This window comes from Mycobacterium sp. DHQP2018-32-09, from assembly GCF_058148405.1.
Genome location: NZ_JBYVYK010000008.1, coordinates 1 through 57,229 on the forward strand (window position 1 = coordinate 1; position 57,229 = coordinate 57,229).

The 57,229-nt window shown below is 63.6% G+C and carries 51 protein-coding genes and 2 pseudogenes; 29 read left to right on the top strand and 24 right to left on the bottom strand.

The genetic code is table 11. The annotated features are described in order from the left end of the window. Positions 1-50 precede the first annotated feature (50 nt). The 9 genes from AC30CM_RS05800 to AC30CM_RS05840 all read left to right on the top strand — a co-directional run bounded on the left by AC30CM_RS05800 (position 51) and on the right by AC30CM_RS05840 (position 11,559). Positions 51-2,459: a transglycosylase domain-containing protein gene (locus tag AC30CM_RS05800; protein WP_490116001.1), complete on the top strand. Its 2,409-nt coding sequence runs from the start codon at positions 51-53 to the stop codon at positions 2,457-2,459. 8 nt (positions 2,460-2,467) lie between these two features. Next, complete coding sequence (locus AC30CM_RS05805) at positions 2,468-4,102, top strand: glycosyltransferase family 87 protein (RefSeq protein ID WP_490115884.1); 1,635 nt, start codon at positions 2,468-2,470, stop codon at positions 4,100-4,102. A gap of 127 nt (positions 4,103-4,229) precedes the next feature. Continuing rightward, positions 4,230-4,520: a 30S ribosomal protein S6 gene (gene rpsF, locus AC30CM_RS05810; protein ID WP_490116002.1), complete on the top strand. Its 291-nt coding sequence runs from the start codon at positions 4,230-4,232 to the stop codon at positions 4,518-4,520. Between the two features lie 112 nt (positions 4,521-4,632). Beyond that, entirely contained in the window at positions 4,633-5,145 is a 513-nt protein-coding gene (locus tag AC30CM_RS05815; protein WP_490115885.1) for a single-stranded DNA-binding protein, read from the top strand. A gap of 53 nt (positions 5,146-5,198) precedes the next feature. Beyond that, on the top strand, positions 5,199-5,468 hold the full coding sequence (gene rpsR / locus AC30CM_RS05820; RefSeq protein WP_490115886.1) for a 30S ribosomal protein S18: 270 nt from the start codon (positions 5,199-5,201) through the stop codon (positions 5,466-5,468). Positions 5,469-5,482: 14 nt separating this feature from the next. After that, the gene (rplI, locus tag AC30CM_RS05825; RefSeq protein WP_490115887.1) at positions 5,483-5,938 is read left to right on the top strand and encodes a 50S ribosomal protein L9; all 456 of its coding nucleotides are present in this window, start codon (positions 5,483-5,485) and stop codon (positions 5,936-5,938) included. A 458-nt stretch (positions 5,939-6,396) separates the two neighbouring features. Beyond that, positions 6,397-9,033 (top strand): replicative DNA helicase, encoded by a 2,637-nt coding sequence (gene dnaB, locus AC30CM_RS05830; RefSeq protein WP_490115888.1) that lies wholly within the window; start codon positions 6,397-6,399, stop codon positions 9,031-9,033. 380 nt (positions 9,034-9,413) lie between these two features. Next, positions 9,414-9,740 (top strand): hypothetical protein, encoded by a 327-nt coding sequence (locus AC30CM_RS05835; protein WP_490115889.1) that lies wholly within the window; start codon positions 9,414-9,416, stop codon positions 9,738-9,740. Positions 9,741-10,470: 730 nt separating this feature from the next. Continuing rightward, positions 10,471-11,559: a hypothetical protein gene (locus tag AC30CM_RS05840; protein ID WP_490115890.1), complete on the top strand. Its 1,089-nt coding sequence runs from the start codon at positions 10,471-10,473 to the stop codon at positions 11,557-11,559. A gap of 352 nt (positions 11,560-11,911) precedes the next feature. Here the strand turns inward: AC30CM_RS05840 and AC30CM_RS05845 are convergent, their stop codons facing one another. Beyond that, positions 11,912-12,274, bottom strand: a complete 363-nt coding sequence (locus tag AC30CM_RS05845) for a hypothetical protein (protein WP_490115891.1) — start codon at positions 12,272-12,274, stop codon at positions 11,912-11,914. 125 nt (positions 12,275-12,399) lie between these two features. Between AC30CM_RS05845 and AC30CM_RS05850 the strand changes: the two genes are divergently transcribed. Beyond that, complete coding sequence (locus AC30CM_RS05850; RefSeq protein WP_490115892.1) at positions 12,400-13,104, top strand: PDDEXK family nuclease; 705 nt, start codon at positions 12,400-12,402, stop codon at positions 13,102-13,104. Positions 13,105-13,647: 543 nt separating this feature from the next. Continuing rightward, a complete protein-coding gene (locus AC30CM_RS05855; RefSeq protein ID WP_490115893.1) occupies positions 13,648-14,067 on the top strand; it encodes a hypothetical protein in 420 nt (139 codons plus the stop codon). Positions 14,068-14,589: 522 nt separating this feature from the next. On the opposite strand, the gene AC30CM_RS05860 is transcribed toward AC30CM_RS05855, so the two are convergent. The 4 genes from AC30CM_RS05860 to AC30CM_RS05875 all read right to left on the bottom strand — a co-directional run bounded on the left by AC30CM_RS05860 (position 14,590) and on the right by AC30CM_RS05875 (position 19,082). Further along, complete coding sequence (locus AC30CM_RS05860; protein WP_490115894.1) at positions 14,590-14,901, bottom strand: cupin domain-containing protein; 312 nt, start codon at positions 14,899-14,901, stop codon at positions 14,590-14,592. 178 nt (positions 14,902-15,079) lie between these two features. Beyond that, positions 15,080-16,021, bottom strand: coding sequence for a TIGR03564 family F420-dependent LLM class oxidoreductase (locus AC30CM_RS05865; protein WP_490115895.1), 942 nt, complete (start codon positions 16,019-16,021; stop codon positions 15,080-15,082). A 367-nt stretch (positions 16,022-16,388) separates the two neighbouring features. Further along, positions 16,389-18,023 carry a flavin-containing monooxygenase gene (locus AC30CM_RS05870; protein ID WP_490115896.1) on the bottom strand — a complete coding sequence of 545 codons (1,635 nt, stop codon included), beginning with the start codon at positions 18,021-18,023 and terminating at the stop codon, positions 16,389-16,391. A gap of 93 nt (positions 18,024-18,116) precedes the next feature. Further along, positions 18,117-19,082 carry a LysR family transcriptional regulator gene (locus AC30CM_RS05875; protein ID WP_490115897.1) on the bottom strand — a complete coding sequence of 322 codons (966 nt, stop codon included), beginning with the start codon at positions 19,080-19,082 and terminating at the stop codon, positions 18,117-18,119. 455 nt (positions 19,083-19,537) lie between these two features. Here AC30CM_RS05875 and AC30CM_RS05880 point away from each other — a divergent pair, with 455 nt between their 5' ends. The 5 genes from AC30CM_RS05880 (at position 19,538) to AC30CM_RS05900 (ending at position 25,913) form a co-directional block, all read left to right on the top strand. Beyond that, positions 19,538-20,362, top strand: a complete 825-nt coding sequence (locus tag AC30CM_RS05880; protein ID WP_490115898.1) for an alpha/beta hydrolase — start codon at positions 19,538-19,540, stop codon at positions 20,360-20,362. 155 nt (positions 20,363-20,517) lie between these two features. Continuing rightward, a complete protein-coding gene (locus AC30CM_RS05885; protein WP_490115899.1) occupies positions 20,518-22,131 on the top strand; it encodes an AMP-binding protein in 1,614 nt (537 codons plus the stop codon). A 188-nt stretch (positions 22,132-22,319) separates the two neighbouring features. After that, the gene (gene mhpA / locus AC30CM_RS05890) at positions 22,320-23,915 is read left to right on the top strand and encodes a bifunctional 3-(3-hydroxy-phenyl)propionate/3-hydroxycinnamic acid hydroxylase MhpA (RefSeq protein WP_490115900.1); all 1,596 of its coding nucleotides are present in this window, start codon (positions 22,320-22,322) and stop codon (positions 23,913-23,915) included. A gap of 10 nt (positions 23,916-23,925) precedes the next feature. Next, a complete protein-coding gene (locus AC30CM_RS05895; RefSeq protein ID WP_490115901.1) occupies positions 23,926-25,005 on the top strand; it encodes a maleylacetate reductase in 1,080 nt (359 codons plus the stop codon). Continuing rightward, complete coding sequence (locus tag AC30CM_RS05900) at positions 25,002-25,913, top strand: dioxygenase family protein (protein WP_490115902.1); 912 nt, start codon at positions 25,002-25,004, stop codon at positions 25,911-25,913. Before AC30CM_RS05895 ends, AC30CM_RS05900 begins: the two co-directional genes overlap by 4 nt. A gap of 135 nt (positions 25,914-26,048) precedes the next feature. On the opposite strand, the pseudogene AC30CM_RS05905 reads toward AC30CM_RS05900, so the two are convergent. Together AC30CM_RS05905 and AC30CM_RS05910 are read right to left on the bottom strand one after the other, a co-directional pair. Then, positions 26,049-26,536, bottom strand: a pseudogene (locus AC30CM_RS05905) (hypothetical protein); the annotation flags it as partial. Between the two features lie 7 nt (positions 26,537-26,543). After that, complete coding sequence (locus AC30CM_RS05910) at positions 26,544-28,019, bottom strand: PepSY-associated TM helix domain-containing protein (protein WP_490115903.1); 1,476 nt, start codon at positions 28,017-28,019, stop codon at positions 26,544-26,546. 484 nt (positions 28,020-28,503) lie between these two features. On the opposite strand from AC30CM_RS05910, the gene AC30CM_RS05915 reads away from it, so the two are divergent. The 3 genes from AC30CM_RS05915 (at position 28,504) to AC30CM_RS05925 (ending at position 30,385) form a co-directional block, all read left to right on the top strand. Next, the gene (locus tag AC30CM_RS05915; RefSeq protein ID WP_490115904.1) at positions 28,504-29,247 is read left to right on the top strand and encodes a sigma factor; all 744 of its coding nucleotides are present in this window, start codon (positions 28,504-28,506) and stop codon (positions 29,245-29,247) included. A gap of 227 nt (positions 29,248-29,474) precedes the next feature. Next, the gene (sdhC, locus tag AC30CM_RS05920) at positions 29,475-29,903 is read left to right on the top strand and encodes a succinate dehydrogenase, cytochrome b556 subunit (RefSeq protein ID WP_490116003.1); all 429 of its coding nucleotides are present in this window, start codon (positions 29,475-29,477) and stop codon (positions 29,901-29,903) included. After that, entirely contained in the window at positions 29,903-30,385 is a 483-nt protein-coding gene (locus AC30CM_RS05925) for a succinate dehydrogenase hydrophobic membrane anchor subunit (protein ID WP_490116004.1), read from the top strand. Before sdhC ends, AC30CM_RS05925 begins: the two co-directional genes overlap by 1 nt. Before the next feature lie 491 nt (positions 30,386-30,876). Here the strand turns inward: AC30CM_RS05925 and AC30CM_RS05930 are convergent, their stop codons facing one another. Both AC30CM_RS05930 and AC30CM_RS05935 read right to left on the bottom strand, forming a co-directional pair. Beyond that, entirely contained in the window at positions 30,877-31,632 is a 756-nt protein-coding gene (locus AC30CM_RS05930; RefSeq protein WP_490115905.1) for an SDR family oxidoreductase, read from the bottom strand. Positions 31,633-31,898: 266 nt separating this feature from the next. Continuing rightward, positions 31,899-32,324, bottom strand: coding sequence for a hypothetical protein (locus AC30CM_RS05935; protein ID WP_490115906.1), 426 nt, complete (start codon positions 32,322-32,324; stop codon positions 31,899-31,901). A gap of 242 nt (positions 32,325-32,566) precedes the next feature. On the opposite strand from AC30CM_RS05935, the gene AC30CM_RS05940 reads away from it, so the two are divergent. Beyond that, entirely contained in the window at positions 32,567-33,025 is a 459-nt protein-coding gene (locus AC30CM_RS05940; RefSeq protein WP_490115907.1) for a carboxymuconolactone decarboxylase family protein, read from the top strand. 201 nt (positions 33,026-33,226) lie between these two features. Here AC30CM_RS05940 and AC30CM_RS05945 read toward each other — a convergent pair whose 3' ends face one another. Beyond that, positions 33,227-33,667 carry a hypothetical protein gene (locus tag AC30CM_RS05945; protein WP_490115908.1) on the bottom strand — a complete coding sequence of 147 codons (441 nt, stop codon included), beginning with the start codon at positions 33,665-33,667 and terminating at the stop codon, positions 33,227-33,229. A gap of 290 nt (positions 33,668-33,957) precedes the next feature. Between AC30CM_RS05945 and AC30CM_RS05950 the strand changes: the two genes are divergently transcribed. Then, positions 33,958-34,392, top strand: coding sequence for a hypothetical protein (locus tag AC30CM_RS05950; RefSeq protein ID WP_490115909.1), 435 nt, complete (start codon positions 33,958-33,960; stop codon positions 34,390-34,392). Between the two features lie 316 nt (positions 34,393-34,708). On the opposite strand, the gene AC30CM_RS05955 is transcribed toward AC30CM_RS05950, so the two are convergent. Further along, the gene (locus tag AC30CM_RS05955; protein WP_490115910.1) at positions 34,709-35,947 is read right to left on the bottom strand and encodes a fatty acid desaturase family protein; all 1,239 of its coding nucleotides are present in this window, start codon (positions 35,945-35,947) and stop codon (positions 34,709-34,711) included. A 304-nt stretch (positions 35,948-36,251) separates the two neighbouring features. On the opposite strand from AC30CM_RS05955, the gene AC30CM_RS05960 reads away from it, so the two are divergent. Both AC30CM_RS05960 and AC30CM_RS05965 read left to right on the top strand, forming a co-directional pair. After that, positions 36,252-37,127, top strand: a complete 876-nt coding sequence (locus tag AC30CM_RS05960; protein ID WP_490115911.1) for an oxidoreductase — start codon at positions 36,252-36,254, stop codon at positions 37,125-37,127. Positions 37,128-37,168: 41 nt separating this feature from the next. Then, positions 37,169-38,008, top strand: coding sequence for a helix-turn-helix transcriptional regulator (locus AC30CM_RS05965; RefSeq protein ID WP_490115912.1), 840 nt, complete (start codon positions 37,169-37,171; stop codon positions 38,006-38,008). Between the two features lie 336 nt (positions 38,009-38,344). On the opposite strand, the gene AC30CM_RS05970 is transcribed toward AC30CM_RS05965, so the two are convergent. The 3 genes from AC30CM_RS05970 to sigJ all read right to left on the bottom strand — a co-directional run bounded on the left by AC30CM_RS05970 (position 38,345) and on the right by sigJ (position 40,372). Then, on the bottom strand, positions 38,345-38,653 hold the full coding sequence (locus tag AC30CM_RS05970; RefSeq protein WP_490115913.1) for a metal-sensitive transcriptional regulator: 309 nt from the start codon (positions 38,651-38,653) through the stop codon (positions 38,345-38,347). 226 nt (positions 38,654-38,879) lie between these two features. Continuing rightward, entirely contained in the window at positions 38,880-39,308 is a 429-nt protein-coding gene (locus AC30CM_RS05975) for a cupin domain-containing protein (protein WP_490115914.1), read from the bottom strand. Between the two features lie 95 nt (positions 39,309-39,403). Then, positions 39,404-40,372, bottom strand: a complete 969-nt coding sequence (gene sigJ / locus AC30CM_RS05980) for an RNA polymerase sigma factor SigJ (RefSeq protein WP_490116005.1) — start codon at positions 40,370-40,372, stop codon at positions 39,404-39,406. A gap of 200 nt (positions 40,373-40,572) precedes the next feature. Here sigJ and AC30CM_RS05985 point away from each other — a divergent pair, with 200 nt between their 5' ends. The 3 genes from AC30CM_RS05985 (at position 40,573) to AC30CM_RS05995 (ending at position 43,317) form a co-directional block, all read left to right on the top strand. Further along, complete coding sequence (locus AC30CM_RS05985) at positions 40,573-41,517, top strand: NAD-dependent epimerase/dehydratase family protein (protein WP_490115915.1); 945 nt, start codon at positions 40,573-40,575, stop codon at positions 41,515-41,517. A gap of 44 nt (positions 41,518-41,561) precedes the next feature. After that, entirely contained in the window at positions 41,562-42,221 is a 660-nt protein-coding gene (locus AC30CM_RS05990; RefSeq protein WP_490115916.1) for a sigma-70 family RNA polymerase sigma factor, read from the top strand. An 88-nt stretch (positions 42,222-42,309) separates the two neighbouring features. Further along, entirely contained in the window at positions 42,310-43,317 is a 1,008-nt protein-coding gene (locus AC30CM_RS05995; RefSeq protein ID WP_490115917.1) for an LLM class flavin-dependent oxidoreductase, read from the top strand. Between the two features lie 91 nt (positions 43,318-43,408). On the opposite strand, the gene AC30CM_RS06000 is transcribed toward AC30CM_RS05995, so the two are convergent. From AC30CM_RS06000 to AC30CM_RS06020, 5 genes are all read right to left on the bottom strand, one after another. Then, complete coding sequence (locus AC30CM_RS06000) at positions 43,409-44,239, bottom strand: oxidoreductase (protein ID WP_490115918.1); 831 nt, start codon at positions 44,237-44,239, stop codon at positions 43,409-43,411. 131 nt (positions 44,240-44,370) lie between these two features. Next, entirely contained in the window at positions 44,371-44,787 is a 417-nt protein-coding gene (locus AC30CM_RS06005) for a cupin domain-containing protein (protein WP_490115919.1), read from the bottom strand. 251 nt (positions 44,788-45,038) lie between these two features. Then, the gene (locus AC30CM_RS06010; RefSeq protein WP_490115920.1) at positions 45,039-45,488 is read right to left on the bottom strand and encodes an acyl-CoA thioesterase; all 450 of its coding nucleotides are present in this window, start codon (positions 45,486-45,488) and stop codon (positions 45,039-45,041) included. Positions 45,489-45,492: 4 nt separating this feature from the next. Beyond that, the gene (locus AC30CM_RS06015; protein WP_490115921.1) at positions 45,493-46,623 is read right to left on the bottom strand and encodes a zinc-binding dehydrogenase; all 1,131 of its coding nucleotides are present in this window, start codon (positions 46,621-46,623) and stop codon (positions 45,493-45,495) included. Next, a complete protein-coding gene (locus AC30CM_RS06020) occupies positions 46,620-47,384 on the bottom strand; it encodes an enoyl-CoA hydratase/isomerase family protein (RefSeq protein ID WP_490115922.1) in 765 nt (254 codons plus the stop codon). The genes AC30CM_RS06015 and AC30CM_RS06020 overlap by 4 nt, the downstream gene beginning before the upstream one ends. 68 nt (positions 47,385-47,452) lie before the next feature. Between AC30CM_RS06020 and AC30CM_RS06025 the strand changes: the two genes are divergently transcribed. Next, the gene (locus AC30CM_RS06025; protein ID WP_490115923.1) at positions 47,453-48,046 is read left to right on the top strand and encodes a TetR/AcrR family transcriptional regulator; all 594 of its coding nucleotides are present in this window, start codon (positions 47,453-47,455) and stop codon (positions 48,044-48,046) included. A gap of 5 nt (positions 48,047-48,051) precedes the next feature. Here AC30CM_RS06025 and AC30CM_RS06030 read toward each other — a convergent pair whose 3' ends face one another. Genes AC30CM_RS06030 through AC30CM_RS06050 form a run of 5 tightly spaced genes read right to left on the bottom strand, consistent with a single transcriptional unit; the run spans position 48,052 to position 53,642 of the window. Continuing rightward, positions 48,052-49,281, bottom strand: a complete 1,230-nt coding sequence (locus tag AC30CM_RS06030; RefSeq protein ID WP_490115924.1) for a CaiB/BaiF CoA transferase family protein — start codon at positions 49,279-49,281, stop codon at positions 48,052-48,054. Continuing rightward, positions 49,278-50,042: an SDR family NAD(P)-dependent oxidoreductase gene (locus tag AC30CM_RS06035; protein ID WP_490115925.1), complete on the bottom strand. Its 765-nt coding sequence runs from the start codon at positions 50,040-50,042 to the stop codon at positions 49,278-49,280. The genes AC30CM_RS06030 and AC30CM_RS06035 overlap by 4 nt, the downstream gene beginning before the upstream one ends. After that, positions 50,039-51,493: an NAD-dependent succinate-semialdehyde dehydrogenase gene (locus AC30CM_RS06040; RefSeq protein ID WP_490115926.1), complete on the bottom strand. Its 1,455-nt coding sequence runs from the start codon at positions 51,491-51,493 to the stop codon at positions 50,039-50,041. The genes AC30CM_RS06035 and AC30CM_RS06040 overlap by 4 nt, the downstream gene beginning before the upstream one ends. A gap of 33 nt (positions 51,494-51,526) precedes the next feature. Continuing rightward, positions 51,527-52,855 carry an MFS transporter gene (locus tag AC30CM_RS06045; RefSeq protein ID WP_490115927.1) on the bottom strand — a complete coding sequence of 443 codons (1,329 nt, stop codon included), beginning with the start codon at positions 52,853-52,855 and terminating at the stop codon, positions 51,527-51,529. Next, the gene (locus AC30CM_RS06050; RefSeq protein WP_490115928.1) at positions 52,848-53,642 is read right to left on the bottom strand and encodes an enoyl-CoA hydratase/isomerase family protein; all 795 of its coding nucleotides are present in this window, start codon (positions 53,640-53,642) and stop codon (positions 52,848-52,850) included. Before AC30CM_RS06050 ends, AC30CM_RS06045 begins: the two co-directional genes overlap by 8 nt. A 1,192-nt stretch (positions 53,643-54,834) precedes the next feature. Here AC30CM_RS06050 and AC30CM_RS06055 point away from each other — a divergent pair. After that, positions 54,835-55,825 (top strand): annotated as a pseudogene (locus tag AC30CM_RS06055) (IS481 family transposase). Between the two features lie 237 nt (positions 55,826-56,062). Beyond that, positions 56,063-56,917 carry an LLM class flavin-dependent oxidoreductase gene (locus AC30CM_RS06060; RefSeq protein WP_490116006.1) on the top strand — a complete coding sequence of 285 codons (855 nt, stop codon included), beginning with the start codon at positions 56,063-56,065 and terminating at the stop codon, positions 56,915-56,917. Positions 56,918-57,229 lie beyond the last annotated feature (312 nt).

The following is a 57,229-nucleotide window of genomic DNA, read 5'->3' on the forward strand; positions in this document are numbered from 1 at the left end:
CCGCGCCCGCTCCGGCGTCGACGCCACCGCGGCACGAGGCGCCCCCTCATCTGACCCGCCCCGCCGGCCGGCAGACGCCGCCGCCGTCGCGCCCCAGCGGGCCCGACGACCGCAGCACCCAGGTGCTGCCGCCGGTGCGCGGCGTCGACGATCCGCGGTTGCGCGACCCCATCGACGTCGTCAAGGCGGCGCTGGACGGCACTCCGCCCAAGCAGCCGCCCCCGGGTCCGCCGCGCAAGCCGCCGACGGGCGGGCCGGGCGGGCCGTCGGGACCTCGGCAGCGGCAGTTTCACGTCAATTGGAAGTGGGTGCGCCGCGGCGCGCTCGCCGCGGTGATCGTCGCGATCCTGCTGCCCATCGTGACGTTCGCGATGGCCTACGTCATCGTGGAGGTGCCCAAGCCCGGGGACATCCGCACCGCGCAGGTGTCGACCATCCTGGCCAGCGACGGCAGCGAGTTGGCCCGCATCGTGCCGCCGGAGGGCAACCGCGTCGACGTCGACATCGACAAGATCCCGGTGGCCATGCGCGATGCCGCGATGGCGGCCGAGGACCGCGACTTCTACAGCAACCCGGGCTTCTCCTTCACGGGCTTCGCGCGGGCGTTCAAGAACAACATCTTCGGCGGCGACCTGCAGGGTGGCTCCACCATCACGCAGCAGTACGTCAAGAACGCCCTCGTCGGCGATGCGCGTTCCGGGGTGGGGGGCCTGATCCGCAAGGCGAAGGAACTGGTCATCTCGACCAAGATGTCGCGCGAGTGGTCCAAGGACGCCGTGCTGGAGGCCTACCTCAACATCATCTACTTCGGCCGCGGTGCGTACGGCGTGGCCGCGGCCTCGCAGGCGTACTTCGGCAAGCCCGTGGAGCAGCTGAACGTCGCCGAGAGCGCGTTGTTGGCGGCGCTCATCCAGCGGCCGTCGACGCTCGACCCGGCCGTCGACCCGGAGGGTGCGGCGGAGCGCTGGAACTGGGTGCTCGACGGCATGGTCACCATGGGTGCGCTGTCGCCGGAGGACCGCAAGGCGCAGGTGTTCCCGCCGACCATCCCGCCCGACCAGGCGTTGCAGGCCGACCAGACGACGGGGCCCAACGGTCTCATCGAGCGGCAGGTCACCAAGGAGTTGATGGACCTCTTCGACATCGACGAGCAGACCCTCAACACCGAGGGGTTGCAGGTCACCACGACCATCGATCCGAAGGCGCAGCAGGCGGCCGAGCAGGCGGTGACCAAGACGCTCGACGGTCAAGAGCCGGACATGCGGTCCGCGGTGGTGTCGATCGACCCGAAGACCGGCGGCGTGAAGGCGTACTACGGCGGTTCGGACGCCAACGGTTTCGACTTCGCCCAGGCGGGGTTGCCGACGGGTTCGTCGTTCAAGGTGTTCGCGCTCGTCGCCGCGCTGCAGCAGGGGATCGGCCTGGGCTACCAGGTGGACAGCTCGCCGGTGACGGTCAACGGCATCACGATCAACAACGTCGAGGGCGCCAGCTGCGGCACGTGCAGCATCGCCGAGGCGCTGAAGCGGTCGTTGAACACGTCGTTCTACCGGTTGATGCTGAAGTTGAAGAACGGCCCGCAGGACGTGGCCGACGCCGCGCACACCGCGGGCATCGCCGAGAGCTTCCCCGGTGTCGACCACACGCTGTCGGAGGACGGCAAGGGTGGCCCGCCGAACAACGGCATCGTGCTGGGGCAGTACCAGTCGCGTGTCATCGACATGGCGTCGGCGTACGCGACGCTGGCGGATTCGGGGATCTATCACCGGCCGCACTTCGTGCAGAAGGTGGTCAACGCCGACGGCAAGGTGTTGTTCGACGCCGCCGATCAGGACGACAAGGGCGAGCAGCGCATCGACAAGGCCGTCGCGGACAACGTGACCGCGGCCATGCAGCCCATCGCCGGCTACTCGAACGGCCACAATCTGGCCGGCGGGCGACCGTCGGCGGCCAAGACCGGCACCAACCAGCTGGGGGACACCGGCGCCAACCGTGACGCCTGGATGGTGGGGTACACCCCGTCGCTGGCGACCGCGGTGTGGGTCGGCACGACCGATGGCACGCGGCCGCTGGTGAACTCCTACGGTGGGCCGGTGTACGGCTCGGGTCTGCCGTCGGACATCTGGAAGGCGACGATGGACGGTGCGCTGGAGGGCACCGACAACGAGTCCTTCCCGAAGCCGACCGAGATCGGCGGCTACGCCGGTGTGCCGCAGGCGCCCGCCGCGCCGCCGCCGTCGTCCGCGCCGCCGGTGGCGCCGCCGTCGGAGACGGTGATTCAGCCGACGCTGGAGATCGCGCCGGGCATCACGATTCCGTGGGGTCCGCCGACGACGGTGCCGGTGGCTCCGCCCGCGCCCGGTGGTGATCCGAACGTGCCCGTGGGTGCGCCGGGTGGTCCGGGAGCGCCGCCGGGTGGTCCGACGCCGACGGTGACCGCGCCGCCGCCGCCACCGTGACGGATCCCGTGACGGAGCCACCCGAGTTGGTGTCGCCGGAGGCCCGCGTCGATGGGCGCAGCGCCGACGAGCGTGATCTGCCGAGCCGCACCGACGTCACGGTGCGGGCGCTGTCGAATCTGGTCGGCGGTCCGGTGGGCAAGCATGCGCTGATCGGGCGCGCCAGGTTTCTCACGCCGCTGCGCGTGATGCTGCTGATCGCGCTGTTGTTCCTGGTGTTCGGCTATTCGACCAAGGCCGCATGCCTGCAGTCGACGACGTCGGGGACGGCGGATCAGCGCGTCGCGGTGTGGGAGAACCAGCGGGCGTATTACGAGTTCTGCTATTCGGACACCGTGCCGCTGTACACGGCGGAACTGCTCAACCAAGGGAAGTTTCCGTACAAGTCGAGCTGGATCGAAAAGGACGGCGAGGGTCAGCCGCGCACGCAGTACGACGGGTCGCCCGCGGTCAGGTACATGGAGTATCCGGTGCTCACCGGGCTCTATCAGTACGTGTCGATGACGTTGGCCAAGACCTATACGGCGCTGACGAAGGTGGCGTCGGTGCCGATCGTGGCCGAGGTGGTGATGTTCTTCAACATCTCGGCGTTGGGTCTGGCGCTGGCGTGGTTGGCCACGGTGTGGGCGACGGCGATGTTGGCGGGTCGGAGGATTTGGGATGCCGCGGTGGTGGCGGCGTCGCCGTTGGTGATCTTCCAGATCTTCACGAACTTCGACGCGCTGGCGACCGCCGCCGCGATGGGTGCGCTGCTGGCATGGTCGCGGCGCCGCCACGTGTTCGCGGGCGTGCTCATCGGGTTGGGCGTGGCGCTCAAGCTGTATCCGCTGTTGCTGTTGCTGCCGCTGCTGTTGCTGAGCATCCGGACGGGGCGGCTGCGCGAGTTCGGCAAGACGACGGTGGCGGCGGTGGTCGCGTGGCTCGTCGTGAACCTGCCGATCATGGTGCTGTTCCCGCGGGGGTGGTCGGAGTTCTTCCGCTTGAACACGCGCCGCGGCGACGACATGGATTCGATCTACAACGTCGTGAAGTCGTTCACCGGGTGGCGGGGTTTCGATCCGAGCCTGGGGTTCTGGGAGCCGCCGGCGGTCACCAATGCGGTGACGTTCGTGTTGTTCGCGGTGTGTTGCGTGGGCATCGGGTACGTCGCGGTGACGGCGCCGCAGCGGCCGCGGCTGGCGCAGTTGGCGTTCCTGGTGGTGGCGGCGTTCCTGCTGACGAACAAGGTGTGGAGCCCGCAGTATTCGCTGTGGCTGGTGCCGCTGGCGGCGTTGGCGCTGCCGCATCGACGAATCTTGTTGGCGTGGATGACCATCGACGCGCTGGTGTGGATCCCGCGCATGCTGTTCCTGTACGGCGAGCAGAAGATGGGTCTGCCGCAGGAGTGGTTCACGACGGTGGTGTTGTTGCGCGACGTCGCGGTGGTGACGCTGTGCGTGCTGGTGCTGCGTCGGATCTACCGGCCGGAGGCCGACCTGGTGCGCTGGCAGGGGCGGGTGGACGATCCGGCGGGCGGGGTGTTCGACCGCGCCGCCGACGCGTTCCCGACGTGGTGGCCGACCCGGTTGCGGCCGGGGGCGACGCGACCGTGGACCAGGCCGCGGGCGACGGCGCCAGAGCCGGAGCCCGAACCCGTGCGGTGAGCGCGGGGTCACGCGATTTGGCTGGTCAGCGGCGGTTGGAGTAACCTAACCCGGTTGCCGACGCAGGCGACTCTCCTGCCACGGACAGACCGTGGCCGTCACGACCATAGGAGGTGATGAGGTTTCCATGCGTCCATACGAAATCATGGTCATTCTTGACCCAACCCTCGACGAGCGGACCGTAGCCCCGTCTTTGGAGACGTTCCTGAACGTCATCCGCAAGGATGGCGGGTCCGTCGAGAAGGTCGACATCTGGGGCCGGCGCCGGCTGGCGTACGAGATCGCCAAGCACGGCGAGGGCATCTATGCCGTCGTCGACGTCAAGGCCGAGCCCGCCACGGTGTCCGAGCTGGATCGTCAGTTGAACCTGAACGAGTCCGTGCTCCGCACCAAGGTGATGCGCACCGACAAGCACTGAGTCGCCAAACCGCATGCTCGTCGGGTTGGTTCCGTAGGCTCGCCTGCGACCAACCTTCGAGTGCGACAGCGAAAAGCTTGCGCGAAGCCGAGAACCCACCCAGGAGGTAACCGTGGCTGGTGACACCATCCTCACGGTCGTCGGAAATCTGACCGCCGATCCGGAACTGCGCTTCACCCCGTCGGGTGCTGCCGTCGCGAACTTCACGGTCGCGTCGACGCCCCGCACCTTCGACCGCCAGAGCGGCGAATGGAAGGACGGGGAGGCACTGTTCCTGCGGTGCAACATCTGGCGGGAGGCGGCGGAGAACGTCGCCGAGAGCTTGACCCGTGGGTCGCGTGTCATCGTCCAGGGACGGCTCAAGCAGCGTTCGTTCGAGACGCGGGAAGGCGAGAAGCGCACCGTCGTCGAACTCGAGGTCGACGAGATCGGCCCCTCGCTGCGCTACGCCACGGCCAAGGTCAACAAGGCCAGCCGCGGTGGCGGCGGCGGCGGTGGTGGCGGCTTCGGCGGAGGTTCGGGCGGCGGCGGTTCGCGGCAGTCGGAGCCGCCGCGTGACGACCCGTGGGGCAGCGCCCCGGCGTCGGGTTCGTTCAGCGGCGCCGACGACGAGCCGCCCTTCTGACATGACTCGGGCGCCGGGTGCGCCCACCACGCAACATCTAGAAAGAGATAGCCATGAAGTCCAAGTCCACCAGCACCAAGCGCCGGCCGGCGCCGGACAAGCCGATCAAGACACGCAAGTGCGTGTTCTGCTCCAAGAAGGGCAAGGGGCAGGTGATCGATTACAAGGACACCGGCCTGCTGCGCACGTACATCAGTGAGCGCGGCAAGATCCGTGCCCGTCGCGTGACCGGTAACTGCGTGCAGCACCAGCGCGACATCGCGGTCGCGGTGAAGAATGCCCGCGAGGTTGCGTTGCTGCCGTTCAGCTCGGCGACGCGGTAGATCGGGAGACGTCGATGAAGCTCATTCTGACCACTGAGGTCGATCACCTGGGTTCGGCCGGAGACACCGTCGAGGTCAAGGACGGTTACGGCCGCAACTACCTGCTGCCGCGCGGCCTGGCGATCGTCGCCAGCCGCGGGGCCGAGCGGCAGGCCGCCGAGATCCGGCGCGCCCGCGAGGTCAAGACGGTGCGTGACCGCGAGCACGCCGTCGAGTTGAAGAACGCCATCGAGGCGCTCGACTCGGTGTCGTTGGCGGTGCGTACGGCCGGCGACAGCGGCAAGCTGTTCGGTTCGGTGACGGCGTCCGACGTCGTCGCGGCCATCAAGAAGGCCGGCGGTCCGAACCTGGACAAGCGCACGGTCGATCTGCCCAAGGCGCACATCAAGTCGGTGGGTTCGCACGTGGTCAACGTGCGCCTGCTGCCCGACGTGCATGCCGCGGTGTCGCTGGCCGTCGTCGCCGAGTAGTTACTCCAGCGTCAATACGCCCGGGTGGGAGCCTCCAAGGTTCCCACCCGGGCGTTGCTGTGCTCTCTGGCGAACTTCGCCGTCCATTGTGCGGACAGCGCGCGAGGGGCGCTGTTAACCTCTTCGGCCAGTCGTCGCCATCCAACACGCCCGACATGGCAACCCAGGACGACACGCCGAAGCAATTTGCATCCACAATGCTCGGTACGTCTCGCGGCCGCTTGAGCAGCATAAATCGACTTATAGCGAGGCGTTGTCCACAGGTTGTCCCCAATGCCTCCCCATGGTCGTCCTCGGCTATCCCCACGCCATCCCCAGGGTTGTCCACGAGCGCTGCTTGCGGCCTGCCCAGCAACGTCTAACGTTGGCCGCTGTCCCTCGACTCCCCGGCTCTTGTCGGTGGTCCGGGGGATGATGTCGAACGAGTGTTCGTAGGATTTTCGGGAGGGGGACGCTGAGTGGCCGTCGTCGATGACCGGGGTCGATCCGAGGTCGATGCTCCTCCGCCCAGCGAGGATTACGGGCGTCAGCCCCCGCAGGACATGGCGGCCGAGCAGTCGGTGTTGGGCGGCATGCTGCTGTCGAAGGACGCCATCGCCGACGTGCTGGAGCGGTTGCGGCCGAGTGACTTCTACCGGCCGGCCCACCAGAACGTGTACGACGCGATCCTGGACCTCTACAGCCGCGGTGAGCCGGCCGACGCCGTGACGGTGGCCGCCGAGTTGGAGCGGCGCGGTCAGCTCAAGCGCATCGGCGGGCACCCGTATCTGCACACGCTGATCTCGACGGTGCCGACGGCGGCGAACGCGGGGTACTACGCGGGCATCGTGGCGGAGAAGGCGATGCTGCGGCGGCTCGTGGAGGCCGGTACGCGGGTCGTGCAGTACGGCTACGCGGGCGCCGAGGGTGCCGAGGTGGCCGAGGTGGTCGACCGTGCGCAGGCCGAGGTGTACGCGGTCACCGACGGCCGCACGGCCGAGGACTTCGTGGCGCTGGAGGATCTGCTGCAGCCCACGATGGACGAGATCGACGCCATCGCCTCGCAGGGCGGTACCGCGCGCGGCGTGCCGACGGGATTCGTGGAACTCGACGAGGTCACCAACGGCCTGCACGGCGGTCAGATGGTGGTCGTCGCGGCCAGGCCTGGGGTTGGCAAGGCCCTGGCGCTGGACACGCCGCTGCCCACGCCCGAGGGTTGGACCACGATGGGCGAGGTGCGCGTCGGCGATCGGCTCATCGGGGCCGATGGTGAGCCGACGCGTGTCGTGGCCGCCACCGAGGTCATGACGGGACGGCCGTGCTTCGAGGTCGAGTTCTCCGACGGCACGGTCATCGTCGCCGACGCCGAGCACCAGTGGCTCACCGAGACGCGGGCGTCGCGTAAGTCGGCGCAGGCGGCGGCGTCGGGTTACCACCGCTACAAGAATCAGCGCACCTTTGCGGCCATCCGGACCACGCGGGAGATCGCCGCCACCGTGCGATGCGCCACCGCCGACGCGCGGCTCAATCACTCGGTGGTGAACGCCAAGCCGATCCACGCGCCCGAGGCCGACCTTTTGGTGCCGCCGTACACGCTGGGTGCGTGGCTGGGTGACGGCACGTCGGCGGCCGCGCAGATCACCACCGCCGACGCCGAGATCGTCATGCGCATCGAGGCGGAGGGTCTGGTGATGCGGCCGTCGCGCTCGGCGACCATGCGCTATCAGGTGCTGCTTCCCGAGGCTTCGGGGTTCGGCGAGCGCGCGTGTGTGGTGTGCGGCGCCCCGTTCGTGCCGCACACCAGCCAGGTGGGCACGTGTGGCCGGTCGTGCGGCGGACGGGCACGATTTCTGTCGGCACCGGTGCCCGCGCCGACGTGCGCGCGCTGCGGCGGGCCGTCGTGCGGGTTGCAGCTCTGCCAGCCGTGCCGCAATGCGGTGGGGACGCTGCAGGCGCGGTTGCGGACGTTGGGAGTGCTTGGGAACAAGCACATTCCCGTTCAGTATCTGCGGGCCTCGGAATCGCAGCGCCGCGCGCTGCTTGCGGGCCTGCTCGACACCGATGGGACCGTCACGGCGGGCGGCGCCGCGCAGTTCTCGGTCACCAACGAGCGGCTGGCGAGCGACTTCGCCGAGCTGGTGGTCAGCCTGGGGTATCGGGCGCAGACGTCGACGAAGCGGGTCAAGGGGCGCACGGAGTCAACGTCGACCGCTTTCACGGTCACGTTCTCCACCGAGGACGAGGTGTTTGGCCTGTATCGGAAGTCGTTGCTGCACAAGGAGCGTCGACGGGCGACGGGCACGGCACGGTCCCATTCCAGGTTCATCGTCGACGTGCGGCCCGTGGCCAGCGTGCCGGTGCGGTGCGTCGAGGTCGACAACGACGACCACCTGTACCTGGCCAGTCGGGCGATGGTGCCGACGCACAACTCGACGTTGGGCCTGGACTTCCTGCGGTCGTGCTCCATCAAGCACCGCCACGCGAGCATCGTGTTCTCCCTCGAGATGAGCAAGACCGAGATCGTGATGCGCCTGCTGTCGGCGGAGGCGAAGATCAAGCTCGCCGACATGCGGTCGGGCAACATGAGCGACGACGACTGGACGCGCCTCGCGCGCCGGATGAGCGAGATCAGCGAGGCGCCGCTCTACATCGACGATTCACCGAACCTGACGATGATGGAGATCCGGGCCAAGGCGCGCCGGCTGGCGCAGAAGACCGACCTGCGGCTGATCGTCATCGACTACCTGCAGCTCATGTCGTCGGGCAAGAAGGTCGAGTCGCGCCAGCAGGAAGTGTCCGAATTGTCGCGGCACATCAAGCTTCTCGCGAAGGAGCTGCACGTGCCGGTGGTCGCGATGAGCCAGCTGAACCGTGGTCCCGAGCAGCGCACCGACAAGAAGCCGATGCTGTCGGACCTGCGTGAGTCCGGCTCCATCGAGCAGGACGCGGACATGGTGATCCTGCTGAACCGCCCCGACGCGTTCGAGCGCGACGATCCCCGCGGTGGCGAGGCGGACCTGATCATCGCCAAACACCGCGCCGGACCGACGAAGACGATCACCGTGGCGCACCAGCTGCACCTGTCGCGGTTCACGAACATGGCGCACGGGGCGTAGGGGTGTGTGGCTTCCCGAGTTTAATGTCCAAATCCCAACTCAAATGTCCAGACGATGTCCAATTGGACATGAAAGTGGGATTTTTCGGGTGTCCCGGTTCGCTAGCGTGTACGCGCATGTAGTGCCGGGGTACGCGGATGACTTCTCCGGAACGACTAGACGGACACGTGTTCAAGTGTCTCCAACTACGGCTTGGCCAAGGAATCCGAAATAGACTGTGGGAAGCCAGATTCGCGATCTGAAAGCTGGGCGGAACGGGCCGGGCTTCAGATAAAGGTTCGTAGTTTCGACGATCGGCGAAGGGCGAGGGGCGGGCAGTTAGACGCGGGTGGGCGGTCACGGAGATCGCCCTACAAACCGGGACGATGAGGAGACCGCGGGTGGCCGAGAACCTGGAGGACGACAAAGACGCGTTCGGGTTCACGTCGGTAGAAGTTGAGACCGTGGCGCGTGCAATAGACAGCGCAGCCGAGCTCGGCATGCTGAGTAGCGGCGCAACAGTATCGCCCGCTAGCGTTCTCGCTGGTCTCGCAGCAGTTGTATCCGTCTACTTCAATCACGCGAGCTTCGGCGGCAACCGCCGAACTAAACTCATGAATCCTGACATTGGGCGAACGGTCGAAAAGAGCTGTCGCGTGCAGCTTTCGGACTGGTTGCGACGGCACCCAAACGAAACAGGCATAATCCTGCAGCACGTTATTCGATGAATGGAAAATCGTCTGAGGCGGCCACAATGCCAGTCGGCGCACGCCGCGTACTCGCGCACCGTTGGACTAAGCCCCTTAATGGGCTAAGTATGAGCGAATGCTGGCCCATCGCTCTCAGATCCGGTTACGCCTCGGTGGTGGGTGTGGGCTTCGGCGTGTGGGTGGTGACCCCTACTGCCGTAGGAGCGGGGTGACGAGGAGCCGCAAGCCGTCGTCGGCGCGATTGTGCGGGCGAGATCAGCCAACTACTTGTGCTGCGCGCACAGGGAGACAGGCTTTTCCCTACGAAAGTCGTTAGTGGGCGCTCGTTCGGGCGGCTGGTTGAACCCGCCTCGCCGAGGTTTGGCGCCGGGCAGCCTGCTTCCGCCATTGGACGCTCGGATCGCGCCGCGGTTGTCGGTCGCTGAGAATTTTCCTTATGGCTTTGGATGCTCCACTTAACGAACGCCAGGTTGAGGTCCTGCGCTGGATCAGCGATGGGTGCCCGGACGGTCGGTGGACGAACTCGTCGTACAAGACGACCACCGCAGCGCTCGAATGGCGTGGGCTCGTCACCGTATCCAAACGTGGCGGGACGTGGAGCGCGTCGGTCCTGCCTGCTGGTTCCGAGTATTTGGCGACCGGCAATTACCCAGCCGGCCACCGACTGCACCGGGTACGGGTTCCGCGACGGTTGCCGCCTTCCATCGCCAACCGCAAAGAGCCACCGACTCGGAAGGTTGCGGGACCCGTGCAGCTGAAGCCCACCCATCAGCTGGTCAAGGATATGGTTGACGCAGCTGGGCTCCTCGAACGTGACCTCACCGACGACGACCGTAGCTACACGCACCTGGTGTCGATCATCAACCGGCGCCAGATGGCGCCCGACGACAAGCAAGTCATCCTCAACGACTGGGTGAAGCCGGGCTACGTCGTCTTGCGATTCTCCGACGTCAAGCGTGATTGGCAGAGTGGACCGCTACCGGAACGATTAAGCAAGCTGCATCCGCTGGTGGCTGAGTTGCGAACGGACAGTCGGCTGGAACACCTCAGCGCAAGCCTACGTCCGCGAGCCTTCCGACTGCTGCATGCATTGGTCGGCGAAGCGGAGGCCCGCGGACACACAGTGCGGGTGTACAAGCGGCCGAATGGATACGTGTACGGCACACCGACCGGTGGCCTCGTTGGGTGCCTGCTCTTCGAGGTGGGCGGCATTAAGTGTGCGATCTCAATCTCTGAACCACAGGACCGCGTACCGCATGTGACAACCGAGCGTGAAATGGCAAAAGCCAAGCGAGAGAGCTGGTATCGCATCCCGACTCATGACTATGTGAAGTCTGGTCGACTGCATATGACCGTCGCGACTGACAGCGGCTACCAAACGAAAATGAGCTGGGGGGACCGTGCGAAGTTGGTCCTTGAATCGCGTCTTTGCGACGTACTGCCGCTATTCGAACGATGGGCGGCCGTCCATGCCGAACGGAAGGAAGCCGAGCGACTGCGGCAGATCGCCGATCAGGAGCGCCGAGGCCGCGAGGACGAACTCGCCCGTGACGCATACATGCAGCACGCGCTGGGGGAGCGTCTAGTTGCCGACCTGAGCGCATGGGAACTCGCCCGCCGGTTGCGTGACTACCTCGCGAAGCAACGCTGCCGTGTGGCAGAGATGCCGGTTGATGACGAACGTGCTGCCGCCGAGCAGTGGTTGGAATGGTGCGACCGCTACGTCGCGAAGCTTGACCCAGAAGTGCAGCCGATTCATCAGCCCAAGATCAAGCCCCCCGACTACAACGATCTTCGGGACTTCCGTCAGCGTCTCGGCTTCGGTCTGCGCTGGTAAATGACATCTGCTCTACCCGCTGGCTCCACTGCCGACGCTTCGCTGAGATCGGATGAACTGAGGACGGACACTATGACGGGAGATACGCCAGTCTCTCCGGGCCCGGCGTCGATGGCAGCTACGCGACTATCGACCAGCCCGAGAGTTGTACCCCCAGCTGCTCTGAAGGTACGGACTGGTCACGGGTTCTTACGTGGGACGGCAGTGACCATTCCAGTGAATGCAGTTAGCGATGGAAAATGGACTGGCTCAGCGAGTTGAAGTGCATCCGTCGCAAAACGCCCAACGGTCTGGAACCGTGCCGCGCCGCAGCGGGCAGCCTTAGGTTGTGCGGTATCCGTACGTGCTGCTGTCAGTACCAACTGCGCCCGAAGAGTTGTTGGGACTTTCGCTCCATGTACTCGTCCTTGCAGTAGTACTGCTCGATGGGCGTACGCCGCAGGCAGAAGGTGAGTGTCTCTAGATCCGACCAGAACATGTGCATCTCATCGCAACTGTCAGGAAACCCTATGCAGTCGTGTACGTGAACGCACTCGACCACAGCACCGTCCTGATGGCGCCGCAGGATGATATCGGTTTCGGCCTCGTCGGGGTCGGTCACGACGTGGACCACCCCCGCCCCCTCGACGGGAACCCGAGTGTGCCAGGCGGCCGGCGGCGTATACCCGGCGGGCAAGACAGTGCAGTCCTGCGGCAGATGCGGATCCCGTTGCACCGGTGTATTTTATCGCCCGCCTCTGACACCGGCTTTCTGTCCGCAGCCACTCGAGAGCGGCGGACAAGCGGCGTGGTCGTACGAATATGCCGGGTTTTCTCGCGATCGCGTTGCATCATCACTGAATGGCCGCCTCCGAAGATAGGATCGTCAAAGTCGCCGAGCACTTCCGGAAGCTGCTCGACAAGCGAGCCCACGCACCCGAGTCGCTGTCACAGGCACCTGATAGCCAGCTGCGGGTAATCCTCAAAAAGGCCGGCGCGGCGCGCCGCTCTCCCCGGGTGCTTGCCCAACTCCAGGAAGCTCTCGAACGCGCAGGGATCACGCCCTTCCCTCCGCTGACCGACCCCTTCCTCACACCCACTGACCGGATTCGCATGCTCGACGCCCAACATCCGATCGACATGCTGGCCTCCGAGCGCGAACTGCTGCCCACCGAGAAAGACCTGCAACAACACATCTTCGAGCGGCGTGAACAACTGGACGCGTTCAAGAAGCGCGGGCTGTCTGGCTTTGAGGAGCAGGCGATGCTCGACAGTGGCCGCCGCGTCGACATCCTCTGCAAGAGGGCATCACGCAACCAACTTGTGGCAATCGAACTCAAGGTGGCCCACCCCGACGACCGGACGGTCGGCCAGGCCCAGAAATACCTCGACGACCTGGCCCGCCACGCGAAGACCCACGGCTATGACTCCGCGCACTTGATTGTGATCTCGGGTCAACCCGACAAGTCGGTGCGCGAACGCGTCGAGCAGTACGCGACCAGTCGTGGTCTGACCGTCGAGTTCCTGCTCTACCGTGTGCAGACCAAACTGCTGGCACACCCCTGATCTTCAGGTGAGGCAGAACCACTGGCACACATTCCCGGACGGATGCTGTGGATGAGTGACGGAACTGGGGTGCTGGTGTAGCCGCCATTAGACCGATGGCGCGACTTGCAAATGCCAAAATCATCGCTGAGTAGACGACGCCCCTGGGTCACAGGGTGCCGGCGGTGATCTGGGCCTCATACGCTCACATTCCGTCCCCGTACTTCGTCTTAACAGTGCGGTGGCGTTCGCTGTAGCGCCGCTCGTAGCGGAAGGATCTGTGGATCGAGCGGTGCTTCGACAGCCTGGAGTCCCTGGAATGCACTGGACGAGGCCGTGTCGACGGTTGGTGGTTTCGCCACCTAGCCGACCGAGCTGGTCCTACATAGTTGTGAATGACAGTGCTGATGAAAGCTGTTGCTGCCGGTCGCTTTGCAGTCTTGAGCGGCCGTCGGGCAGGAACTCGAAATACCCCCATCATATGGAAGGTTACCGATGACGCAAAGCCCATCTCCGCTCGCACGGGGCGAGCACCGTGCCTCCCGAGGCTGGGGGGTTGCGACAGTGTTTGCACGTCTTGCGCTCGCCGTCGCGTTCCTCAGCGCGCTGGCGGACCGATTCGGCTGGTGGGGTGAGCCTGGAACGCGAAACGTCGCGTGGGGGACATTCGAGTCCTTCGTCGAATACACCCACGTGTTGGCTCCCTATTCGCCGCGGGCGTTCGTCGAACCTCTCGCATGGGGCGCAACGGCGCTCGAAGGAATCTTGGCTGTCGCGTTAATTCTGGGGGTGGCCTTGCGGCCGAGTTCCGTCATCAGCTTTGGGTTGTTGGTTGTTTTCGGAGCATCCATGGCTTTGTTCACGGGACCGCAAGCGCCGCTGAACGCGTCCGTGTTTGCTGCAGCCGCAGCGAGTCTCCTGCTCGCGCTCGCGCCTCCCGGGAGCTATGTCCTCAGCGCCGACCAGCGCCTCCATTCCCGATGACAGGGTGGGCCGTCGGCTCGGCAAAGACTCGCCCGAACGCATTGTGAAGGCCACCATTGGAGGCCGCGGAAAGCGAAGCCGCACGGGATCGGCGTGAATCGGTGAAGTCGCATGGCGGCTTGTTTGTCATGACTCGCGCGCCCGGCACAGGGCTCTCAAAATGAAGCCGCTCATCTAGCTGACGGCGCGGCACGTTGTGGCGAAAACTGAGTGGGGATGCTGCAGTGGCTCAAGATCCGGCGCGGTGGACACGGCTGATCCGTCCGCCCTGCCCACCGCTGCGTGCCGTGAGGTCGCTGGCCCGGCGCCTCAGCATCATCCCAGTCCGTTGTGTGGTGTCATGCGGTCTGACACCGGAAACGCTCGGAGCGCCTGCTTGCAGTGACTTGCCAACGCGACGTGGACGAAAGGTCAAAGCCAATTGCGCCCAATGCTTTCGGCATGGCGCGACGAGTGACTTCTACGGACCTACGACACGGAGGTGCGCACGCTCGGCGATTTCGTCTTGGGACAGCATGGTGATCATGGGGACGTCCGGGGCGCAGATGCACACCGCCAGAAAGCTGCTTGGTAGTGCACCACCTCACCGCCGGGTTCCCAGAAAGCTTGTCCGGCGTCAATCAAGTAGGGGGCTTCGCCCTCCAACTCGAAGAGGATTCTGCCCTCCAGCACATAGCCGAAGACTGGACCTGAGTGCCTGTGCGGTCCGACCCCAGCGTCTCCGGGCGGCAGATCGATGCGCTGCGTCATGGTGTGGGAACCCTCAGCGATGGCCGGTGGGGTGACGCTGGCGAGGTCGGTCACGGTCATTCCGCTGTTTCCGAAGGCGAGCATATGTTTCCTCTATGAGCCGGTGTGCGACGTGCTGTGCCGCAACTGTTTCGACGAGAGAGGCCTCGAATGTGTGAGCTTTCCCGGGAAAGCGGTCCCTAAGTCACTGAATCTGGTGTGCACAAGGGGAGTGAAGCGGCGAACGAGCCCGCCGCGCCGACGGTGATGAGAGTTGGCCCCATTAGTTGTTCATGGTTCGCAGGAGCGCGAGGGTGCGGGATCGCGTTTCGGAGTCGGCACTGAACGGGATCGCTGCCAGTTCGTCTACCCCGGCTTGGCGTAACTGATCGATACGAGCGACGACGACATCTTCAGGTCCGATCATCGCTGCGTCGGCGGGTTCTGCGTAGCCCTCTCGGTCGAGCATCGTGCGGTAGGAGGGCAGGGAGCCGTAGAGCGCGAACCGCTGGGCCGCCTCCGCGCGGGCGGAGTCAATGTGGTTGGTGACGGCGACGGGAAGCGCCGAGACGACGCGCACCGCGGTCGGGGGACGCCCGGCGGCTTCGGCGGCAGCGCGCAACGTGGGACCGGTGTGCTGGGCCAAGGTCTTCGGTCCGGTCATCCAGGTGAAGGTTCCCGCAGTGCGGCGTCCGGCGAGGGTGAGCATCCGCGGACCAAGCGCTGCGACGTACACCGGGGGTGGCGTCACGGCGGGAATGCGGAGTTCGACTACCGTTCTCAGGGTCTCGCCCAGTGCTTCCGCGGGCTCACCGTTGAGCAGGGGAAGCAGGCCGTCGAGATGCTCGTTGAGGCGTTGAACGTTGTTGCGGTAGGGCACACCCCACATATCTTCGGTGACTATCCGGTGGCTCACACCTAGACCGAGCAGCAGTCGGCCGCCCGAGATGATGTTGAGAGTCAGCGCTCGCTGTGCCATTAGTGTGGGGTGGGCAATTTGGATGGGTAGGACGCCGGTGCCTACCTCGATGTCCGGTACTTCGCGGAATGCGACAGCAAGAATCGTTACCAGGTCGGGGTCGAAGTGGAGCTGCGGTGTCCATACTCGGTCGAAGCCAGCGTCGCGCAAAGCGCGAAGTTCTTCAATGTAGGTGTCTACGGTGCGGACGCCGGCATCGGAGGTCAGTTGAAGAAAGCAAGTGATCCGCACAAGGTGGCCTTTCATCGAGCCGTAGTGTTCCGAGGTCCGTTCGGTCTCGAAACAACTGGTGAAGGATCGGGCGGTGTGGGCCCGGGTCAGTGTCTGCCCGCAACCCCTACCGTGGCGGTTAGAGCGGGGGACATTGGCGCAGTTCGATGCAGTTGGGGGCATCTTGCTTCAGGGAATTGTGCGTATGTCATTGCGCAGCAACGGACGTCGAGCGGCGCGACACCGAGAGGTGGGTGTCTCGCCTATGACGTCACTGGCCGCTGAACGTAGCGGTCGGCGACCGATTGTGTGGTGGGCTACGCAGCGCGACAACAGGTACGGCTCTGGGCGCGCTGCTTAGCCTGCAGGCGTGTGGAAGGACGTCCGCCTGTCTGGGTGGGTGCTAGTGCTGGGTGCTCAGCACCGGCGCTGAGGCGAGTTCGAACCCGCGATAGCCGTTGCTGACTACTTCCGCGCAGATCTCCCGGTATGCGGGGGCTCCGCCGGTGTAGAACATCAGACCGCGTGGTTTACCGGGGATATTGGCGCCCATGTACCACGAGTCGGTCTTGGTGAGCACGGTCTGCTCCGCCATCTCGTGGACGAGTTGCACCCAGTCCTGCTCCGCTTTCGCGGTGGGCTCGATGGTGTCGAACTGTCGGGCGAGGACATATTCGATGGCGTCAGAGGCCAGTTCGACGTGATCTTCGATCGCGAGGGGGTTGTTGTACAACGCAACGGCGCTCTGCGGACCGGTGATCATGAACAGATTGGGAAAGCCGTGGGAAGCGATGCCAAGGTAGGTGCTCGGGCCTTCGCTCCACTTCTGGTTGAGGGTCAGCCCATTGCGGCCCGTGATACCCATTGCCAGAAGTGCACCTGTGAAGGCGTCGAACCCCATGGCCAGCACCAGGACATCAACCTCGTACTCAGTGCCGCCGGAAAGTACCCCACAGCTGGTGATCTCCTGGATGGGGTTGGATTTGACGTCGACCAGATTGACATTGCTGCGGTTGAAGACTTCGTAGTAGTTGGTCTCCATTGGTGGCCGGCGCGCGCTGTAGGGGTAGTCGGTGGGAGTGAGCAACTTGGCGACCTGAGGGTCGTCGACGCGTTCAGCGATGCGTTCGCGAATGTATTCGCAGAGCAGTTCGTTGGATTCATGGTCGTGAAGCATGTCCGCGTAGCCGGACATCAACAGGTGGAAGCCGCCTTTATCCCAATAGCGGTCGAAGCGTTCGCGGCGTTCCGCAGCGGTGGCCAGCTTGGCGGACGGCAGTGGATCGTCAGCGATGATGCCCTGAAAGTTCTGTCGCGCGGCTATGCGGATGTCGCGGTAGTTGGCCAGGACTTCGCGCTGCTCGTCGGGGTCGGTGGGCCGATTGCGCAGCGGGACTGCGTAGTTGGGTGTGCGTTGAAAGACGGTGAGGTGTTTGACCTCTTCGGCGACCTCGGCGATGAACTGGATGCCGGATGCGCCGGTGCCGATGATTCCGACGCGTTTACCTTTCAGGTCTACGCCGGCGTGCGGCCAGCGGTGCGTGGCGTACACCTCGCCGGAGAAGCGTTCCAGGCCGGGGAATTCAGGCTTTTTGGGAATCGATACTGTGCCGGCGCCCGAGACGACGAACTTGGCGGTGCGTACCGTGCCGTCGTCGGTAGTGACATGCCAGACCGAGGACTCGTCGTCCCAGGTCATCGCGGTGACGCGGTGGCCGAAGTGGAAGCTGGGTCGCAGGTCGAACCGGTCGGCGACGTGGTTAAGGTAGGCCAGGATCTCCGGTTGTGCGGCGTAGCGTTCGCTCCACTTCCATTCTTGCTGCAGAGGCTCAGAGAACGAGTAGGAGTAGTGGATACTTTCGATGTCGCAGCGGGCGCCGGGATACCGATTCCAATACCAGGTGCCGCCAACATCGGGTGCGGAGTCAATGCCGCACACGCGTAACCCTTTTTGGTCGCGGAGTCGATGTACTGCGTACAAGCCGACAAAACCTGCGCCGATTACGATCGCGTCGAAGTCGGTGCTGTGCTGTGACATGGGGTGGTCCTAACTGCCCTGCGTGATGCTCGCCACCTTTTGGCCGAGCTCAGGTCAGTGTGGATCGCTGGGCGCCGAGTCGGGTAATACCGACTAGTTATCACCCTGACGTACAGCGAGTTTCCCTTCGGGGATCACCGATACACAACCGGAGACCACCGTTCGGGCCGTCTGAATGAAGGAAGCCACCTCGGCGCGGTGATCATCCCTGCGGTACCCGACACCGGCGACACTATAGGGCCCGTCGACCAACCGGACTGCCCGCAGCGCTGAATCTCCCAATCCCCCCAGGCGCCAACCGCTTTGCGCCATCGGACTGATGGCACAGTTACGCAGAATGTCGAGGGTGATATCGAGCAACCCCAGTGCTGGTGAGGGAATGGAACGCGCGCTGTGGCGCAGATCGGCGAAGTTCCAAAACTTCCGCCAAGGTTGAGGTGTTCGCGTCACCTCCAGCATGGGTTCATCCAGCACTGAATCGACGGTCAGTTCTGGTAGGTCGGCGAGTCGGTGGCCTGGGCTGGCAATGAGCAACGTTGGTTCATCGAACAGCGGCGCCATCGCCAGCTTCGAGTGTTCGTAGGGAGAGCGAACAATGGCGACCTCGACACTCCCGTCGAGGACACAGTTGAACTGTTCGAGGAAGTTGAGCTGCCGCACCGATACCCGTAGGTGCGGATTTGCGTGCTGGAAGCCGGCCAGAATGGGGCCGGTTAGCTCACCAGCAGCAACGCGTCCCTCCACGAGGCCTACCGTGAAAACAGGGGCTGTGCCTGCGCTGGGCGTCGCCAGAGACGCCACATTCTTCGCAGTTTCTATGCTGTCGAGAATCTGACGGGCCCGCGGCAGGAGCGCCACGCCGGCCTCGGTCAGGGTTACCCCCTTATGGGAACGTTCGAGCAGGGCGGCGCCAACCTCTCGTTCCAGCTTCTTCAAGGCCACCGAGAGTGCTGGCTGCGCCACCATCGCTCGACGTGCGCCAGCGTGCACGCTGCCCTCTTCTGCGACGAGAACGAAGTATCGAAGCGCGCGGGGGTCCATGTTCTTCCTGACGATCACCAAGTCAGACGTTGTTCGACTTCTGCAACTACTGCCGCGTCACACCGCGTGTGAACCAGACAGTTCACTGTCGGGTACCCAGCACGGCGACTCCGGGGCACTGGCTGAGGTTCTACCACCTTCAGGTCGTCTCCATACGTCGATCCGGTGATCCGGGTGAGCAGTCAGCGATAACAGATCGGTATTACCGCGGTGTGACCGACGCCGTTGATACTGGGCACTGCCCGCTCGCGCGTTGTGATCAGCGCCTCACGGATGTGCGAGATTCTGCTGGGCCACACGGGCGCGAGAGGTTGGAGCTTCTGACCCCCGTGCTCGCGATGCCGAACCAGCCATCACACACAGGTTAGGTGATTATGCCCCTCTCAGAGCCGGATGTAGTTGTCGCGCAATATACTTCGATAGCCCGGCGTATGGCAGCAGAGCCGACGATGGAACTCAGCGGCGTCCGAGCGATGTTCGAGGAACTGGGGGAATTGGCCACAGAACCGTCCGGAGTGGCGTTCTGTGAAGCAGTGGACGCCGGGGTACCGGCGTTGTGGTGCATTCCCGCAGGTGCAGATCCCCAACGTGTGATCCTGTACCTCCATGGTGGGGGCTTCGCTGCCTGCAGCCCCGCCACCCACCGAAAACTCGCAGGTCACCTCGCGCAAGCTGCAGGTGTCACCGCGCTGGTCATCGACTACCGCTTAACCCCGGAGCATCCGTTCCCCGCCCAACGCGACGATGCCATCACCGCATATCAGTGGTTGACGGGCCCCAGCGCCTCGGAACGGAACGTCTCACTGGCCGGGGACTCGGCAGGCGGCAACCTTGTGGTAGCAACTGCGCTGAGAATCCGTGATCTGGGACTGAAGCCGCCAGCCGCGCTGGTGTTGTACTCACCCTGGCTGGACCTGGAGAACACTGCTTCGACGTTGGAAACCAACGCCGGCGAAGATCTGCTGATCAGCCGTGCCCTTGTTGACGGCATGGCCCTGATGTATCTCGGCGAGAAAGGGTCAGCCACAGATCCGGGCACAAACCCGATGCGCTCTGACCCTGCTGGGTTGCCTCCGATCTACATCTCGGTCAGCGACACCGAGACGCTCCTGGACGACAGCCTCAGGTTCACGCAGAAGGCACGAGCCGCCGGCGTCGATGTCGAGCTGGAAATCTCTTCTGGTCAGCAGCATGCATATCCGCTGGCGGCAGGTCGCTCTGCCGCAGCTTCCACGACGGTCACTGCCTCGGGGCAATGGCTCAAAACCAAACACGACCGGGCCGCTCAACGAGCCTGACGGCCATCGCAGAGCGTGCCCCGACTCCGAGAAGACCGAGACGAAATGAGGACCACCGACGTGAACGAGACGTCGAACGCGCCGACGCAGGCCGGCCATGCGCGTCGGCTGCGCGGCAAGAACAGCGCACTCGCATCATCAAGCGGTGGCCGGCGATGAAGGCCTACGACCGCGGACCCACGGACGCCGCCGTCCTCGAGTTGACGATTGGCCAATGCTTCGACCAGACCAGCGCAGCGCATCCGGATGTTGACGCCCTGGTCGAGGTATCCACCGGTCGCCGTTGGACCTATCGCGAACTCGACTGTGAGATCACCACGGTCGCGCGCGCAATGTTGGCCCGCGGCATTGATCGCGGTGACCGCATCGGGATCTGGGCTCCAAACTGTGCCGAGTGGGTGATCGTGCAGCTTGCCTCCGCCAAAATCGGGGCCGTACTCGTCACCATCAATCCGGCCTACCGCACGCATGAGCTCGCCTACGTCCTCAACCACGCCGGCGTGCGTACCTTGATCTCAGCCACCCACTTCAAGACCTCGAACTACGTTGCCATGGTGGCCGAGGTTCGCCGTGAGGTTCCCGCTTTGAAGGACGTGGTGTTTCTCGGAACAGCCGACTGGGATCGTCTGTGTGAGCAAGCTGACGAGATCGGAGATCCCGAACTGTTGGAGCAATCGGCCACCTTGCATAACAGCGACCCCGTCAACATCCAATACACCTCTGGAACAACGGGATTCCCCAAAGGCGCGACACTCTCGCACCGCAACATCCTCAACAACGGATACTTCGTCACGGAGCTGATCAAACTCCGCGCCGCGGACCGGCTGTGCTTACCGGTCCCGTTCTACCATTGCTTCGGCATGGTGATGGGCAACTTGGGCTGCATCACCCACGCCGCCACAATGGTGATTCCGGCGCCGGGATTCGACGCCGAGGCCACCCTTGCGGCCATCGAGGCTGAGCGCTGCACCGCCGTGTACGGCGTGCCCACGATGTTCATCTCGATGCTGAACCAACCGCGGTTCCCCGACTTCGACCTGTCCACGCTGCGAACAGGCATCATGGCCGGCGCCGTCTGTCCCGTCGAGGTCATGAAGCGCTGCGTAGACGACATGCACATGGCTGAAGTGGCCATCGCCTACGGAATGACCGAAACATCCCCAGTGTCATGCCAAACCCTCCTGGATGACGACCTCGAACGGCGGACCTCCTCCATTGGACGCGCCCACCCGCACGTCGAAATCAAGATCATTGACCGCGAGACCGGCCACGTAGTCGAGCGCGGACAACCTGGGGAGCTCTGCACCAGGGGCTACTCCGTCATGCTCGGCTACTGGGACGACGAGGACAGAACCAACGAAGCCATTGATTCCGAGGGCTGGATGCACACCGGCGACCTCGCGGTCATGCGCAAAGATGGTTACTGCAACATTGTGGGCCGCATCAAAGACATGGTGATCCGCGGCGGCGAAAACATCTACCCCCGCGAGATCGAGGAATTCCTCTACTCCCATCCCGACATCGAAGATGCGCAGGTTATCGGCGTGCCAGACGAGAAGTACGGTGAGGAGATCTGCGTCTGGATCCGGATGAAGACCGGACGAACGCCGCTGGATGTCGATGCAATCCGCGCCTTCGCCGCCGGACGACTCGCGCACTACAAAGTCCCGCGATACGTCCACGTCGTAGACGACTTCCCCATGACCGTGACAGGCAAAGTGCGCAAGGTAGAGATGCGCCAAACCAGCACCCAGATCCTCGGTCTATAGGCGAAAAAGCTGTCTCCGAAAAACAGTCGGCCCCATCTAAGCCAAGCCCATCCCAACTCCACATCAATCCAGCCACTATCGCGCCATCGTCGGCGCCGCTGGCTGACGAACCCGTCCTCGGCGCCGACTGCCGGACGTGCACACCCGGCCGTGGCCTCCACCCTGACTTCACGAGAGGGCTAGACAACATGACAGAATTTGATAGTGACGTCGTCATTGTTGGCGGCGGACCGGTGGGCACACTGCTGGCGGTGTTGCTAGGCAGGCAGGGCCACAGCGTCCTTGTTGTCGACAAGTGGGCTGAACCTTACGCAGCTCCACGGGCGGTAACCTTCGACCACGAGATCGCGCGAATCCTCGCCATCCTAGGTATTGACTCCGACCACGACGACGCTATCGAACACCACGATGAGCTGTACTACTGGCGAAACGCTCACGGCGAAACGCTGCTTGAGGTTGATTGGAGATCCGTCGCAGCATCAGGCTGGCGCACAAGATACTGGTTTTCCCAACCCGAGTTGGAGCAGCGGTTACGTGACGTCGCCGCCACCCTGCCCACCGTGACGATGCGACGTGGTTGGCGGGCCACCCACCTTGATCAGGACAGCGAGGGCGTGGTCGTCACGGGCGTGGTGAGCAACCTCGGCGGAGAAGAAGCTACTGAGCGGATCCAGGCCAAATTCGCGGTGGGCGCAGACGGCGCCAACAGCTTCGTCCGTTCGGCTCTCGGGCTCGGATTCGCCGACCACGGATATTTCTTCGACTGGCTGATCCTCGACATGATTCCACGCGCTGAACTCAACTTCGGACCCACACACTGGCAGCTGTGCGACCCCGCACGTCCGACCACCATCGTGCCCGGAGGTCCTGGACGGCGCCGCTGGGAGTTTATGGTGCTACCAGGAGAATCTCGCGAACACCTCGACACGGCGGAAGCAGCGTGGGGCCTACTCGAACCATGGGGCGTCACCCCGGCCAACGCAGAACTGGAGCGGTCGGCGGTCTATCGATTCCAAGCGTGCTGGGCAGAAACCTGGCGTCGTGGCCGCGGACTTATCGCCGGTGACGCCGCCCACCTGATGCCGCCCTTCGCGGGTGAGGGGATGTGCGCGGGCATGCGAGATGCGGTGGCATTGGCGTGGCGCCTCGACCTCATCTTGACCGGGGTCGCCAACGACTCCCTCCTGGACTCCTACAGCGACGAGCGCAAAGGGCATGTCCAGCACTACATCGACTTCTCCATGCACCTCGGCAAGATCATCTGCCTCATCGACCCAGCCGAGGCGCAGGAGCGAGACCGACGCATGCTGGCCGAACTGCGCAGCTCCGAGGGCACGCCCGTCGACACCGACATCGCAGTCCTGGGTCGGGGACTCTGGTGCGAAGGCAGCGCGCACGCCGGCGAACTCTCAGTTCAAGGCGTCGTGGAGGCCAGCGGCGAGCGCGGCCGCTTCGATGACGTGGTGGGCCGCGGCTGGCTGTTGCTGGGCCGTGATTATGACCCGGCTGCGGCACTGACCGCTGAACATCAGCGACTTTGGGATCGCCTCGGCGGCCGCCTTGTTCAGATCGGCGACAGTGGTGCCGACGGGAACGTGCACGACGTCGCTGGGACCTATACCGAGTGGCTGGACACCATGGGTGCCAACTTCGTGGTACTGCGACCCGATTTTTACGTAGCAGCCACGGCTGCTGACCCAAGTGCTCTGGCAGCGTGTCTGGACACGATCTTCGACAGACTCTGCTTGACCGCGGACAACCGCGTCCCGACCACGATCAGTTGAGGTCCACCCAATGAGCTTGGTATTCGACCATACTGTCCTACCCCAAAGGGTACTTTTCGGGTCCGGGCGTGCCGCAGATTTTCTTGAGGCAGAGGTTGACCGGCTCAACGCCCACCGGGTGATGATCATCGCGTCAGAACGCGAAAATGTTTCGGCGCAACACCTTTCTACCAACATCGACGTGGCCGTGCGCCATCATGACCGTGCGCCGCACGTACCGGTCGAGAACGCAAAACGCGCCCGCGCCGTCGCTGCTGACAACGACGCCGACCTGCTTGTCAGTATCGGAGGCGGCTCAACTACAGGCCTTGCCAAAGCGGTTGCGTTAACCACCGGCATACCCATCATCGCAATCCCGACAACCTATGCCGGATCTGAGGCCACCAACGTTTGGGGAATCACTGAGGCACACCTTAAAACAACCGGCGTCGACAACAAGGTGTTGCCGGTATCGATCATCTACGATGCCGAATTGACCCTGACACTACCCCCCGGTCTGGCCATCGCGTCAGGCCTCAATGCGATGGCGCACTGCATCGACTCACTGTGGGCCCCACGTGCCGACCCGATCAACCAGGCCCTGGCTGTGGAGGGAACACGCATACTGGCCGAAGCGCTCACTGCTGTTGCCGCTGATCCGAACGCGCTGTCTGCGCACGAACAAATGCTCTACGGCGCTTACCTCTCTGCTACGGCATTTTCATCGGCAGGCTCCGGACTGCACCACAAGATCTGCCATGTTCTCGGCGGCGCCTACAACCTGCCCCACGCGCACACTCACTCAGCCGTGCTCCGACATGTGGTGGCGTTCAACGCTCCCGCTGCGCCAGCTGCAGAGACGCGGCTTGCCGCTGCCCTCGCATCTGGCTCGGCGACGGCTGGACTGGACTCATTGCTCGACCGAGTGAACGCCCCCCACAGGCTTGCAGACTACGGATTTCGCGAAGAGGACATTTCCGCGGCCGCTGGGCTGATCCTGCCCGTGGTCCCAGTCTCAAATCCACGTCGTGTACGCCATGACGACTTGATAACTCTGCTTAGCGCCGCTTACAGCGGCGAAACGACCCCGCTCGAAAGGAACAGCGCATGACGCGTACGCACCCCGATCCCACGACAGCCGACACCCAGGCTGCAATTGAGCAGGAGCTCATCGATGCCGTCGTAGCGTCGTTCGACAACGCCGAGAACCCGCGTGCACGGCAAGTGATGCAGTCCCTGGTCCGCCACCTGCACGAGTTCATTCGCGAGGTCCGCCTGACCGAAGCCGAATGGGACACGGCTATCGGGTTTCTCACCGACGTCGGCCACATTACTGATGACAAACGCCAAGAGTTCATCCTATTGTCCGACGCGCTCGGGCTCTCGATGCAGACCATCGCAGTGAACAACACTGTTCATCGAAATGCCACCGAAGCCACCGTTTTTGGGCCGTTTTTTCTCGAAGGCGCTCCGGAGGTCCCCCTCGGCGGCGATATCTCGGGCGGAGCCGTCGGTCAGCCCTGCTGGGTGGAAGGAACGGTCAGCGACTGTGACGGGAATCCGGTACCCGGAGCCCGCATCGAAGTGTGGGAATGCGACGACGACGGATTCTACGACGTCCAGTACAACGACGGAAGAATGGTGGCCCGCGCCCACCTATATACCAACCAGGAGGGCAAGTACCACTTCTGGGCACTCACCCCAGTGCCCTACCCGATACCGCACGACGGACCCGTCGGCAAGATGCTTGCCAGCGTCGGCCGATCCCCGGTGCGGGCGGCGCACCTGCACTTCATGGTCACTGCCGCCCAGTTGCGCACACTCGTGACCCACATCTTCGTCCGGGGCGACCCGCAATTAGCCGTCGGTGACAGCGTTTTCGGCGTCAAAGAGTCCTTAATCAAGGACTTCAAGCAGCAGGCCACGGGTACGCCGACCCCAGACGGCCGCGACCTAGGTGGCGCCACGTGGTCGAGAGTTCACTTCGATATCGTGCTTGCCCCCAACGACGCGTCCTGATGGCTCCCGGGACCTTCGCCAGGTAGATCGCCACGGGGTGACTTTCTGAGGTGACTCTGTTTCAAGGCAAGAGCGGCGCACTGGCCGAGCCGGACACGCTAGTGCGGCCGCCGCGCGACAGCGAATCTATCCAGTTCAGCTGCGACAGTCATGCTTCGCGTCGAAGTAGCGGAGGTACCGCACGGTGGACACGACGATCAGCAGCAGCGATCAGCCCTAGGTGATCTTGATGTACTCCAGGAACCGGCCCGTCGTCCGCCGGTGCCACATCAGGAACCGGTCCATGGTGAAGAAGCCGTAGATCGCCAACCACGCCCGGCCAGTTGCAGGTCACCAAGTTCTGCAGCATCACCGTCATCACAAACGGGAACAGCATCATTGAGTAGTAGCCCTGGCCCAGTGACAGCACCAGGTGGGACGCGGTGAGCAGCACACCCGGAGATGTCAGCAGCCAGAACAGCGGGTGCCGCGTGCGGTAGTAGCGTACAGCAACACCAGGACGCGGATGGTCAACAGCGCGAACAGGATTCATAGCGCCAGGGTCAGCCACATCGGCAGCCGTAGTAGACGCCGCTGCCGAGGATGGAGGAGTTGAAGTAGGCGCGCGGGCTCAGGGAGTAGGGCGCCGGCTCAACGTTGTCTCGGGTGTGCGGTCGCGGTGTTCCTCGATGAGTGGGCGTGCTGCTGTCGTCGTCGGCGCTTGGTCACTGCCAGCAGGAGATCTACTGCAAGGAAGATCGCCAAGCTGAGCCCGAAGAGGGGAAGGAACCAGCCGATCGTCAGAGTGAAAAGTCCCAAACCAATGACCCCAGCGGGCTTTAGGCGTCTGATCGCGCCGCGATCAGGAGCTCGACTCAGGGCCCACCGTGTTCCCCGTGTCGGTCTGCGTTGCCACCACATGACATATCCACGTGCGACCATCGAGATGATTCCCACTGCCGTCAGCGCAAGCGCTACTTGATTAACGACGCCGAAGAGCACCCCCATGTGCGCGTCGATAGCCCAGTTGGTCAACTTGGCTAGAGCAGGCCAGTCGGCGAAATTAACCCGGTCTGTCACGCGCGCTGTTTCGGGGTCGACGGCGATGGCGTCGTAGCGGGTCGGCCAATCGCGTTTCTTTTCGGCAACCCGCCATCCTTGGTTGTGCGCGACCGGCGGGTACATCCACAGTGGCCCAGATAAGGCAGCCGAGGCCGTGGCTGCCAGTACGGTATCTGCCTGTGCAGCCACTTGCGTAGTATCTGAGGTTGGAAAGCCTGGGTCCGGACTGTGATGATGGTCCGCAGAATTCGGCTGGCTCGGCCGCGCCAGAGCGGTATCGACATCGGGTGCTGAGGTGCGTAGCGCGGATTGCAGCAGGTTCACCGACTCTCCGCCATAGCGTGACCAGGTGATTCCTGTCGCCGAAAGTCCGAACAGAGCTACTGCGATCCACACTCCAACTGCGCCGTGCCACGACAGGGTGCGCCGGCGGCCTCGCAGGTGTCTGTCGGGTGTTGCGATCCGGTGAAGCGTGTTGGTTTTGTGGCGGTGTGAGAACCACAACATCAGTCCGGCAACGGAAATGACCCACAACCAGCTCGCCGCCAGCTCGCTGTAATGACGCCCGACTTCGCCGAGATGCAGGTTGCGGTGAAGTTCGTCGAACCACGCGCGCAGCGGCATCCATTGGCCGAAGGTGGTCAACGAACCGCGAACCTCCCCCGTGTAGGGATCGACGAACACGGTCTCGGAATACCCTTGACGTGCGTCAGGAACGTCAAACTGCACTTGGGTGGTCTCCACCGGGCGTGCAGGTGGTCGGATGCTGGTCACCGATCCGTCGGTGGCGGTTGCCGCAGCGTTGATCTGGTCGGACAGCGGCAGCCGTTCTGCGCCAACGCGTTCGACGGTGAGGTAGTCCCGGTACACGTAGTTGTCGAGTTGTGGGATCAGACTGTAGAGCAGCCCGGTGGCCGCCGCGACCAAGATGAAGGGGCCGACGAACAGGCCGGCGTAGAAATGGACTCGTATCAGGATGGCACGTACGGCTGTGGGCCCGGGCTCAGATCTATATGCCGATGCGCTCTCATTGGGTCGGTTGGGTGTGTCGGCGGTGGTGGTCATTGCTTTCGGCGTCCTCGGCGGTTGGGTTGGTCACGGTGTGCTGCAGCTCGGATGCGAGCGCAGTAGATCCGCGGCGCAAGGTTGCGCCGCTGATGACGTGTTTGAGAGATCGGCGTTTTGATGCAGGCCTGCCCAGATTGCGGACGCTGGTACGCGGGCTGCTCTGCGCGGCCCTCGGCGATTCCGCTGGTGTACACACCTGTACGACGAACGGCACGTTCGAACTGTGAGATCGCGTGCGCCCGGCAGCCGTTTTCGCCGCCGGACACCTCGTACCGTTCTTCGCCGACGGAATGAGACCCTCCCGGACCGACCTGGTAGATCGACATGTGGTCTACATCACAACGGTGGCAGCGGGCTGCATGTCACATTCTCGGCACGGGTGGTGTCTCAGAGGGGTCGACATCACTTGCGTTGTCGATGCCGGCCGTTGCGCATCATGTGAAGCGGTCGGGTACCGGACACAAAGGGCGAACGTGTGGCCGTGGTGCAGACATATGACAAGGCACAGCAGACATGGCCAGGCGCCGATGTCGAGCGAGATGTACTACTACGCGCGGCCTACCGATCCTTGGGGTCCTGGACCGATGCCGAGGACGTCGTTCAAGAGTGCTCGGTGCGTTGGTACCGCCAAAGCGTGCAACAGCGCAGCGTGGTCGAATCGCCGGCGGCCTGGCACGTCGCGGTCACCCGACGAATCAGCGTCGACGCGCACAGGGTTGCCCGGCGCCGCAACGAGGTGCCACTCGACGACGATGCGTGTCCCGTCGTGGCGGGCGATCTCGCCGATGCGATGGCGATTGACGAGTTGGTCACTGTCGCATTGGTGGGCGTGCTGAGGGCTCTCACGCGGGCCGAGTCATCCTGCTTCATCCTCCACGATCTGTGTGCAGTGTCGTTTGCGGATATCAGCCAACTCGTGGATCGGTCGGTGGGTGCGTGTCGTCAGCTCGCCAGCATCGGACGGCGCAAACTCCGGCCCCCGCCCAGCCGCGGCTCGGTTGGCCGCGCCGAATGGCGCAACGCCCAAGCACTGCGGCTCGCGCTCAGCGAAGGGGACTCTGCGGCGATCCTCGCTGCTGTTAACGCGGCGACGCCGACCGCGATCCCCGCGCTCCGTCCGGTTCCGGACAGGAAAGTCAGCCCACGGGCACCCCGCGACAGTCCTGTGCTGCTGGTGACGGCCAGCATGCGGACAGTCACCGCAGATGGTGGGACAGGAACGTAAAGCGGTCGTGATAGGACAGTGATTTCAACCACATTCGATTCCTCTGCATCACAAACAGGGCCCGTGCGGCGTCGAAGGAATGACTCGTGTGAACGTTGTGCGCGGGCAATGCTGTGGGCTGCAGGGGTATTTCAATGCGGGTGCGCCGCACCGGCGGTGAGCCAGGCAGTGTGATTGTCACAGCTGTTGGCCCACGCAAGGACTCTAGACAAGGTGAGGAAACGATCATCAGTACAGCGGCCGACGCAGAAAATTCCTCTCCGGGGTCGCATTCCCCGTCATCGCGTCGGCGGACGCTGTACCGGGGGGACCCGGGAATGTGGGCGTGGGTTCTCCACCGGATCACCGGCGCCACAATCTTTTTCTATCTTTTTGTTCACGTCTTGGACACCGCGTTGGTGAGGGTAAGCCCGCAGGCCTATAACGATGTCCTTGCGACCTACAAAGTCCCCATCGTCGGCGTGATGGAGTTCGGCCTCGTCATCGCGGTGCTTTTTCACGCCCTCAACGGTGCACGAGTGATGTTGATCGACTTCTGGCAGCAGGGCCCCAGATACCACCGCCAGATGTTGTGGACTGTCCTTGGTATCTGGATCACCGCGGTCATTGTCGCCGGAGTGGTCATTGGCATGCACATGGTCGAGCGGTTCCTGTGATGCAGCCGGAAAACGATTCCCCAAGCCGGATATTCAGCAAAGCTGTGTCAAGACCGGCTCCCGTTCTTCAGCGCAGCTACGATCGGCCGGCGAGCCTGGGCGCCCCGCGTTCGGCGCGGAGCCCGGGCCTTTCGAACGTTGAGAAGAACGCGTGGATCTTCATGCGATTATCCGGTGTCGCGCTCGTCTTTCTGGCTCTGGGGCACATCTTCATCATGTTGGTGTGGGATCGAGGCGTCTACCGGATTGACTTCGACTTCATCGCTCAGCGGTGGGCCTCGCCGTTCTGGCAAACCTGGGACCTGCTGCTGCTGTGGCTCGCTCAGCTTCACGGCGGTAATGGAATGCGAACAATCATCGCCGATTACACCCGGACGGACTCGATGCGATTCTGGTTGAACACCCTTCTCGCTCTGTCTGTGCTGTTCACTCTTACGTTGGGCACCTATGTGCTCCTGACCTTTGATCCCACGGTGTCCTGAGTTCCGGTCGCGCAGGAGCGTCAGCTTGCTCAAGCATCAAGTCAGACTGCCCAGGCTCGGCAGTGCACGCGGGACCGGTTGCCGGGCGACACGGCACTCGCGCAGTACGCGGCGACTGCACACCTGAGGCGCTCAACAGAACGCCGGTCCTCGCGCGCAGCAGAACCGTACTGGTGCCCGAAATGGTGTTACGGCTTCTGGATCGGCACCGAGATATGTCGATCGTGTGCTACGTCGCCGTGACGCAGAGGGAGCACGTGCTCTCGGACCCGTGGGTCGCTACAAACGGTTGCGCGCTCGCACGATCCGCCGACGCCGCCGGGTTCAGACAGGCGCCCGGGTCGTGGTCGGTCTCAGCCCACAGCAGGGAACGCGCGGTGACACAACATGTAAGAAACGCTGATGGAGCGCGGCGTTCACCGTTGGTGAGGCGGTGGCACAGGTCCAGATGGGTACGGCATCAGAACCTGCGCCACCGGGGAAGTCCCCGATTACTCGGAGCTGTGGTCGGCGCTGGCGAGCCACTGGTCGAAACTGATTCGCCCACGCGAAGCCCGACCGTCACCCCGGAGCCGTCCCGATGCTGATCCGCGCCAATACTTTCCGGGCAAAGTAAGTTCGACAGCACGCCGATTGATTCCGTCGAATGCGTACATCCGACGGATCAGCTCCACGAGTCGCTCATCATTGGGTCCAGTGAGGTCGGTGCTCCGTCCGACCGCCGCGTTCTCGGCAATGTCGACGAGCCGTTGCCCGACTTCGCGGGCGGCCACGGGGCGCATCAGTATTTTAGGTACCGCGACGAACGGACCCATTGAACCCCGACGGGCGATCTGCTCGGCAAATTCGTGAAATTGGGTCGCCCGCAGAATCGACCACGGAACCGGCCCGTCGCTGACCGTGCGTTCGTGGGCAAGTTTGCCGGCGTAGTAGCCGGCGTCGAAGGTGTCGATCCCGACGATCGACAGCGCGACATGGTGGGCAACGTCGGCCTCGAGTTCTGCGCGATGCAGGTTGGCGGTCACCGTGGTGAAGAACGTGGTGGCTTTGGCAGCGCTGGTGGTCACGACGCTGGTGACATCGACCACCGCGTCCGCGCCCGCCATGGCCTGGGCCAATCCGTCGCCGTGGATGATGTCGTGACCTGAGGACCGTGATAATGCCACGACCTGGTGGCCTCGCGTTGTGGCCGCGGCGACGACGTGGCGACCCACAGTTCCAGTCGCGCCGGCAATAACTAGCCGCATGCTGATCTCCTGACAATGATTGGGCCGCGACTGTGCGCGGCGTGGGAAACTGGCCTCATCCGTGCTCGCCGCGGGCCGTGAGCGTCTCGCCCCCGCTCATCGGCCGCTGCCCGCGCGTGCCGAGCAGCCAGGACGTGCCGGGTGTGATGGACGGGCGACTGCCGAGCTAGGGGGCGCGCCGAAAGCGGCTCAGCGGGCGAGAAGGCTCGGCGCTGCCGCGCAACAAGGTAGCGCCGAGCGAGCGACCACCGAGGTCGCGGCGACTTCTACTTGCTGACGCTGGTCAGCGTCGACGTCCGGGTGGCGGTGTGGGCTCCGCGGCGCGCTGGGCGCAGCAGCAGTGCCGAGACCAACAGGATGGCGGTCAAGAACACCGCATTGAGGATCTGATCTCGGGGCTCGTACATGTGCAGCATCCGCATGTGAAAAACCCAATGCAGCAGATTGAACACCGTCCACGCGGCGCCGGCTACTCGCACCAACGTGGTGTTGGTGATCCAAATCAGCGCCGCGATCGACACGCTGCCCAGCGCCAGGAACATGGCGCCTGTATCGGTAGCGAAGTGCTCGTTGTACGGGCCCAGTTGCGGTAGCCAACTGAGTCCCATGCCCGGGAAACTGTCATACCAGCTGCGGGGAAAGAAGTACGCCCAGATCCCGGTGACGAGGCCGGTCATCGACAGGGCAGCCAAGAGAACGCGTTGCGAAGTGGGTTTCATACCCCTATGACGGCACGCCCCTACCAAACGTGAGGTCGCCACAGCAGTGGAACGCTTCACCCCGACAGCCGGCCAAATCGTCGGTGGGGGTAGCAGAGCCGCTCACAAATCTGCTCCGAGCTCGTCATAGTCACACGGGCCGAACAACTGAGCGCGCCCCAGCATCCGGCATTCCCTATGCCGAATGCGTATCCACCACAACGGAGGGACATTCCATGGCGTCACGGACATTGCTGAGCAACGCGATTCCTGAGGCGTACAAAACAATGCTGACACTCAACGAGCAGGTCGAATCTGCGGCACTTGCTGTTGGAGTGGACAAGTCAACACTCGAGCTGGTCAAGATCCGTGTCTCGCAGATCAACGGCTGTGCATTTTGCCTTCGCATGCACACCCGCGATGCGCTCGGTCAGGGCGAGACGAGCGACCGGCTCGCCGTGCTGTCGGCGTGGCGTGAAACGCAATACTTTTCCGCCACTGAGCAAGCAGCGCTGGCCCTCGCGGAAGAGATCACCGTGCTAGCCGGCGCCACCCCGGCGGGGGCCGGCGATCCTGGCCTGGCCGACGCGGCAGCGCTCAGCGCCGAACAAGCCGCGGTTGTGCGCTGGGCCGCCATTGTCATCAATTCCTTCAACCGACTCGCGATCGGCAGCCACTACACCGTAAAGCCGTAAGGGGTCCAGGCGCAGGAGGCCGTGGTGCTTGACCCTGCACCGGCGCAGCATCGACGGGCACTAATGCAGGGTCAAGTCCCAACTCTCGGGTCGTGCAATGGTGTGCACGGTGCGGTGTGAGGTGGAGCCCAGCAGGGCGACAACGCGGGTCCAGGTTCACCAGGCGAGGTCGGCAACAACTGTGGATCCCGCGACGGCGGATCAACGCACGTGTTCAGCCCCAGTTGGGGGGACCTGCCTACGTGCGCCGCCCAGGAGCGCGCCGAGCGACGCAAGTAGCACCGCACTAAGGGCGACAGACGTCAGGATCTGATCCCGCACGTCGTACATGTGCAGCATGCGCAGATGAAAAGCGACGTGCAGCAGATTGAAGATCGTCCATGCGCCCGCGGAGGCGCGCACAAGGACGGCGTTCGTAATGTGGACTATGGCAAGAACCGCCAGGAGCGCCAACCCCAAATAGAGTGCGCCCACCTCAGCGGCGACGTGCGGGTTATAGGGCCCCAGCGATGGTAGCCAGCGCAAACCGACACCGGGAAATGTGTCGTACCAATGCCGGGGCCAGAGGTAGGCCCACATGCCGGTGATGAAACCAGTGATAGCTAGCGGTAGCAGCAGACTGCGCTGCGCGATCAGGGTCATGCCCTCACTGACGCCCCGGGCCGCGGAAATGTCAGGACAGCCGGGAAGGCCCCGGCGGCGCTCACGCCACACTCCGGCAGCCCGAGGAACGTTTGAGCCGAACGCGGAACCGAACACAGCGTGCGAACCCGCAAACCGAGGGCGCCGACCGTGATTGTCGCCCTGCAGGCGGTGAAGACCAGTGCGATCACCCCCTGTTGATGGGGTGCAGCCGCGCACAGATTCGAGTTGTCAGCAAACCTGTCTACAGGTCTGCCTCACACTTTCTGCATTCCGGTCGTCAAGTAGATATGACCGTCACGTTGCGCCGTGTGCTCTTGGTGATTCTGTGCTTCGCCGCCGCCACGGTGGGGTTCTGGTCATACATTGCGCCCCGGCACTGGTACGACTCGTTCCCCGGTTTCGGCATGCACTGGTTGCCCCCACTGGGCCCCTACAACGAGCATTTCGTCAAAGATGGCGGCGCCCTGTACCTGGGCTTGTTGTTATTGACCGCCGCCGCAGCGTATTTCGTCGCCGATAACCGTCTTGTTGCGCTGACCGCCGCCGCTTGGACCACTTTCAACGTTCTTCACGTCTCGTACCACTTCACCATGTTGCAAATGGTCCCGACATTGACCGACAAGATCCTGGGTGTAGGGACGCTGGTGTTGCTGACCCTGGTTTCTGCCGCGCTTCTGATCCCGCTGCGCGCTCAGCGAACACCAGCGGACCACGGGCTCTGACCGTCCAAAAGTAATGCGAAGGCAGCAGACAAACAGCGATCTCGTGCACTGAAAAATCCTATGAATCAACGAAAGCGCAGGAAAATACCAGTGAAGTCCTCCCCAGCCATCGCACGAGTTGCAGTCGGTGTGGCAGTGGCCCTGGTAGCGAGCGCATGTGGTGACAGCCATGACCACCACAGTCCGCAAAGCTCGACCAGCAGTCCAGCGAGCACCACGTCGGTGGTCAACGGCCCGTAGAGAACAGATCCCGCCCGCGAACTGCAATGAGCTCTGCGGGCGCGTCACAGCATCATTGACCACCTGCGGCGGAGTGCTAATGCCATCCACCTCGTCCAGCCACGGCGAGAGCGGTCTTCAATCCGCGCCGACGCCGTGTTCGTGCACTGGCTTCGGACCGTCCGGAATTCAGATGGGTGAACATCCGCTCGCTGCGGGTCTCCGGGGCGTCGTCGGCGCTGTCCCGCAGGTACTTGTTGGGCAGCGACAGCTTGGCGATGGTGCGCCACGACTTGCCGTACTGCACCAGGAGCGAGCCCGTGGTGTAGGGCAGGTCGTACTTGTCGCAGATCTCCCTGACTCGCAGCGACACCTCGTAGTACCGGTTGCTGGGTAGGTCCGGGAACAGGTGGTGCTCGATCTGGTGGCACAGGTTGCCGCTCATGAAGCGCAGCACCGGGCCGTTCTCGAAGTTGGCACTGCCGAGCATCTGGCGCAGGTACCACTGCCCCTTGGGCTCGCCCACCATGTCGGTCTTGGTGAACTTCTCGGCACCGTCGGGGAAGTGGCCGCAGAAGATCACGGCGTTGGCCCAGACGTTGCGGATGATGTTGGCCACCGCGTTGGCCTTGGCCGTCGACTTGAAGGTCGCACCCGGCGACAGGGACGTCAAGGCCGGGTAGGCCACGTAATCCTTGACCAACTGCGCACCGGCCTTGGCGCCGAATTCACGCATGCGCACCAGGGTGGCCTCGCGGTCGTCACGGCTCTTGGCGATCTTGCCGAGCTCCAGATGCTGCAGCCCGACACCCCATTCGAAGAACGCGCACAGCACCGTGTTGTAGAAGAGGTTGCCCAGGTTGAACGGGCTCCACTTCTGATCACGGGTGACGCGGATCAGCCCGAAACCCACATCGTCGTCCATGCCGAGGATGTTGGCGTACTTGTGATGCATGAAGTTGTGGGTGAAGCGCCAGTGCTTGGAAGCCCCGCTCATGTCCCACTCCCAGCTGGAGGAGTGAATCTCGGGATCGTTCATCCAGTCCCACTGGCCGTGCATGACGTTGTGGCCGATCTCCATGTTCTCGATGATCTTGGCCACGCCGAGGGTGGCAGTGCCCGCCCACCACGCCTTGCGGTTGGAGCTACCGGCCAACATCAGCCGGCCTGCGAGTTCGAGCGCGCGCTGAGCGGCGATGGTGCGCCGGATGTAGCGGGCATCGCGTTCCCCGCGGGAATCCTCGATGTCGGCCCGGATGGCGTCGAGTTCAACACCCAAGCTCTCGATGTCGGCATCGGTGAGATGCGCGAATTCTGGAACGTCCGTGATAGCCATGACCGCCTCCGCACCTCAACCTACGCAACCGTAACCTACGGTAGCGTAGGTTACGGCGCAGCACCGCTGCAAGATCGAAAAGGGTTCCAATGCAGAATGTTTGACCCCACAGCCATTGGATCCTGGCCTTGGAGGCGCTGGCGGGTTGACCGCTGGATCGGGCCCGGAATGTGCATCACCAAAGGGGGGACCGTTGATCCGTTCCTCCGCCACCGGGTCGACAAATACCCTTCGCAGTACGTGATTGCGCACCGCATCTGTTTCACAGACTGGTCGAAAAGACCACCGAGGCAAAGGAATCAGAATGAGAAGATGGACTGCCGCTGATCTGCCTGACCTGACTGGGCGGACTGTTGTCATCACCGGCGCCTCATCGGGCATCGGGCTGATAGCGGCACGGGAACTCGCTGGCGTCGGAGCCCGTGTCATTGCTGCTGTGCGCAATGTAAGCAAGGCGCGCGAGATGTTGTCATCGATGCAAGGGTCTGTAGAGATCCGCGAACTTGACCTTTCCAGCCTCGAATCGGTGCGTAAGTTCGCAGAACACTGGACCGGCGACCTCGACGTCCTCATCAATAACGCCGGCATCATGCAGGTGCCCTTGTCGCGAACCCCCGACGGCCTCGAGATCCAGATTGCGACGAACTACCTGGGACCGTTCGCGTTGACAAGCCTCCTCCTGCCGTACCTGACAGATCGGGTGATATCGCTGACATCGCAGTTGCATCGCATCGCAAAACTCGACGTCACGGACCTCAACTGGTACACGCGCGACTACGACGAGCTCGGCGCCTATTGCGACTCGAAGCTGGCGGACCTACTGTTCACCATTGAGTTGCAGCGCTACTTCGACGCCTCCGGTAGCCGTCTGCGCTCGATTGCCGCACACCCCGGAATTGCAACAACGTCGCTGGCTGCGCACGCAGGCGGGTTCGCTGGCAGCGTGAACCGCTTTCGGTTCCTTCTCAACGACGCCGAACGGGGCGCGCTGCCTACACTCTATGCGGCAACGCAGGACATCCCCGGCGGCAGCTACGTGGGGCCCGGCGGATTACTGGGGATAAAGGGCTATCCGAAGATCGGCCGGCCCGGCAAGAAGGCTCTCGACATGAAACTGGCCCAAGACCTGTGGCGGGCCTCGGAACAGTTGACTGGTACACACCTTGGCGTGGGTAGCTGAGTGATCCTCACACCAGCCGCACCCCACTCGTGCCGACAATCATGCTGAACTACCGCGTAGAGCTTGCAGCCTTCCTGCGCCGACGCCGCGAAGCGCTGCAGCCCGAAGACGTCGGACTATCGCCCCGGGAACGGCGACGCACCCGTGGTCTGCGCCGCCAAGACGTCGCCGAATTGTGCGGAATGTCTACCGACTATTACGAACGGCTCGAACAACAGCGGGGTCCGCGCCCATCGCCGGCGATGACAGCAGCAATAGCGAGGGGACTCCGGCTCACCCTCGACGAGCGCGACCACCTCTTTCGTCTGGTTGGTCATAGCCCACCACCGCGCGATGTCTTCACTGATCACATCACACCAGGGCTGATGCGAGCCCTCGACTGCCTCAAAGACACTCCTGCGCAGGTAGTCACCGAACTCGGCGAAACGCTGATCCAAACCGATCCTGCAGTCGCGCTCCTCGGGGATGAAACGCAGTTTCGCGGGCTGGAACGCAGTGCCATCTATCGATGGTTCACCTCGGCCCAGGCGCGCGTCCTGTATCCCACCGAAGATCACGAACAGCAGAGCCGGACCTTTACCGCCATTCTGCGCGGGGTGTACAGCCGCGGAGACCCTGGGTCCCGCGCCTCGGAGATCGTTACCGCATTACGCAGCTGCAGTGAGGAATTCGAACGTCTCTGGGCTGCCCATGAGGTAAGTGGTCGCTACGGACAGCATAAGCGGCTGGTCAATCCGCATGTGGGGATGTTGGAGGTGCACTGCCAACTTCTTACCGACATCGAACAAGGTCAGTCACTACTGATCTTCACGGCCAGCCCCGGCAGCGCCGACTACGAGAAGCTGCGGCTACTCACCGTACTGGGTCGCGACCGCTTCTAAGCGTCCGCCGCCTCGAGCAACCAGGTTGGCGGACAGTGGACTTAAGGGTCGCTCCACCCCAAGGTAGGCAACTATCGACTCAAGTGGAGTCGATCGGAAACGCCTACCGCGAGGGTTACAAGCAGGGTGTGGTCCGCGGTTCCCGAGCGTCCACACCGACGATCGGATGTCTCACCGCTGAGGCTCCGGCCCAATGGACTAACCCAGTGCGGCCGTACACAATGGCGTGCGCAGTCGGGCGAGGCCGACGCGAGGGTGACGGTATTCCACCCGATGGCCACGTGGTCAACGACGTCGTGACCTCTCGGTGGACCCGGGACGCGAGGCATGGCTGGGCTAGCTGCGCACTAATCGCGCAATGGCAGCGGAAGCCTCCGCGAGCTTCTCACCAGCTTCGCCACTGCCCTGTGTGACAGCCTGGCCGACGCAGTGAGCGAGATGCTCATCGAGCAGAGCGAGGGCGACGGATCGTAGAGCTTTGTCGACCGCACTGACCTGGGTCAGAACGTCAATGCAGTAGTCGTCTTGATCGATCATTCTTGCGATGCCACGGACCTGACCCTCGATACGGCGCAGACGTTTGTGGTAGTCATCTTTGGCCCGAGCATAGCCCCGGGTCGCGCCACTGTTCGTGCCCTCGCGCATCACAGCCCTTCCAAACCTATTGGCAGCAAGTAAAATACAGAGACTATCCAAGGGCGCGGCTGGCCCTGACGCTCGGAGGTCTTCGCGGCGCGCGCGCTTGAGCGACCAACTGGCGCGTTATCTGCACAGTGCCACATCGGGACCGCTTTGGGTGTGCCTCTTGAGGCGATCGTCGGCAGGGATGGCGGCTGGTATCCAGCAGGCGCGCCGTCAGTCACCGCGTCGGTCAGGGCCCACCAGAGTCGCCTAGATGCTCGTGCGTCGTTCGTTCCGATTGGTCGGCGATGCGTGTCGGGTTGGACAGGTCCTCCGGTGCAAACATGGTCGTCACCAAGAAGTGCAGCCAGGCGTCAGTGCGATGGTTGGCGCCTCGGTGGTGAATGACGTTACCGCCGGGTTCCCAAAACGCCTCACCCGCACAGATGATGCGGGGCGACTGTCCCTCGATTTCGAAGTCCATCTCCCCTTCCAGTACGTACCCAAAGGTGGGTCCAGGGTGGCGGTGTGGGGGTAGACCTGGATCGCCAGGAGCAAGCGAGATCACCATTGTGGTGACGTGAGCGCCGGGAGGAATGGTGGGCTGGTGGACGTCCTGAATTACTGTCAGGCGGTCGACGATCGTCCGCTCCCACCCGGGCTTGGGCATGTTGTTCATGGCTGTACTGACCTCCAGGTTCAGCGCGGGTGCAGAGTTCGGCCGGTAAGGTGCATCGTTGAGTGGTCTGGGCGAAAGCGTTGTGGGACTGCTGTTCAGGTCTGCCAGAAGCGCAATTTGTCTGGGTTGAGCACCATCCACAGTCGGGTGATGAGTCCGTCAACCACGTCGACGGACACCACCGCCAGCGTCGTGCCGTGAAGGCGGATCACCAAGCCCGTCTGTCCGTTGACCTCTTCCGGACGGATCTCCATCTCGGGCTCGCGCCGAACAACGCCGGTAAGGAACCGAACAACCTTCTCTGCTCCCACCACCTCGCGCAACGCCGCACGTACCCGCCCACCCCCGTCATTGACGACATGAACGTCGGGATCCAGCAATTCGATGAGCCCGCCGACGTCGCCACGCTCCAAAGCGGTCTTGAAGCCGCTCACCGCCTGAGCATGCCGGCGGGCGTCGGTGACCTCACCGCGCTCGCTTTTCAACCGACGTCGCGCAGAGCTGGCCAGTTGGCGGCACGCCTCGGTTGAGCGTCCCACTATCTCGCTAATCTCAGCGAACGGGTACTGAAAGACATCGTGCAGGACGAACGACACCCGCTCCGCAGGCGTCATTGCCTCCAAGACGGTCAGCACGGCCATCGTCACCGACTCGTCGAGGGTGATGCGGTCGGCAGGGTCAGCGGCGGCACGGGCGCCCACCGGCGCGTTGTGGGGCAGCGGTTCGGGTAGCCAGGGTCCCACGTAGGCCTCGCGGCGGCGACGGGACGACTTCAGCAGGTCGATACAGATCCGGGTCGCCACCCGCACGCACCACGCCGATGGGGTGACGACCTCAGCCCTGGCTGCTGGTGTCAGTGAATACCAGCGGGTGAACGTCTCTTGCACCACATCCTCGGCGTCGGCGATCGAGCCGAGCATTCGGTAGGCAACATTGATCAACAAGCCACGGTCTGCGGATACATCCAGAGCGTCAACGTCGGTGGAGGCGGCGTTGCTCCCGCGAGCCGCCGCATCCCCGACCTCGCGTCTGGGTGTAATGGGCTCGTTCCTCGGTCCGGTCATATCTCTCTGACGAATCAACGCCTCATTGTGTGACGTTCCCAGCACCAGGACGCACTCATTCGTGACATGTGTCACGAACTGTGCACGTCGAGATGTGACCGCCTCACGTCGCCGCACGCGCGCTCGTCACAGATGCGACGGCGAACCCGGTCGGCATCTCTGCTCCCACGGCTCGCCACACCAACGGGAAAGGAACGCCCTTGAAGATCTTCATCGCCGGCGCCTCGAGTGTGCTCGGCCTCCCAGTCATCCGTACCTGTATCGAAGCCGGTCACGAGGTTATCGGCCTCACCCGATCTGAGGACAAAGCCTCGCTGATCGCCGCCGCCGGCGCTGAGGCGGTGGTTGGTGACGTCGCTGACGGTGCACTGATGGAAGACCTAATGCGCCGCCTGGCTCCCGACGCCGTGGTCTCCTTGCTCATGACTTTGCCGCCAGGCCTACCCCGTCGCGCGCAGGATTTCGAGCCCACTCAAAAACTGTGGGCCGCAGTCAATTACTCCTTGTTGCCCGCTGCCCAGGCAGCCGCGGTGCAGATCTTCGTCGCCGAATCGATGATCTTCGCCTACGGGTACGGCCGGTTCGGCAAGCGCCGTCTCACCGAGGAGGACCCGAACCCGGGGCCGCCTCCACTGGGCCAGGAAGGACGCCCGTTCCTCAACGATCTGCGCAGCATGGAGGATCTGGTGTTGTCCTCGTCGCAACGCTCACAAACTCACGGCATCGTGCTGCGTTACGGCCTCCTGCACGGAGCGGGAGTTCCTCACTGGGAAGCGATGGTTGACGGGGTGAAACGGTGGGCAGTGCCTGTGCCTACCGGCGGTGCGCTCATGTCATGGGTGGACGTCGATGACGCTGCTTCGGCGACCGTCGCGGCGATTGAGTGCGGCCAAGGGGGCCAGCGCTACAACATCGTCGACGACCAACCGGTCCACTACCGGCAATACATGAACGACCTCGCGACCATCGCCCACCGCCCCCGCCCACTGCCGGTGCCGCGCTGGTTGATGAAGCACTACGCCCCTTATGCGGCACTGACCTTCGGCTTCATTCAAGTCGGGGTGTCCAACGACAAGGCGCAGCGCGAGTTGGGTTGGGAACCAAAGCGTCCGGATCACCTGGCGGTCTTCAATGCTGATCTCTGACCCTTCGGGGCAATACCACGTCCATGCCACCAGAGGAGGTGACGATGACCATCACATGCCCGGACACCGGAGCCGAACACCGTGACCCCGCAGGGCACCCATCGAACGACAACGACGAGCGCAGCGCGCGTTTCATCCGAGATGCACTGCCGATGGTCGACGGGCTCTATCGGGCGGCGCGTGGACTGACACGCAACAACGCAGACGCAGAAGACCTCGTGCAGGAAACCATGCTCAAAGCCTTCGCCGGCTTCGACACCTTCCGCCAAGGCACCAACCTCAAAGCGTGGCTGTTTCGCATCCAGACCAACACCTGGATCAATCAGTACCGGGCTCGTCAGAGGCGGCCTGACGAAGTGTTGACCGACCGCATCACCGACGCACAGCTTGCACATCAGGATCAACACCGCACAACGGCTGCCCAGCCTGCAGAGGTCGAGGTTCTGGAGGCTCTGCCCGACGCCGAAGTGACAGCAGCGCTTCGAGGTTTACCCGAAACGTTCCGCACCGTTGTTTTTCTCGCAGATGTCGAAGGGTTCCGCTACAAGGAAATTGCGTCAATCACGGGAATTCCGTTGGGTACCGTGATGTCGCGATTGCACCGCGGCCGAGCTGCGCTGCGCAAATCACTTCGCGATACAGCCGCCGGCCGCTGCTATCTGCAGGGGTATCCCCACCTCGACCCTCGCGCGGCCACCGAGTAGAGCCGCCAAACACCGCCCCCGCGTGTGCAATTGGGCGGACAACAGTCCGCGTCGATGATCGCCACCCGCCGCCGAATGGAGACAGGTAATGAACTTCGGGCTCTACTACGACCTACGCAATCCCGCGAACGCCAAACGTTCCTACCAGCAGTTCTATGCCGAAGTCCTCGAACAGATCCACATCGCTGAACATCTGGGCTACCACCAAGCCTGGATCAGTGAACATCACTTCCGCCCCGACGGCTACACGAGTTCCCCACTGGCCTGGGCAACGGCATTCGGGATGAAGACCCAACGGATGCGTGTGGGCACCAACCTGTTGGTACTCCCATTGCACAATCCGATCCGCGTCGCCGAAGACGCCGCCACACTGTCATTACTGACAGCCGGACGGTTCGACCTCGGCATAGGCGGGGGATTCCGCACAGAAGAATTCGAGGCCTTCGGACAGAACATCAGGCACAGGCCGAGCCTGATGGAAGAAGGCGTCGCGGTACTGCGTGCCGCCAGTGCCGGGACGACACTCAACGTTGACGGAAAGCGTCATCGATATCACGGGATACGCGTCGCCCCCGTGCCCGAGACACCACTGAAGATCATGATGGGGGGCACCACACCGGCCTCCATCGCCCGTGCAGCCCGACTGGCCGACGGATTCCTGGCCACCTTCGACGAGCACGTGCCGATGTACATTAAAGCTCTGACCGATCTCGGCAAGGACGCCGCCGCAGGACGTGTGACACTCGTGAAATGGGCTCTGGTAGCTGAAGATCCCGAACGAGAATGGCATCGCGTCGGTGAGCGCATCCTCTACCAGATCAATGACTACATCGAGCAAGGTTCGCTGGGGCCCGACGCCGAATTGTTCACATCGCCTCAAGAGATCCTCGATCGTGGGCTCTACTCCCTGTGGGACGCGTCTGCTGCGGTGCGGGAGATCGTGGCCATTGCGCAGCGTTATCCACAGATCAATCAAGTCAAGACCTGGACGGTAATGCCGGGCGAGGAAGTGACTCAATCAACTGCCAGGCTCGAGTACTTCGCCCACAACGTCATTCCCGAGGTGAATCGCCAGTTGGCCGCCGCGGCTGGCTGAACCACCTCCTCCAGACTCCCCGCCTCGCGGCATCCGGCAGAACCACGTGAACGCCCCCCGGGGAGGTTCCGCCAGATGCCGCAGCGCGGGGCTATTCCTGGTGGTCCGTGGACAACGTGATCGAGCGCCATTCCGCCAGATCGGCGCCCAGGGTGGCGAACTTCTTCTCGAAACGGGCGTAGCAGTCTGATCCGAGCGCGAGCCGAGCCGGCGGAGCCTGCAGGTGCGCAATGTCGACAATGACTTTGGCGGCCTTTCCCGGATCTCCCACTTGACCGTGATTTGACTCAACAGCCCACCGCCGAGTGGCCGCTGCGGTCGTCTCGTAGTCGCCGATCACGGCGCCGGCAGACGACAGGCTGCTTTGATCCAGAAAGTCCGTCCGGAACGTGCCTGGCTCGATGGCCGTCGACCAGATACCCAACGGCGCGAGCTCGGCGCGCAGCGATTCATTGAGCGCCTCCACAGCATGTTTGGTCGCTGCATAGACACCCCAGCGGGGTGCTCCGGTGAACCCGGCCACCGAGCTGAGGTGGATGAGATGACCTGACCGTTGCGCGCGCATGATGGGCAGGACTGCACGTGTCACGGCGAGCAGGCCGAATACGTTGACGTCAAACACCCGTCGGGCTGCCTCATCGTCGACTTCCTCGACCGCGCCAACGATGCCGTAACCCGCATTGTTGAGCAGCACGTCGATTGTTCCGAAAGCTTCCTGAGCGGTGTGTATCGCTGCGGGAATCGCGGCAGAGTCGGTGACATCCAACGCGACGGTGCGTAGCCGGTCATGCGGACCGAGGTGCGCATCGATTGCTTCGGGCGTGCGCGCGGTGGCGATAACGCGGTCACCTCGCTGCAACGCCTCTTGTGCCACGGACAAGCCGAAGCCGCGTCCAGCTCCGGTGATCAACCACGTTTTCATTCAGATACCTTTCGAGTCGGGGAGTCATCGTTGATGGTGTGAAACAGATGCCGGGCCTGCTGTCTGCTCGCGCTTCCTGAGTGGCCGGCAGGGCCTGGGTCGGTTCTTGGCCGACGGGCGGACATCGTTGACTAGGCTCTGCGTCTGGGCGCCCGGGCCATGAGCTCGTCGTCTTCGACGTAGGTCAGCATCGGCTGCCCGCTGATACAGACCATCGTCACCACAAATCGCACCCAGGCGTCCTCGCGGTTGTTGCCGTCCTGATAGTGGATGATGTCTCCACCGGGCTCCCAGAACGCTTCTCCTGCCTTGATCACTCGTGGTGGCGAGCCTTCGAGTTCGAAGACCATCTCGCCTTCGAGAACGAAGCCGAAACACGGTCCGGAATGTTTGTGGGGTTTCGCCCCCGAATCACCTGGTGGATAAGAGATGACGACCGTCATGACATCGGCGCCCGGAGGTATGTCCGGTGCGGCGACGTCCTGGACAACGACGAGTCGGTCCGGGTTCTGCGGACCCCCGATGGGGCGTGGGGGAGTGGGTGACATAGGCAAGCCTCCTTGAACAGATGGATCTCCGTACTGACGAGACAGGTGTCAGTTCTGTGAGGTCTCGGTGGACGCCGGTTCGCTGTGGGTGCGACGTGCGCCGACTGGCGCCAGCGCCGATCGCCAGCAGGTTGGAGGGAAGGCAGATGCTTTTCTGGCGGTCGGGGGTGGTGGTGTGCCGAGCGAACGATCTGCGGTCGGGGTCGCCCTGCGTGCGCATGCGGTGGTGCCGCCGGTCGCCGGGGTCGGAGTCACGGCCCGATCGACTGCAGCAAGGTTCTCAGGTGCAAGGGAATCGGAGTGGGGCGACGGGCCGTGGAATCGAGGTAGACGTGCACCCACGTACAGGTGGCGCTGAGGATCGGAGACCTACCGTCGCGCGGTGCGTTGAACAACGCGACCTCATAGGTGACGCTGTTATGTCCGATGCGCTGCACGCGTAGAGCACCGAGAACCTCACCTGGGAATGCCAGTTCAGCGACGAATCGGCAGTGTTGTTCGGCGACGACCGGCAGCGCGGGGGCCGCTTCGTCTTCGCGGGAGGAGCAGGGAGGGTACTCGGCTAACCAGCTGTTTATCAGAGTGTCGAACAGTTCGTAGAACACTGCGTTGTTCATGTGGCCGTTGGTGTCGTTGTCCGACCACCGGGTCTGCAAGGTGCGGACCACCGGGAAGTCGGCCGGTGCTGCAGGCTGCACCATGTCTTCAACCACCTGTGGGGTAGAGGATCTGGCGAACAGCCTCGCCAGCAGCCAGCGATTCCATGCCGCGGTTGATGTCATCGAAGGTCAACTGGCCGGTGATCAGGCGTTCCACCGGTAGCTTGCCGTCGCGCCACAGCCGGGCCATCGCAGGGATGTCGACCTGTGGGTTGGTGGAGCCCATGTACGACCCGCGCAGTGTCCGGGCTTCGGCCACGATGGGCAAGGCTGGCACACGCAACTGTGCCGAGGGGTGCGCAAGGCCCGCCGCAACGGTGGTGCCGCCGCGCCCGGCCGCGGTGAACGCCGCGGCCAGAACCTCAGCAGACCCCACTGCCTCCACAGTCCACTGCGCACCGCCGGTGGGCAGGGCGGCGAAGGCCGAAGCCGCGTCCTGCGGTGCGACCGCCTGGTTGGCGCCGAGTTCGATGGCGAGCCGGCGCTTCTGGGCCACCGGGTCCACGGCGATGATCGGGTCGGCGCCCAGTGCCCGGGCCGACATGACCGCAGCCAGGCCCACACCGCCCAGGCCGAACACACCGACAGACCCCCCGGCGTGCACCCCGGCAGTGCGTGCAATCGCGCCGTAGCCGGTTGCCATGGCGCACCCCAGCAGTGCTGCAACTGCCGGCGGGATGTCGCGGTCGACAACCACGGCTGAGGATCGGTGCACGACGGCATGGTCTGCGAACGCTGAGACGCCCAGGTGATGGTGGACAGGCCGGCCATCAGGGAAGCTGATTCGGCGGCCGCCGCTGAGCAATTCGCCGTTGCTGTTTGCTGCAGCGCCGCGCTCACACATCGCTGGTTGCGCTGAGCGGCAGAACCCGCACTGCCCGCAGGCGGGCACGTATACCAGGGTGACATGATCGCCGACGTGCACGTCGGTGATCTCCGCCCCGGTTGCCACCACTGTGGCTGCGGCCTCATGGCCAAGCAGCATGGGCACGGGGCGTGCGCGGTCGCCGTTGATGACCGAAAGGTCCGAATGGCACAGCCCGGCAGCGGTGATCTTCACCAGAAGTTCCTCGGCGTGCGGCTCCTCCAGCAGCAGTTCCGTCAGCGCCAACGGTCGGCTGACTTGGTAGGGCCTGTCGTCGCAGACTCCGGCAAGCACCGCGCCATGCACTCTCATCGTTGGCTCCGGTTGCGGAGTGCAGAGACCGCATCACGGTGCTCGGGCCCGGTCTGCAGGATCGCGACGTGGGCGGCGGCCAGTTCTAATGCCATCTCGAACGGTACCTCGGCGCTGAGCTGAACCAGCCGTTTCATGCTGGCGGTTGCCTCTGCCGGTTTGGCGCCGACCCGTGCGGCCAACGCTAAGGTCTCATCAAGCAGGGTCTCCACTGAGAAGACCGCGTTGACCAACCCCATCGACAGCGCTTCGGATGGGAGAATCTTTCGCCCGGTCAGCAGCAGCTCTAAGGCGCGGCCTGCGCCGACGAGGCGGGGCAGCAGCCAGGCGCCGCCGTCACCGGCAGCGAGACCTGCATTGATGTAGCCCTCGGCCAAATGTGCTGTATCACAACAGGTGCGGAGATCGCAGGCCAGTGCGATGTCTAGGCCTGCGCCGACGGCGACCCCGTTGATCATGGCGATGGTCGTGGTGCGCGCTGAGCGCAGGGCGCGGGGCACGGAGTGGATGAGTTCTGTGAGGTAGCGGGCGTTTTGCACCGCGTCCGGAGTTGCGCCCATGGTGCTGACATCGCCACCGGCGCAAAATGCTTCCCCGGCGCCAGTGAGAATGATGGCACGCACATCGTCGCGGGCGTCCACCTCGCGGATCGCCTCAGCGAGTCGGCGCAACATTGGCGGATCGAAGGCGTTGAGTTTGCCCTCGTTGACCATTGTGATGACCGCGGTGGCCGCGACTGTTCGTATCTGAACGGAACTCATCGAGCTGTAGAACTTTCTCTCGGGCTGTTTAGCATGGGGGTGTAGCGCTGACAGTGAGGGGAGGCGAGATGGGCTCATCGGCACGCAACTCCGCCGTACCGGCTCGGGGTCGGCCCCGGCTCCACGATGACGCCGCAATTCTGACGGCAACCCTGGAGCTGTTGGGTGAGCTTGGCTACCAGAACATGTCCATGAGCGGGGTCGCTGAACGCAGCGGTGTGTCCAAGCCAGCGATCTATCGGCGGTGGGCCAACAAGGCTGAGCTGGTGGCGGCCGCCCTGTCGCATTCTCACCGGCGCCGTCCCGAGCCGACCGGTCGGCTGCGCGAGGACTTGATTGCCGAGTTGCGTGACGTACGGCGGACTTACGAGGCGATGGCGGACATGGGCATGATCGGCGTACTGCTCTCAGAAGAGACACGGCACCCCGAGTTCCTGGCAGTGTGGCGGAAGGTGATCGCCATCCCGCGCCGGCAGGGGATTGAACGCATTGTGGGCCGCGCGCAGGCTCTGGGGGAGGTCGACTCACGGGTGGACCCGGTGTTGATCAGCGAACTGTTGACCGGTGCGTTCTACTCGGCCTATCTGGTCGGAAACACCACCGACGACGGCTGGGACGAAGCAATCGTTGACCTCGTGTTGCGAGGTAGCCTGACCGCGTGAGGCGCTCACGGTTCCGCCGGCTGAGGGGCGCCGCCGACGGCCACTCCGGTGCTCAGCAGTGTCTCGATAGTCGGCGTGTCGTACCCGTAGTCCTCGAGAACCGCTACGGTGTCCTGACCCACCTGGGCGGGTGGGGTGGCGATGTGTCCGGGAGTACGCCTCAACTTAATCGGAATGCCTAAGCCGCGGTAACCGGGCAGATCGACCACCATAGCGCGCTCGGCAATTTGGGGGTCCTGCATCACCTCAGGTAGTGGCCGCACCCTGCTCGCTGGAACTCCGTGGGAGAGAAGTTCTTCGGAGACTGCCTTGAGGTCGAGGTCACTCATCAACCGGCTGATCTCGGCGCTGAGCTCGCGGCGATGCGTTACCCGTGCGGCGTTGGTGGCAAATCGGGGGTCGGTGGCCAGCTCAGGGACGCGCAGGTACGTGCAGAGCGCGTGAAACTGCCGGTCGTTACCGCCGCCGATGAAGAGCTGCTCTCCGTCGGGCAGGTCGAAAGTCTCGTAGGGGGCGACGTTGGGGTGGCCGGTGCCCAGGCGAGGCGGTGTCTGGCCGTCAAGGAAGTAATTGGCCGCAGCGGGATGCAGCAGGCTCACGGCGCTGTCTAGCAGTGAGAGGTCCACGACTTGACCGCGCCCAGAAGTGGTTCGCTCATGCAGGGCGAGCAGGATGCCGGCGAAAGCCAGCATGCCGGTGGTCAGATCGACGATGGGCATCGCGACCTTGATGGGTCCGCGCCCGCTTTCCCCATTCATGTGCATGATTCCGCTGTAGGCCTGCACCACCGCGTCGTAACCGGGTTTTCCGCCCATCGGGCCGGTTTCGCCGAACCCGGAGATTTTGCAGTAGACGAGCTGCGGATGTCGTTGCAACAGTTCGGTGGCGCCCAATCCCCACCGCTCCATGGTGCCGGGTTTGAAGTTTTCGACCACCACATCAGCGTCGCTGATCATCCGGTGAATGATGCTTTGGCCGGCTGTTCTCGAAAGGTCAAGGGCTACATGACGTTTGTTGCGGTTGAGTCCGGCGAAGTAGGCGCTGATCCCGGAATCGTCGAAGGGTGGGCCCCATTCCCGCGTCATGTCGCCGGCGGGTGCCTCGATTTTGATGATCTCGGCGCCGTGGTCGCCGAGCATCTGTGTGGCGTAGGGGCCGGCGAGTACGCGGGACAGGTCGATTACCTTGATGCCGGCCAGGGCGGCGCTGTTGGTAGTGGTGCTCGATGTCGTCATATGGCTCTTCCTCCGTCGATGACGATGGTCTGGCCGGTCATGAAACCGGCGTGTTTGCTGGCCGCCCACACCACGGCATCGGCGATCTCGGCCGCGGTGCCCAGCCGTCCCAGTGGGATTGCCTGGGCGTAGCGCTCAGTTCCGTGGGTGACCGTCTCGCCGGGCCGAAGGAAGCTGCCGAACATGGGGGTGTCAAGCGCGCCGGGGCCTATCGAATTGACGCGGACTCCGTAGGGGGCGAGTTCGAGGGCCAAGGTCTGGGTCAGCGAGATGGCGGCGGCTTTGGAGGCGCAGTAAGCGGCCAGCCCTGCGCGGGCGCGAACTCCCGCCACCGAGGTCACGTTCACCACAGCGCCGCGTGAGCGCTTCAATAGCGGAAGCGCGGCGTCGGTTACGCGTGCGATGCCGCGGACGTTGACCTCGAACGCAGACGTCCACTGTTGGTCGGACAGCTTGTCGAAGTCAGTGGCCGGATGGGGGACCCCCGCGTTGTTGATTACCGCATCGATGCGCCCCCACCTGTTGTCGATGGCTCGGATTGCGGTGGCGATGTCGGCGCTGTCGGTAACATCGACGCGGGCATACAGCACACGGGTGAGAGTGGCGTCGAGTGCGGTAGCGACCTCGCGGGCGCTGTGTTCGTCACGGTCGAGCAGGCCGACGTGGTAACCAGCAGCGGAGAATCGATGTGCGCATGCCGCACCGACCCCGCTGCCGGCGCCGGTGATGATTGCTACCGGCTCCGCTGTTGAGTCGCTCATGCGGGGTCTCCAATAAGTGGTGGATGTTGCAGGACGGTCTTGCGATAGAGGTAGGACTCGACGCCCTCAGTGCCGCTTTCGCGTCCATGGCCGGAGCTTTTGATGCCACCGAACGGCGTCTCGACTCGTGAGATGACCGTCGTGTTGATCCCGACCATTCCCGCCTCGATTTGCTCGGAGACGTGGGTGACGTCGCGCAGCGATGCGCTGAACACGAATGAGGCCAGCCCGTAGGGGCTGTGATTGGCCCGGGTGATGGCCTCGTCGAGGGAGGTGTAGCTGCTGACGGGGATGATTGGTCCGAAGGCCTCCTCAGCCATTACCGCTGCGGTGTCAGGAACGTCGGCCAAGACGGTGGGGGCGAAGAAGAATCCGGACCTGTTCAGTATGTGCCCGCCGGCTCGGATGGTCGCGCCTCGACCTACGGCTTCGCTCACCAGTGCAGGCATGGCGTTGTGACGGCGGGAGTTCGCCAAAGGTCCCATCTCGGTGTCCGGGTCGGTACCCGGTCCGACGGTCAGTGCGTCGGCGATCCCGGTCAGAGCCTCCAGGAAACGTTCGTAGATACCGTTATGGACGAAGAAGCGGGCCGGTACGTTGCAGACCTGGCCCGCGTTGCGGAACTTCGCCGCCGCCAACACCCGTGCCACAGCATCGACATCAACGTCGTCGGACACTATGACCGGAGCGTTGCCGCCCAGCTCCATCGTGGTGACAATGTCGCGGTCGACCGCGAGATGCGCAAGCTTGTGTCCGACGGCTGTCGAACCGGTGAGAGACAGCTTGCGAATGACCGGACTCGACAGCAGATGTGTCGAAATGTGCTCTGGGGAACCGAGAACAAGCTGTGCTACTCCGGCGGGCACCCCCGCGGCGTCGAGCGCGGCGAACAACGCCATGGCCGACGCCGGAGTCTCCTCTGACGGTTTGAGGATGATGGTGCAGCCTGCGGCCAAGGCGCCGCCAATCTTGCGCACGGAACTGGTCAACGGAAAATTCCACGGCGTGAACGCGGCCACAGGACCCACTGGCTCCTGCAGGACCAAAAGACGCTCTCCCGGTGCGCCGGGGATCACACGGCCGTAGCAGCGCCGCCCCTCTTCGGCATACCAATCCAGAATTTCTGACGCCACCTGCACTTCGGCGTGCGATTCGTGCAGCGGTTTGCCCTGCTCGAGACTTAACAGCCAGGCCGTGTCCTGTGCGTGCTCTCGCAGATGGTCGGCGGCACGGTGCAGCAGCGTGGCGCGCTGCGCCGCAGGTGTGGCCCGCCAGCCTACGAAGGCGTCTCCGGCGGCAGCCAAGGCGTGGTCGAGTTGTTCCGCGCTGATGTGCTGCAGTTGAGTCAGTGTCGATGCATCGGAGGGATTGAGCACCGCAGTGGCGTCTTCGGCGTCGCCGCGGGTGAAGGCTCCGCTCAGATACTGCAGTGGTTGTGGGTAGTCGACCATCGTGGTGAGTGTCCTGTCTGGGGAAGAAAGGCGTCAGTCATCGAGCGGAAGCGGTGTGCCGGCAGTTTCGGTGAGGAACGGCGCTCCCAGCAAGGAACACAATGCTGCCACGACGAGAAATAGGGCCGGAGAGTTCGCGCTCCCGGTAGTGGAGATCAGCCAGGTGGCGACGTAGGCGGCCGTACCACCGGCCAGGATCGAAGAGATGTTGTAGCCGAGGGCGAAGCCGCTGACACGAACGCGCAGTGGAAACATCTCTGCGTAAGTGGCTAGCAGTGTCGACATGTAAAGCGCCTCCAGTTGGCCGAGCACAATCAGAGCGATCACAGCGGGCACGGCCCCGAGTCCCATGAGCAAGAAGGCTGGGTACGCGGTTACGATGAAGGCGACGTTGGCCGCGATGAGGACTTTGCGTCGTCCGAAGCGGTCAGAAAGCCTGCCGTAGAACGGAAGAGCTGCACCGGCCAGCGACAGAGTGATGGTGCTCGACCATGCGGCACCGCTGGCGCTCATAATGTCTTGGGTCTCGAAGTATGCACCAATGTAGGTGAATGCGAGATAGTAGGCCGCAAAGGACGAAAGGTTGACGACGGTTACGTTGAAAACGCCGCGGCCGTGTCGGCGCAGCAGGTCAGCTAGTGGCGTGCGCCGTGTTGCGCCAGATTTCGCAGCGGTCTCGAACATGATGGACTCGTCCATTCTGGACCGGATGACCAGAGCGACGATGCGCAGCGGCAACGAGATCAAGAAGGGTATGCGCCAGGCCCATTCGATTAAGTCCGCAGTCGGTAGTACCGCCTTGAGCAGCGCTACCGTCAACGATCCGCAGAGGGTGCCGATCATGGTGCCGAGGTTGACGAAGCTGGTGAGGAACCCGCGCTTGGCAGGCGGCGCCTCTTCAGCGACATACGATGCAGCACTGGCTAACTCGCCTCCAGCCGACAGGCCTTGCAAGCAGCGCATCACGACGAGGAGTATGGGCGCTGCGATGCCGATGCTTGCGTAGCTGGGAATGACGCCGATCAAGAAGCTCGCCGCGGCCATGCCGATCACCGAGATGTTCAACGCGCTCTTGCGCCCTATGCGATCGGCCAGGTGACCCAGCATGACCCCGCCTAGCGGCCGCACGAAGAACGAGACGGCAAACACCGCGAATGTGGACAGAAGTGCGACCCCGGGGGCGTCGCTGGTGAAGAACACCGCTGCCAGCGTGGTAGCCAGGAACGCATATACGGTGAAGTCGTAATACTCGATGGCGGTGCCGATGCTCGCGCCTAGTAGGGCACGACGGCGACGGCGGGACTCGTTCTCCGCGCCCAGGTCAGGTGGTGCGGAAGTTCTGGACGGTGCGGCGTCAGGCATGGGGATGCTCCTTTGCATCTCGGCAAGTCGGAGGTGGTGGGGTGATGCGAAGCGCTTCGGTGGTGGCTTTGGCGTGAACGTGTCGTCGCGCTTCAGCTATCAGGTAGTCGGGGAAGGGCATGCCGGCGTTGCCGGCGTCGACAATGTTGTCCAGAATGCCGTCACGCGCCGCCGCCGGGGCGGCCGCGATCGCAGCTGCCGCACGCCTGATCTCAGTGTCGAATGACCTGTGTGAGAACACGTCCTGAACAAAACCTTGGGCCATCGCTTGCTCGGCGGTGATCTTGCGGGGCCTCAACATCCAGTCGCGCGCGGCGGCTTCGCCGATGGTGTGTACGAGCGTGTCAGCGACTCCGAAATCTCCAGAGAGGCCGAGGGTGAGGTAGGCAGTGTTGAACACGGCCGTGTCGGCGGCATAGCGCAGTTGGCACGCGCCGGCGATGCCGACGGCCAGACCGGCGCACGCTCCATTGATGGCGGCAACCGTCACCTGGGGGAGGTCGCGGATCGCCGATATCAGCGCGCCTTTCTGGGTGAGGGAGGCCACCTGTTGTAGGACAGTGCCGTGCGACGCCAAGGTCTGGCGATCACCTCCGGCGCAGAAAGCTCTTCCCGCTCCGGTGAACACGACCACCGATGTATCACTGGCACCGACATCCTCGACAGCACGGGCCAGCGACCAGATTGCGTTGTCATCCAACGCATTCAACCGCGTAGGGCGGTTCAAAACAATTGTGCTCACCCGTTCGACGCGTTCGGTGTAAACACTGTCGTGATGTTCAGTCATCTGACCCCAGGTATACGTTCCGTGTCGGTAACGGAATGTATATGGGTTTTGTGATCGGCGCAATACCTGTTATTGGATGTGGTTCGACGAACGCCCGGTCGCCAGTGTCGATGTTTGAGGCCGTCAGGTCGTCCGATGCCGGCCGTGCCGCCATCAAGCGCACGCCGGGGTACCGCCGCAGCGGTAGGTAGACCACCTTGGCCGATTTCGCCGGTGGATCTCGGGGCGGGCCGGATCGCCACCTGCAGTCTGGTCGCCCGGGGTCCACAATTGAGGTCTTCTCGACTTCGTTGCGGCCCGTCTCTGGCTGGTCTGGGCAGTCCTCTGCACCCGAGGACCAACGTCTTCTACTGCCGCCGGAGGTCAACTCAGCTCAATCAGTGAGCTACAACTACGCCCTGTCACAGAAAGATCCCTCGGCGCTACGAATTCGAAGCGATGGTCACCAGTCGAAGTTCTTGTTCTTCGTCGTGGAGGCAGCGCCGTGGGCCCCAGTCGCACATCTTTTGCACGCCGAGTGCCGATTGCAACGTCGTCTTGCCCCGTCCTTCGTGGAGCAAGATTTGAGCCCCGAGCGCGTCGTGCAAAAGGAGCACGAAATCAATAGTTGTACAACGGGTTTGGTCCACCAGAGGCGTTTAGTGGCGGTGCGAGGAGCTGCATCACAGTGACGGAATGAGGTTCGGTGTAGGTGTCCAGAAGCCAACGGTTCGCAGGCCCGTTTTCGCGCCACTGATGTAGTGGACATCAAAGTGGGATTTTTGGGGGTGGACATCGTATGGGAACGCTGTTATCAGCGCACGTCAGGGACGCCGCGGCGGTCACGAAGTTTGGGAAGCCACAGGGTCTGTGGCTTCTCAAGTTCGATGTCCTTTTCTCAGCCGCAATGTCCAGACGATGTCCAAATGGACATCAAGGTGAGATTTTGAGCTGGACGGAGAGGGTCGTTGCCGGACGAGATGTGGTTGGCAATCAACTTCACTGTCGGTTTCTCGACCCAAATGTTCAGACATCGTTGACGGAGAGGCGGAATCGCCATTGGCGATTGGGCTGCCGGGCACGCAGTGATCTCCCCGTCGGCTAGCTGTATTGACCACGGACGTTGGGCACGGCGTGGTGAGGTGACAAGGCGAAGACCTCCGAGTGAAGTGCGAGCTGTCTAGGAACGCACCAACCCACCTCGGAGGTCTTCGTGGTTCACCGAAATGCCCGTTTGTCCGAAACGAGTCGCTTGAGGCTGGCTCGGTGCATCGTCGATGATGGCTGGTCGCTACGCCGCGCGGCCGAACGATCCCAGGTATCGGTAGGAACCGCCGTCCGTTGGAGGGACCGCTACGTCGAGCTGGGCGAGGCCGGAATGGCCGACCGCAGCTCACGACCCCATCGCAGCCCCAACCGCACCCCGACACGGACCGAACGCCGCATCATCGGGGTGCGCGTCACCCGCCGTCGGGGACCGGCCCGAATCGCCTACCTGCTGCGACTGAACGTCTCCACGGTGCCCAACGTGCTGCGCCGCTACCGGATCGCCCGACTGCGCTGGCTCGACCGCGCCACCGGCCCCGTCGTGCGCCGCGTGGAATCTGCGGCGTGCGGTGATCTGGTGCACGTCGATGTCAAGAAGCTGGGAAAGATCCCCGGCCGGCGGCGGCTGGAAGATGCTGGGTCGCTCCGCAGGTAAGCGCAACGCCCAGGCCGACAAGACCGGAGCCACCAATAAGTACCGACGGCGTTTGCGGGGCTATCACTTCCTACACACCGCGCTGGATGCGCACTCCCGTCTGGTCTGCTCCGAGATGCTGGCCGATGAACGCAAGGAGACCGCCTCCGAGTTCTGGGAACGCGCCAACGCCTGGTTCGTCGAACAGGGAATCACTGTTCGAAAGGTGTTGACTGATAACGGATCTTGCTACCGGTCGCATGTATTCCGCAAGACGCTAGGCGATGACATCGAACTTCGGCGCACTCGACCCTGTCGGCCGCAGACCAACGGGAAGGTGGAGAGATTCCACCGGACCCTGGCCGATGAGTGGGCCTACGCCCGGCTGTACACCAGCGACGAACAACGCTGCCAGGAGTACCCGCGATGGCTGCACAACCACAATCACCACCGCGGCCACACAGCACTCGGCGGTCAACCACCGGCCAGCCTCGTACCTAACCTCTCAGGTCAGTACAGCTAGCCGAGCGTGGCGGACGCTCACTAGACCGATCTGGTTTGGTCGCCGACTGCGGACCCTGGTTGGGAGATGCAAGAGTTCGGTTCCGGCCACATGGCGATGCGTCATCGATGCGATGGACGGGCAGCTCTCGCACCGTGCGTTGTCAGGGCTGAATGAAAACTCACGGCCGTACGTTCAAGCGACGGGACTGGGATTCCGAGACATCGATGGTGAAGGCGACGGGAGAGTGTAGTGAGCATGATGGTCGGCGTGGGCTTGCCCAACGCCATTCGGAATATAACCGCCGCCTCGATTCCTCAGTGGGCGATCGAGGCGGAGGGAGCGTCGTTTTCGTCCTGTGCCTCCTTTGGCAGGTTTGGATACCCGGGTGTCAGCGATACCGTGACTTTGGCTGCGGCAGCAGCGGTTACAAAAACGGTCAAGTTGCTGAGCGCCGTCCTGATCGCACCTGCATGGCCGCCGTCGCTCCTTGCGAAGGAAGTCGCTGGTATCGCGGGCATCTCCAACGGACGTCTGACGCTTGGCGTCGGTGTCGGCATCCGCGCTGACGATTTTCCAGTTTCCGGGAGAGGTATGTCAGGTCGCGGACGCCGATTGGATCAGGATCTTCCTACATTGCGCGAGCTTTGGGCCGGTGTGCCGATGGGGCGAGGGCACGATCCAATCGTACCGAAGGACACTCCCGAGATACCTCTGCTTTTTGGTGCAATGTCCCCGGTAGGGATGGCGCGAATGGCGATGTGGGGCAGGGGATACATCGGGCCCGGACTGCCTGCAACCGTAGTTTCCCCGTTCTTCGACGGCGCGCGTGCGGCGTGGCAACAGGCGGGCCGTGCTGGGGAGCCACACCTGGTAGGCGTCGCCTACTACGGTCTTGCCGACGACGATGGCGCGCGAGCCTATGTCGCCGATTACTATTCGGCGACACCAGATTACGTCGACACAATGGTCTCTGGCGTCGCGACTAGCGCGCGAGAGGTCGCCTCCGTCCGGGATCGTTACGAGGATATGGGCGTACACGAACTCGTCTTCTGCCCTACGTCACCCGACGTGGCCGAGATTGGCAGGTTGGCTGACGCTCTCCGGCTGTGACGGCGCCGCCCGACTCTATTGGCGAGGCCCGCCGTGTCGGTTCCGGTTGAATTGTGAGCAGCCTGTTCCGGAACTACCTGCTCACTATTCGACCAATCAACAAGGCGTAAGTCACCCTCACGTGCGTTTCGCTGGCGGCACCGCGCCGGCCACCGTCACCGACGATCCCCGGCGCCGCGCCGGGGATCGAGACCGTGCAGACGGCCGGTCCGGGTATCGCTTCCCGAACCGGTGTTGGGATCTGCTGGGCGAATTTTTGGCGTTGGCGTGAGCGCATCGGTCGGTAGGTGTCGCCACCAGGGGAAATGCCGA

Excerpts from the sequence above, each read along its gene's own strand:
- rpsF (WP_490116002.1), top strand. The coding sequence starts at position 4,230 with ATGCGTCCATACGAAATCATGGTCATTCTTGACCCAACCCTCGACGAG.
- rpsR (WP_490115886.1), top strand. The coding sequence starts at position 5,199 with ATGAAGTCCAAGTCCACCAGCACCAAGCGCCGGCCGGCGCCGGACAAG.
- rplI (WP_490115887.1), top strand. The coding sequence starts at position 5,483 with ATGAAGCTCATTCTGACCACTGAGGTCGATCACCTGGGTTCGGCCGGA.
- AC30CM_RS05850 (WP_490115892.1), top strand. The coding sequence starts at position 12,400 with ATGGCCGCCTCCGAAGATAGGATCGTCAAAGTCGCCGAGCACTTCCGG.
- AC30CM_RS05860 (WP_490115894.1), bottom strand. The coding sequence starts at position 14,901 with ATGCTCGCCTTCGGAAACAGCGGAATGACCGTGACCGACCTCGCCAGC.
- AC30CM_RS05865 (WP_490115895.1), bottom strand. The coding sequence starts at position 16,021 with ATGAAAGGCCACCTTGTGCGGATCACTTGCTTTCTTCAACTGACCTCC.
- AC30CM_RS05870 (WP_490115896.1), bottom strand. The coding sequence starts at position 18,023 with ATGTCACAGCACAGCACCGACTTCGACGCGATCGTAATCGGCGCAGGT.
- AC30CM_RS05880 (WP_490115898.1), top strand. The coding sequence starts at position 19,538 with ATGTTCGAGGAACTGGGGGAATTGGCCACAGAACCGTCCGGAGTGGCG.
- AC30CM_RS05885 (WP_490115899.1), top strand. The coding sequence starts at position 20,518 with ATGAAGGCCTACGACCGCGGACCCACGGACGCCGCCGTCCTCGAGTTG.
- mhpA (WP_490115900.1), top strand. The coding sequence starts at position 22,320 with ATGACAGAATTTGATAGTGACGTCGTCATTGTTGGCGGCGGACCGGTG.
- AC30CM_RS05895 (WP_490115901.1), top strand. The coding sequence starts at position 23,926 with ATGAGCTTGGTATTCGACCATACTGTCCTACCCCAAAGGGTACTTTTC.
- AC30CM_RS05900 (WP_490115902.1), top strand. The coding sequence starts at position 25,002 with ATGACGCGTACGCACCCCGATCCCACGACAGCCGACACCCAGGCTGCA.
- AC30CM_RS05910 (WP_490115903.1), bottom strand. The coding sequence starts at position 28,019 with ATGACCACCACCGCCGACACACCCAACCGACCCAATGAGAGCGCATCG.
- AC30CM_RS05925 (WP_490116004.1), top strand. The coding sequence starts at position 29,903 with ATGCAGCCGGAAAACGATTCCCCAAGCCGGATATTCAGCAAAGCTGTG.
- AC30CM_RS05930 (WP_490115905.1), bottom strand. The coding sequence starts at position 31,632 with ATGCGGCTAGTTATTGCCGGCGCGACTGGAACTGTGGGTCGCCACGTC.
- AC30CM_RS05940 (WP_490115907.1), top strand. The coding sequence starts at position 32,567 with ATGGCGTCACGGACATTGCTGAGCAACGCGATTCCTGAGGCGTACAAA.
- AC30CM_RS05945 (WP_490115908.1), bottom strand. The coding sequence starts at position 33,667 with ATGACCCTGATCGCGCAGCGCAGTCTGCTGCTACCGCTAGCTATCACT.
- AC30CM_RS05950 (WP_490115909.1), top strand. The coding sequence starts at position 33,958 with ATGACCGTCACGTTGCGCCGTGTGCTCTTGGTGATTCTGTGCTTCGCC.
- AC30CM_RS05955 (WP_490115910.1), bottom strand. The coding sequence starts at position 35,947 with ATGGCTATCACGGACGTTCCAGAATTCGCGCATCTCACCGATGCCGAC.
- AC30CM_RS05960 (WP_490115911.1), top strand. The coding sequence starts at position 36,252 with ATGAGAAGATGGACTGCCGCTGATCTGCCTGACCTGACTGGGCGGACT.
- AC30CM_RS05965 (WP_490115912.1), top strand. The coding sequence starts at position 37,169 with ATGCTGAACTACCGCGTAGAGCTTGCAGCCTTCCTGCGCCGACGCCGC.
- AC30CM_RS05970 (WP_490115913.1), bottom strand. The coding sequence starts at position 38,653 with ATGCGCGAGGGCACGAACAGTGGCGCGACCCGGGGCTATGCTCGGGCC.
- AC30CM_RS05975 (WP_490115914.1), bottom strand. The coding sequence starts at position 39,308 with ATGAACAACATGCCCAAGCCCGGGTGGGAGCGGACGATCGTCGACCGC.
- sigJ (WP_490116005.1), bottom strand. The coding sequence starts at position 40,372 with ATGACCGGACCGAGGAACGAGCCCATTACACCCAGACGCGAGGTCGGG.
- AC30CM_RS05990 (WP_490115916.1), top strand. The coding sequence starts at position 41,562 with ATGACCATCACATGCCCGGACACCGGAGCCGAACACCGTGACCCCGCA.
- AC30CM_RS05995 (WP_490115917.1), top strand. The coding sequence starts at position 42,310 with ATGAACTTCGGGCTCTACTACGACCTACGCAATCCCGCGAACGCCAAA.
- AC30CM_RS06000 (WP_490115918.1), bottom strand. The coding sequence starts at position 44,239 with ATGAAAACGTGGTTGATCACCGGAGCTGGACGCGGCTTCGGCTTGTCC.
- AC30CM_RS06005 (WP_490115919.1), bottom strand. The coding sequence starts at position 44,787 with ATGTCACCCACTCCCCCACGCCCCATCGGGGGTCCGCAGAACCCGGAC.
- AC30CM_RS06010 (WP_490115920.1), bottom strand. The coding sequence starts at position 45,488 with ATGGTGCAGCCTGCAGCACCGGCCGACTTCCCGGTGGTCCGCACCTTG.
- AC30CM_RS06015 (WP_490115921.1), bottom strand. The coding sequence starts at position 46,623 with ATGAGAGTGCATGGCGCGGTGCTTGCCGGAGTCTGCGACGACAGGCCC.
- AC30CM_RS06020 (WP_490115922.1), bottom strand. The coding sequence starts at position 47,384 with ATGAGTTCCGTTCAGATACGAACAGTCGCGGCCACCGCGGTCATCACA.
- AC30CM_RS06025 (WP_490115923.1), top strand. The coding sequence starts at position 47,453 with ATGGGCTCATCGGCACGCAACTCCGCCGTACCGGCTCGGGGTCGGCCC.
- AC30CM_RS06030 (WP_490115924.1), bottom strand. The coding sequence starts at position 49,281 with ATGACGACATCGAGCACCACTACCAACAGCGCCGCCCTGGCCGGCATC.
- AC30CM_RS06035 (WP_490115925.1), bottom strand. The coding sequence starts at position 50,042 with ATGAGCGACTCAACAGCGGAGCCGGTAGCAATCATCACCGGCGCCGGC.
- AC30CM_RS06040 (WP_490115926.1), bottom strand. The coding sequence starts at position 51,493 with ATGGTCGACTACCCACAACCACTGCAGTATCTGAGCGGAGCCTTCACC.
- AC30CM_RS06045 (WP_490115927.1), bottom strand. The coding sequence starts at position 52,855 with ATGCCTGACGCCGCACCGTCCAGAACTTCCGCACCACCTGACCTGGGC.
- AC30CM_RS06050 (WP_490115928.1), bottom strand. The coding sequence starts at position 53,642 with ATGACTGAACATCACGACAGTGTTTACACCGAACGCGTCGAACGGGTG.
- AC30CM_RS06060 (WP_490116006.1), top strand. The coding sequence starts at position 56,063 with ATGATGGTCGGCGTGGGCTTGCCCAACGCCATTCGGAATATAACCGCC.